Source organism: Pseudarthrobacter sp. PH31-O2 (assembly GCF_030063265.1).
Taxonomy (GTDB): Bacteria; Actinomycetota; Actinomycetes; order Actinomycetales; family Micrococcaceae; genus Arthrobacter.
This window is the reverse complement of sequence record NZ_JASIST010000007.1, coordinates 1-56,911: the sequence shown is the minus strand read 5'-3', so window position 1 is coordinate 56,911 and position 56,911 is coordinate 1. Positions and strand designations below refer to the sequence as shown.

Sequence of the window (56,911 nt, the reverse complement as noted above, 5' to 3'; positions counted from 1 at the left end):
TATGCCCGGGGACTGACTAAACTGGAAGCTGCATCCGGCGTCAACACCAGGAGGAAAGTCCCTGTGAAGGAATTTCGAGAGCGCAGACGCGCTGCGGTAGCCGTTGCGGCGGCGGGCACGCTGTTGGCCCTGGCCGCCTGCACGCCCGCCGACCAAGGGGGCACAGCCCCGGGCTCCGCGTCGGCCTCGGCCGCGCCGACCGCCGCCCAGCCCTCCGCCACAGCCTCGACCAGCCCGCCGGCAGCACCCGGCACCTCGGCCACCGTTGGCGCCATGGTTCCCGGGTTCCCGGCGAAGCTCCTGCCGGTGATGCCCGGCGCGAAAGTCGTCTCCAGCAGCTTTGACAAGACCATAACCCCGGCCACGGTCGCCCTGGTCGGAAGCATCTCCGCTCCGTCGTCCGAAGTGCTGGCGTTTTACACAACAGTGCTGGCTGCCCAGGGCTTCCAGGCCGTTCCGGGAGAATCCGTCGGTACCGTCCCGTCGAAGGACTTCCTGCGCAATGACAGCGAAACTGTCAACATTTCGGTGATCGAAGCCGCCGGTATCTCCACGTTCACCATTGGCGCGAATGTCGCCCCCGAGTCCGTCAAGTGACCCTCATTGAACAGTTGCGCCTGGAACAGGCCGCGTATGTCGCCGCCGTTGCCGGGAAACTCACGGATTTCCTGACCACCCGGCAGTCATTGATGTCCTCGATCTCGCCGGACATAGATCCGCTGATGGGATCCATCTCGAACCTTGTCACCGGCGGAAAGCGCCTCCGGGCGCTGATGTGCTACTGGGGCTGGCGGGGTGCCGGCGGCGGCGCCGGATCCTCCGATGTGGTGACGGCCGGTGCGGCGCTGGAGCTTTTCCAGGCCGCGGCCCTGATCCACGATGACATCATTGACCGCTCGGACACCCGCAGGGGCGGTCCCAGCGTGCACCGGCGCTTCAGGGAATTACACGAGACCCAGGGCTGGGCGCTGGACAGCGAACGGTTCGGGCATGCCGCCGCTATTCTGACCGGAGACCTGTGCCTGTCCTTCAGCGAGGAATCGTTTACCGAGATCGGGCAAAGCGCGGCCGCTGGAAGCCGGGCACGGCTGATTTTCAACCTGATGCGCTCCGAGGTGATGGCGGGCCAGTACCTGGACATCCTCGAGGAAGTAGCCGGGCCCAGGCGGGACCGGGCCGGAGCGGTCAGCAGGGCGAAGTCCATCATCCGCTTCAAGTCGGCCAAGTACTCCACGGAACATCCGCTGGCGTTGGGCGGGGCACTGGCCGGCGCTGGAGACGAACTGCTCCGTGGCTATTCGGCGTTTGCCCTCCCGCTGGGCGAGGCCTTCCAGCTTCGCGACGACGTCCTGGGAGTCTTCGGGGATCCGGTGACCACCGGAAAACCGGCCGGAGACGACCTCCGCGAAGGTAAACGGACCGTGTTGATCGCGTTTGCCCTGGATCTGGCCGGCCCGGCCGAATCTGCGTTCATCGACTCGAGGCTCGGCAGCCCCGGACTGGACGAAAACGACGTCGACGAAATCCGCCGTATTATCACGGACAGCGGCGCGCTCCAGGCCACGGAGGTGCTCATCGAGGAATTCGGGCAGGCGGCGTTTGCCGCGTTGGATGTCCTGCAGCTGGAGGAGTTGCCGAAAACTGCGCTCAGGAAACTGGCCGAGGCCGCAGTCAGCCGCGCAGCCTAAGCGCCGGGCTGTCCTGCAACAGCACCAACGAAGCGGGCCTTGCACCTCATCTTCGAGGTGCAAGGCCCGCGTCGTTGGTTAACGACAATTGGTGTCCGCGCGGCAGAAACCAGCGGCTACCAGGCCAGGGACTGCGCCCGGCGCCGGATTTCCGTCTTGCGGCCCTCGCGCAGTGCATCGATGGGCCGGCCGCGCAGGGATTCGTCCGGCGTAAACAGCCAGGTAATAAGTTCCTCGTCGGAATAACCGGCGTCAGCCAGAACGACAATCGTTCCCTTAAGGCTCTCGACGGCGTGGCCGTCCTGGATGAATTCTGCAGGAACGCAGCGTATCCGGCGTTCACCGACCCGCAATGCCGCCACTGCACGTTCGTCAAGGAGCGCATGCACCTTGGTAATTGACATATTCAGAAGCTGTGCGACATCGGGCAGGGGCAGCCATTCGCCCACAAGGCTTTCTACATTGCTCACGGATCAAGATTGCCATGCCGGCGGCCTCTGCGCCTAGTCGGCGCCCGCCGGACGATCCCCCGCGGCACCGTTGAACATGTCCGCTGGAGCCGCGGGAGCCCTCGCCGACACTCCAGAATGACTTGTTTGCGGAATATCAAACTGTTCTTGTACTAAATCGCAAGTCGTGAGATATTCACATAGATCACATTTGTAACAGCATTAACATGAGTCACACTGGTAACACCAGTAACGCCGGGTAGACCGCAGCGGTCGCCGCTAAGAAGAGGACCTTTCCTATGACGACGTCACGTTCGCCGAAAACAAACGCGAGGCCCCGCCTGCCGATGATTGCCGCCACGACGGCTGCCCTTCCCGCCGTCGTGCTGTCTTCCCTGGCCATCGCCCAGCCGGCCGCAGCGGAGTCGCGTCCCCGTGTCATCCCGGCCACACTTGCTGCGGCCATTCAAGCCCAGGCCCAGGGACAGACCGTCCGGTCGCTGAGTTCCGCGTTGATCCCTGCCGGTTTTGTGCCGGCGGCCGTGCCCGCAGCGTTCCGGCCGGCCCAGGTTTCCGCCCCGGCGGAGTACACAATTGCCCGCGGTGACACGATCAGCGGAATCGCCGGCAAGTTCGGCCTGGATACCTACGCCATTCTGAAGCTGAACGGGCTGCAGTCGAACACCATCATCTACCCCGGCCAGAAGATCAAGCTCGGCGGCTCGGGCGAGGCTCCCGCCCCCGCAGCACCAGCTGCGCCGGCGCCCTCGGCCGCCGCCGGCAGCGCCTACACGGTGAAGTCCGGCGACACCCTCAGCGCCATTGCAGCCCGCCACGGCGTCAAGCTCTCCGAGGTCCTGGGCTGGAACGGACTGAACATGGGCTCAATTATCTACCCGGGCCAGCAGATCAAGATCGGCGGCGGCGCTGCGGCACCGGCCCCCTCAGCCCCCGCCCCCGCCCCGGCGGCCCCTGCTCCGGCGCCGGCTGCGCCCGCCTCGGCTTCATACACCATCAAATCCGGCGACACGCTCTCCGCCATCGCGGCCAGGAACGGCGTCAAGCTCGCCGATATCCTTTCCGCCAACCGCCTGACGATGAGCAGCATCATCTACCCTGGCCAGAAGCTCGCCCTCACGGGCTCGCCGAGCACGCCGTCCTCCGTCGCCCCGGCTGCCACCCCGCCGGCCGCCACCGTTACGCCCCTCGTCCCGGGCAGCTTTCTCGGCTTCACTTACCCGGCCGCCGTCGTGAGCTCCGCCAACGCGAACAAGGCCCTGCTCAACGCCTCGCCCGTCCCCAGCCGCGAACAGATGAAATCCATCGTGGCCGACACAGCGCGGCGGATGGGCGTCGATCCCTCGCTGGCGATGGCCTTCGCCTTCCAGGAATCCAGCTTCGACCACCGCTCGGTCTCCCCCGCCAATGCCATAGGCACCATGCAGGTCATTCCGTCGTCTGGCGAGTGGGCTTCGGACCTGGTGGGACGCCGGCTCAACCTGTTGGACCCTTACGACAACGCGACGGCCGGCGTCGCCATCATCCGCCAGCTGATCCGTTCGAGCCCGGACCTGGACACGGCCATCGCCGGGTATTACCAGGGCCAGTACTCTGTCAGCAAGTACGGCATGTACGACGACACCAAGCGCTACGTGGCATCCATCAAGTCGCTGCAGAAAACCTTCGGCTAGGAGCCCGGGCATGGCGGGGCCGCGGCATTCAGCCGCTTGGCCCGGCCTCGGGCGGATAACGATACGGGTCCGGATCGCATGTTGATCCGGGCCCGTTTCCGTGCAGCGATTAGGATCGTATGGTGCAGGAATACTCGTCGGACCCGCTAGTTGGCACCCTCGTGGATGGCCGGTACCTGATTCAATCCAGGCTCGCCGGCGGTGGCATGTCCACCGTGTACGTGGCCACCGACCAGCGGCTTGAGCGGGATGTGGCCCTGAAGGTGCTGCACCCCCACCTCGCCGGCGACCCGCAATTCCTCGACCGGTTGGGCCGCGAGGCCAAGGCAGCCGCCCGGCTTTCGCACCCGCACGTTGTGGGCGTCCTGGACCAGGGCGAGGATGACCGGGCGGCCTACCTGGTGATGGAGTACATCAAAGGCCACACCCTGCGCGACGTCCTCAAAACCAAGGGCGCCTTGCCACCGCGCCTCGCCCTCGCGCTGATCGACCCGGTCGTCGAGGGCCTCGGGGCAGCCCACAACGCGGGGCTTCTGCACCGGGATATCAAACCCGAGAATGTGTTGATCGCAGACGATGGCCGAATCAAACTCGGCGACTTCGGACTGGCCCGCGCTATTTCGACGTCGACAAGCACCGGTGCGCTGATTGGAACCGTGGCGTATCTGTCCCCGGAACTTGTCCTCGGCCGTCCGTCCGATGCACGCAGTGACATCTACTCGGTCGGCATCATGCTCTACGAGATGATCACCGGCCAACAACCATTCGACGGCGAGGTGCCGATCCAGGTTGCCTACCAGCACGTGAACTCCGCAGTTGGCGCCCCTTCCGAACTGGTGCCGGGACTCGCTGCCGAAATCGACGAACTGGTGCAGTGGTGCACCGCCAACGACCCCGACAAACGGCCCGTCGATGGAACCGCCCTGCTCTCCGAGCTACGCCACATCCGGCGGAACCTCAGCGACGCCGAACTCGACCTGCAACCCCCTGCGGCACGCCCTGCGATCCCCCTGATAGCAGGCCCTGCCACATCGGGACCCGGCGGCGATCAGCACCATATACCCGGCAACGGCGCCACCGAAGTCATCGGGGCCGGCCAGCACGCCACGGAATTCATCGCCGGCGGCAACCACCCCACCGCTGTAATGTCCGCCTCTCCGCGGCACCCCGGCTACGGTCCGCTCTCCGCCCCGGAGGAAGCTACTTACCCGGAGGATAACAATCCCGAACCGGAGCCACCGGTTCCGGGCAGCAAACGGGCACAGCGCAAGCAGGACCGCGTCGACGATCGGTCACGCCAGCGAGCCGCGGCAACGCCGGTCCGGAGCCTGCGAGCCGGCAACGCCAGCCGCCGCGGCCTGTTGTGGATCGTGCTGCTGGTTCTCGCTGCGCTGCTGGCGGGCGGGGCAGGCTGGTTCTTTGGCATGGGCCCGGGCTCCCCCGGAACGATTCCACAGCTCAAGAACAAGACCGTGGCCGAAGCCCAGCAACTGCTCCGCACGGCCGGCTTCCAGTCCAGCACCAGGGACGTCTTCGATGACGACGTTGCCCCCGGACTGGTGGTCGAATCCGCGCCCACCGCGGGGGAAGTCATCCGTAAGTTCCAGCCGGTTTCACTCGCAGTCTCCAAAGGCGCCGAACTGTTCGCACTGCCCCAGCTGACCGGCAAATCCCTGGAAGAGGCCAAGACCTCCCTCAACGGCGCGGGCATGGCGCTGGGACAGATCGGCGAAACGTACGATGAAACCGCGCCCGCCGGCACTGTCCTGGCACAGGCGCCGCGCAGCGGCAACCCGGTGCGCCACGGCACTCCGGTGGATCTCACCGTCTCCAAGGGGCCGCAGCCCATTCCGGTGCCGGACGTGCGCGGGCAGCAGCAGGGCGACGCGGTCAAGGCCATCGAGGCCGCCGGCCTGAAAGCCGCGGTGGCGCCCGATCCCGTCTTCGATCGGGCAGTGCCAAAGGGCGCCGTGGTGTCGCAGGACCCGCCTTCCGGCAACCTGACCAAGGGCGGGACCGTGACGCTTACCGTTTCCAAGGGCCCCAAGCTGGTCCAGGTACCCAGTTTCATCGGGAAACAGGCCGCGGAAGCCCAAAAAGCCTTGGAGCAGCTTGGCTTTAAGGTCAAGGTTGACAACATCCTCGGCGGGTTCTTCGGCACGGTCCGTGCCCAGGATCCGGTGAACACGGGGGTTCCGGAAGGCTCGACCATTACGCTTACTGTGGTGTGACCCGGGGGCTTGGCCTACGTCAGTGCCGCCGGCTGCGGCCCGAGCTGCAGAAAAGCTCCGCCCGGCTGAACCAGCCGGCGGAGCTTTTCCCACTGAGGAGCGTTCCGGATTAGTGCCGGAACTCCCGGTTTAACGCTTGGACAGGGCTCCGGCCACCAGGAAGGCCATTTCGAGCGACTGCATGTGGTTCAGGCGTGGATCGCAGACCGATTCATACCGGTCTAGGAAGGCTTCCTGGTCGACCGGGTCTGCTCCGCCGAGGCACTCAGCCACGTCGTCGCCGGTCATCTCCACATGCAGGCCGCCAGGGACCGTGCCGAGCGCGTCGTGTACCTCGAAGAAGCCGCGCACCTCATCGATAACGTCATCGAAGTTCCGGGTTTTGTAGCCGTTTGGTGAGGTGACCGTGTTGCCGTGCATCGGATCGGTCACCCAGAGGACCTGTGCGCCGGAAGCGGTGACCCGCTCCACGAGCGGCGGGAGCTTCGCCCGGATGTTGCCGGCGCCCATCCGGGTAATAAAGGTCAGGCGGCCGGGTTCACGGTCCGGGTCCAGCTTATCGATCAGGCGCAGAGCGTCGTCGCCGGAGGTGCCGGGACCAAGCTTCACACCAATCGGGTTCCGCACCCGCGAGAGGAAGTCGACGTGCGCGTTGTCCAGTTCCCGGGTGCGCTCACCGATCCAAAGGAAGTGCGCGGAGGTGTCGTACGGGAATCCGGTGCGGGAGTCGATCCGGGTCAGGGCACGTTCGTAGTCGAGCAACAGCGCTTCGTGGCTGGCGTAGAATTCCACCCGCTTAAGCGCCTCGAAATCCGCGCCGCAGGAGGCCATGAACTTGATGGCACGGTCAATGTCCCGCGCCAGCGACTCGTAGCGGGCATGGGCGGGGTTCTCGGTAAAACCCTTGTTCCACTGGTGCACCAGCCGCAGGTCCGCGAAACCGCCCTGGGTGAACGCCCGGATCAGGTTCAGGGTGGAAGCGGAGGTGTGGTAGGCCTGCAGCATCCGGCCGGCGTTGTGGGCGCGGGATTCCGGCGTGAAATCGTAGCCGTTGACGATGTCGCCCCGGTAGGCCGGCAGCGTGACGCCGTCGCGGGTCTCATCATTGGATGAGCGCGGCTTGGCGAATTGCCCGGCCATCCGGCCCATTTTGATGACCGGCATGGCGGCGCCGTAGGTGAGGACGACTGCCATCTGGAGGATGGTGCGGACGCGGGCACTGATCTTGTCAGCGGTGGCGGCCTCAAACGTTTCGGCGCAGTCGCCGCCTTGGAGCAGGAACGCCTTGCCCTGCGCCGCTGCGGCGAGGCGTTCGCGCAGGATGTCCACTTCGCCCGCGAACACTAGCGGCGGGAGGACGGAGAGTTCCTTGACTGAAGCCTCGAAGACGGCCTGATCCGACCAGCTCGGCTGTTGGGAAACGGGCAGCTCCCGCCAGTGGTCCAGGCCGGGATAGTTGGCGGCACCGCTCTGCGCGGTGCTGGTCAGGGCGGAGCCGGCCAGCGGCGAGCCACTGGCGGAACTGTTCAGGGGAAAGGCCGAAGGCGCAGATAACTCAGTCACCTTCTAAGGATAGTTGCCTCCATGGCCATCCTCGGACCCGGGGCGTCATTGACCGGACCGCTGCCGTCACACGGTCAGGCTACTCGGTCCCGGGCGCGGCCGGGCCGGCGCCGGACGCGCCGTCCTCCGGAGCCCCGGCAGCCTTCCCGGCGAGCCGGAGTTTGACGACGGCGGCGTACTCGTCCACGTATTCCTGTCCGGAGAGCCGCATCAGTTCGTACATAATCTCGTCGGTGACGGACCGCTGAATCAACCGGTCGTCCTCCAGGCCGTAGTACCGGCTGAAATCCATCGGTTCACCGAAGATCATCCCGATGCGCCGGATGTTGGGCATCCGTTTGCCGATCGGCTGGACCTTGTCCGTACCGATCATCGCGACCGGGATCACGGGGACCCGGGCCTGCAGGGCCAGGCGCGCCACTCCGACTTTGCCGCGGTACAGCCGGGAGTCCGGGCTGCGGGTGCCCTCGGGGTAGATGCCCAGGAGCGAACCGTTCTTCAGCACGTCCATGCCGGCATTCAGTGACAACGCTGACGCAGCACCGCCGGAGCGGTCCATCGGGAGCTGGTTGGTGAGCCGGAAGAAGGCAGCCGTCAGCCGGCCTTTGATCCCCTTGCCGGTGAAGTACTCGGATTTCGCCAGGAACACCACCGGGCGGGGCACCATCAGCGGCATAAAGATCGAATCCGAGAAGGACAGATGATTGGAGGCCACAATTGCTGCTCCCGCGGCGGGGACGTTGTCCAGGCCCTTGACCCAGGGCCTGAAAAGCGTCTTGAGGACCGGTCCGAGAACGAACGTTTTCATAAACCAATAAAACACGTGGTGTACCTCTCCGGAAGGCGTCTGGCAGACCCTCCGTCGGACCCGGCGGGACTTCACTGAAACCCTACTCTAGTGAGATTTGTCCGGAACAGTGACACGATGGGCTTATGACCGGAAGCAGCACTCCCCTGGCACCCGCGGCGTTCAGTTATCCCGGCCACGGAGCCAATGCGGGCATCGGCGTGGCCATCTGCCACGGCTTCACCGGGAGTCCGCTGAGCGTCCTTCCCTGGGCCCGGCACCTGGCCCGACAGGGCTTTGCTGTCTCTGTACCGCTGCTGCCCGGACATGGCACGGACTGGCGCGATTTGGCCACCCGCGACTGGCGGGACTGGTATGGGGCTTTTGAGGACGCCTATCTGGAACTCGACGCCGGAACCCGGCACTGCTTCGTTGCCGGACTGTCCATGGGCGGCACCATTGCGCTGCGGACGGCGGCGCGCCACCCCGTGGCCGGGGTCGCCGTCGTGAACCCCGGTTCGGGCTTCTATGACCGCAGGGTGCGCTACATCGGCCTGCTGAAGCACTTCCAGCGCACCACCGTCCCGGTCCAGGAAGCGAATCCCACCGCGCCAGCTACCGAGGACGGCGACTACTCCCTTACCCCACTGGCAGCCGTCCACCAGCTGAGCAGGCTTTTTAGGACAACGGCGCGCGAACTGTCCGCAGTCAGCGCCCCGGCCGTCGTCTTCAAATCCGATACCGATGCTGTGGTTCCGCCCACCTCGGTGCAACTGCTGCGGAAGCGTCTTGGCTCCCGCGAGCTGAATCTGGTCCGCCTGCCCGACAGCGGCCACGTCGCCACGCTCGACGTCGATGCCCCCCTGATTTTCGAGCAGTCCGTTCAGTTTTTCCTGCGCCATGCAGACGCCGCGCCGCAGTCAGCGCCGTCGCCTGCCCCGCCCGCCAGCACATCTCCGGAGACCCCATGAGCATCCCCTTGGACCACGCGCCGTTCAGCAGCCCGTTCACCGGGACCGGCACCCGCACCGGCATTGTGGTCTCGCATGGTTTCACCGGCAGCCCGCACGGTGTCCGGGAATGGGCCAGCTCCCTGGCCGGCGCCGGCTACGCCGTGCGGATGCCGCTGTTGCCCGGGCACGGCACCAGTTGGCAAGAGCTGGCCAGGACACGCTGGCAGGACTGGCACGCCGCTCTCGACGCCGCCTACCTTGAGCTGGCCGGTGAATGTGATCTGGTGGTCGTCGCCGGGCTGTCCATGGGCGGGGCGCTGGCGCTGCGCATTGCCGCGACGCGGCCCGTTGCCGGGGCCATCCTGGTCAACCCGGGCCTTGTCATCGACGATCCCCGGGCGCCGCTGGCGGGCATCCTGAAGTTTGTCCTGAAGAGTACGCCGGCGATTGCCAACGACATCCGCAAGGAAGACATCGATGAAGGTGCCTACTCCCGGACACCGGTCGCCGCCGCACACGAGTTGAACAAGATGTTCAAGGACACCGTCAGGCTCCTCCCCCGGATCACCGCCCCGGTGCGGGTGTACCGTTCAGCGGTTGACCATGTGGTTTCCGAATCGAGTATGGTGGCTCTTCGTCGCGGCCTCACGCACGCCCCGTTGGAGGTCATCCGGCTCCAAAACAGCTACCACGTGGCTACGATGGACAACGATGCCCCCGAGATCTTCCGCGGCTCGGCCGAATTTGTCCGGTCGCTGGCTGCGGGAGGCGTCCCGGACCCTGTCCCTACCCGCCAAAAGGACACCGCAGATGACTAGACCGGACTCCGGCTCTCCGGATTCCAGCGCCAACCAGGACAACGCCGTCTGGTTGGACCTCGTCGCGCGGCTGGAATCCCCGGACCCTGCGGAAGTCTCCGGGAGTCCGGAGGCCCGGGAAGGTCCGGGCAGCGCGGAACCATCCGATACGCCCACCGGCGCAGCCAGCGACGCGACCCCCCGGCCTTTCAGCGATTTCGACCCACTGGGGCTCTCGGCGGTGGTGCCGGTTGAACTTTCCGCCGAGGAGCGGCAGGCGCGGGGACGGCTTGAGGGGCGGGCCGCCGCTGGCCGGCCGCAGGACGCCGGGGGCCCCCGGGACTATGCCGGGGCCGCGGACGACCCGATGATGCCGGATGAGTTCGTGCCGGAAGAACCGCCAAGCCTTGCCGGAGCCGATCCGATGACGGTCCTGGCGTGGCTGGGAGCGGTCGGTGGGCCGGTAGCGCTTGTGATGTCCGCGATGTTTTGGCGCTCAGCCCCGCTGCTCGCCATCCTCGCAATGGTGGCCGCGTTTGCGGCGTCGGTGGTTTTCCTGATCATGAAGCTGCCGGGCGAAAAGGATGAACACGACGACGGCGCACGCATCTAGCTGTGCATACGGCTGCTGACCCGGGACAGGTCGGCAGCACCAATCAGGCCGGCATCCGGGCCAAGGGCGGCCAACGCGATGTCCGCCGCCGGGCGGAAGCCGCGGCCGGTGAGGTTCCGGGCGAAAGCCTTCCGTGCCGGGCCGACAAGCAATTCTCCGGCATCGCAAAGCCCGCCGCCGATCACAAACTTTCCCGGGTCCAGTGCAGCCGCCAGGTTGGCAAGTCCTAGTCCGAGCCACTCCCCGACGTCCTCGAGCAACTCCCGGGACGTCGCATCCCCGGCCTTGGCAAGTTCGGTGACAATCACCCCGGTGATGAGTTCAACGCGGCCGTCCACTGCTTTGAGCAGCTCCTGCGCCACCGGGGAGTTGGCGGCGGCCAGTTCCCTGGCTTCCCGGCCGAGCGCGTTGCCGGAAGCGTATTGTTCCCAGCAACCGCGGTTGCCGCATTCGCAGCGGTGCCCGCCGGGCATGATGATCTGGTGGCCGAATTCCCCGGCCACCCCGAAGCGCCCGCGTTCGATCCGGCCGTCCATCACCATGGCACCGCCGATTCCGGTGCCCAGCGTGATGCACACCAGGCGGTCCTGGCCCTGCCCGGCGCCGAACCGCCACTCTGCCCAGGCTGCGGCATCGGCGTCGTTGGTCAGCAGTACGGGCCGTCGGAGCAGCCGCTGCAAATTGTCCCGAAGCGGTTCGTTGCGCCAGGCAAGGTGGGGGCTGAACAGCACGGTGCCGCCGTCGAGGTCCATCCAGCCGGCCGCTCCGATTCCTACCGACCAGACCCGGTGGCCCGCGCCCAGTTCCTCGACCAGCTCCACAATCACCTGTTCAACAGCGCGGGGGTCATCGCCGGGGGTGGACCGCTTGGCCCGGGCCAGGATCCGGCCCTCCGCGTCCACCACGCCCGCGGCCACTTTGGTCCCGCCGATGTCCACGCCGATGGCGAGGCCCTTGCGACCCAGCCGCAAGTGCTCACGGAACCCCTGCGCGGCCGGTGCGGCGGCGACACCAGGCAGTGTCCTGCGCCGCCAGGCGGCCGTCCTGCGGTACGGGCCGGGCTGTTGCCCCGGTGTTTGTGTGTGCATGATTCCCTATCCTATTCGCCCCGGCACCCGGGCGCCGTCCCGCGCGGCTTGGCAACGGAGCCGCCAAACCGTAAAGTTACCCGCCAGTAGGTGTGGTGAAAAGCACACGCCGAGGGCCACATACTAGTCTTGGAAGTACCCCTCACGGGTCCATGGAAATCAAAGGAGCTACCGTGCGAGAATTCAGTGTCCCGCCCCTAGTCAACGTCCCGCCGGAAATGAACGCCACGGACCTGGTCCTGCGCCAGGCGGCGAAGGCTTCCGACCCGGCCCTCTTCTCCCGCCTTGACGCGGCCGGAGCGTGGCAGGACGTCCGGGCCACCGACTTCCTCGCCGATGTTTCGCTGCTCGCCAAGGGACTGATGGCCAGCGGCGTCGGGGCCGGCGACAGGGTTGGCATTATGTCGCGCACCCGCTACGAATGGTCCTTGATTGACTTCGCCATTTGGTTCGCGGGCGCCGTCTCCGTCCCGATCTACGAGACCTCCTCGCCCTCCCAGGTTGCGTGGAACCTCGGAGATTCCGGCGCCGTCGCAGCGTTCGGCGAGTCCGACCACCACGAAAACATCATCCGGCAGGCCGCCACGTCCGAGAACCTTACGGCGCTGGCACATGTTTGGCAGCTTGCGGGAAAGGGCCTCGATGAGGTCCGCGCGGCAGGCGCCGCGATCAGCGACGAGGACCTGGAGGCGCGGCGCAGCCTCGCTTCCCTCAAGGACCTCGCCACCATCATTTACACCTCGGGCACCACCGGGCGGCCCAAGGGCTGCGAGCTGACCCACGGCAACTTCGTCGAACTCTCCGAAAACGCGCTGGCGACCTCGTTGAACACGATCGTCCACGAACAGGCAAGGACAATTATGTTCCTGCCCCTCGCCCACGTGTTTGCTCGTTTCATCTCGGTGCTCGCCGTGGCCGCCGGCGTCACGGTGGCGCACACCCCCGACATCAAAAACCTCTTGCCGGACCTGCAGAGCTACAAGCCAACCTTCATCCTCGCGGTGCCGCGGGTCTTTGAGAAGGTCTACAACTCGGCACTGACCAAGGCAGAGGACGGCGGCAAGGGCGCCATCTTCCACCGCGCAGCGGACACCGCCATCGAATTCTCCCGCGCCCGCCAGGTCGGCAGGATCGGGCTGGGCCTCAGGGTCAAGCACGCCGTCTTCGACAAACTCGTTTACGGCAAGCTCCGCGCGGCCATGGGCGGCGAGGTGGCGCACGCCGTCTCCGGCGGCGGACCGCTGGGCGAACGGCTGGGGCACTTCTTCCAGGGCATCGGCATGCAGATCCTGGAGGGCTACGGGCTGACCGAGACCACGGCCCCGGTGACGGTCAACACTCCGAACCTGATCAAGATCGGCACGGTCGGCGCCCCGATTCCCGGGAATGCCGTGAAAATTGCCGACGACGGCGAGATCCTCGCCAAGGGCGTCTGCGTTATGAGCGGCTACTTTAAGCGCGCGGACCTGACTGCGGAGTCGTTTACGGACGGCTGGTTCCGAACCGGTGACATCGGACAGCTCGATGAGCAGGGCTTCCTGACCATCACCGGACGCAAAAAGGAAATTATCGTCACGGCCAGTGGCAAAAACGTTGTGCCCGCGCTGCTGGAGGACCAGATCCGTGCCGACGCCCTCGTCTCCCAAGTACTTGTAGTCGGTGACAACCGCCCCTTTATCGGCGCACTGGTAACCCTCGACGAAGAGGCGCTTCCCGGCTGGCTGCACCGCCACGGACTGCCTGCCGGCACCACCCTCGCCGAAGCGACCGACAACCCGGCGGTCAAAGCCGCCGTCCAGGACCTCATCAACGGTGCCAACCAGTCGGTCTCCAAGGCCGAGGCGATCAAGTCATTTCGGATTGTCGCCGCGGACTTCACTGAGGCTTCCGGGCACCTGACTCCGTCGATGAAGGTCAAGCGCGCCCAGGTGATGAAGGACTACGAGAAAGTCATCGAAGAAATGTACGGCACACCCCGTCCCAGCCAGGTCTAGCCACCACGGCAAAGGGACCCTCCACTTCGGCGGAGGGTCCCTTTGCACGTTCGGCTTGGAGCTGTTCGCTATCGCTACTCGACGACGAGCAGCAAGTCCCCGCCCTGGACCTGTTCAACCGCCCCGACGGCAAGGCGCGAGACAGTGCCGGCGACCGGCGTCGTGATGGATGCTTCCATCTTCATGGCCTCGATCGTGGCGACAGTGTCACCGGCCAGGACGGCCTCGCCGGCCTTGACTGTCAGCGTGACGGCGCCGGCGAACGGTGCGGCCACCTGTCCCGGTTGGGACGTGTCGGCGCGTTCAGCGGCCTTGACGTTGCTGACGACGGAACGGTCACGGACCACCACAGGGCGCGACTGGCCGTTGAGCGTGCACATCACGGTGCGCATGCCCTTCTCGTCAGGTTCGGAGACCGCTTCGAGCGAGGCGATCAAGCGCACACCCTTCTCCAGCTCGATTTCGTGCTCGGCGCCGCGCTGCAGCCCGAACAGGTAGTCGCGGGTGTCGAGCACCGAGAGGTTGCCGTAGGTCTCCACGCTCTTCTGGTAGTCCTTGGAGGGCCCGGCAAAGAGCAGCCGGTTGAGGGTCTGCTGCACGGTCCTGGAATCACCCTTGAGTGCTTCGCTGTCCTCGGCGCTGAGCTCGACGTCGCGGACCTTGAGGGTGCGGCCCTGCAAGGCCTTGGTGCGGAACGGTTCCGGCCAGCCGCCGGGAGGATCGCCGAGCTCACCGGACAGGAAGCCGATCACTGAATCCGGGACGTCATAATTTTGCGGGTTCTCGTTGAAGTCGGCCGGGTCGGCATTGAGCCCCACCAGGTGCAGCGCGAGGTCTCCGACGACCTTGGAGGACGGGGTGACTTTCACCAGCCGGCCAAGGATCCGGTCCGCGGCGGTGTACATGTCCTCGATCGCCTCGAACCGTTCACCGAGTCCTAGCGCAATCGCCTGCTGGCGCAGGTTGGAGAGCTGGCCACCGGGGATTTCATGCCGGTAGACCCTGCCCGTGGGGCCCGGAAGCCCGGACTCAAACGGGGCGTAGACACGGCGGACGGCCTCCCAGTACGGTTCAAGGGCACACACGTTGGCCAGGCTCAAGCCGGTATCGCGCGGCGTGTGGGCCAGCGCGGCGACCAGTGCGGAGGCGGAGGGCTGGCTGGTGGTGCCGGCCAGCGAGGCGGAAGCGACGTCGACGGCGTCCACTCCGGCGTCCACCGCGGCCAGCAGCGTGGCCAGCTGGCCGCCCGCGGTGTCGTGGGTGTGCAGGTGGACCGGGAGGTCAAACTTCTCCCGCAAGGCCGTCACGAGGCGGGCAGCGGCCGCCGGGCGCAGCAGCCCGGCCATGTCCTTGATCGCCAGGATATGCGCGCCGGCGTCGACGATCCGCTGCGCCAGCTCCAGGTAGTAGTCAAGCGTGTAGAGCGTCTCGTCCGGGTCCAGCATGTCAGCGGTGTAGCACAGCGCCACCTCCGCGACGGCAGTGCCGGTCTCGCGGACGGCACGGATGGCCGGGGCCATCTGGTTCACGTCGTTGAGCGCGTCGAAGATCCGGAAGATGTCGATGCCGGTGGCGGCGGCCTCGTTGACAAAAGCCACAGTGACCTCCTCCGGGTACGGGGTGTAGCCGACCGTGTTGCGGCCGCGAAGGAGCATCTGCAGGCAGACGTTCGGCAACGCTTTGCGCAGCGCTGCCAGCCGGTCCCAGGGATCCTCACCGAGGAACCTCAAGGCGACATCGTAGGTGGCACCGCCCCAAGCCTCGACCGAGAGCAGCTCGGGAAGGAGGCTGGACACCGCCGGTCCGGCCGCCACCAGGTCGCGGGTGCGTACGCGGGTGGCGAGCAGGGACTGGTGCGCGTCGCGGAACGTGGTGTCAGTGACGGCTACTGCATCCTGTTCGCGCAGGGCTTTGGCGAACCCTTCAGGCCCCAGCTGCAGCAGCCGCTGCCGGGAACCTTCCCGGGGTGTGGCATCGGTGAGGGCAGGAAGCTTGGCGGCCGGATCGCTGTGGACCGTGAGTTCGCCGTTGGGCTTGTTCACCGTAACTTCGGCGAGCCAGGTCAGCAGCTTCGTGCCGCGGTCCGCTGAGACGCGGGCCTTGAGCAGCTCGGGCCGTTCGTCAATAAAGGACGTGGCCACGTTGCCGGCGATGAAGTCGGGGTCGTCCAGGACGGCCTGCAGGAAAGAGATGTTGGTGGAGACGCCGCGGATGCGGAACTCGGCGAGGGCACGGCGTGCCCTGGCCACCGCTGCCGGATACTCCCGCCCGCGGCAGGTCAGTTTCACCAGCATCGAGTCAAAGTGCGGGCTGATCTCCGCGCCGGAATAGACGGTGCCGCCGTCGAGCCGAACGCCGGCGCCGCCGGCCGAACGGTAGCCGGTGATCTTGCCGACGTCGGGACGGAAACCATTGGCCGGGTCCTCGGTGGTGATGCGGCATTGCAGTGCGGCACCCTTGAGGTGGACGGTCTCCTGCGACAAACCCAGGTCCGCGAGCGTCTCACCGGCGGCGATGCGCAGCTGCGCCTGGACGAGGTCGACGTCGGTAACTTCCTCGGTGACGGTGTGCTCGACCTGGATCCGTGGGTTCATTTCGATAAAGACGTGCTGGCCTGCCCGCTCCCCCACAGTGTCGATAAGGAATTCCACGGTGCCGGCGTTGACGTAATTCAGCGCCTTGGCGAACTTCACGGCGTCGCGGTAGAGCGCCTGCCGGATGCCTTCGTCGAGGTTAGGCGCCGGGGCGATCTCGATGACCTTCTGGTGGCGGCGCTGGATGGAGCAGTCACGTTCGAAGAGGTGCATCACATTGCCCTCCGCATCGGCCAGGATCTGGACCTCGATGTGGCGGGGACGCAGGACGGCCTGCTCCAGGAACATGGTTGGGTCGCCGAAGGCCGCGTCGGCTTCGCGCATGGCGGCCTGCAGTGCTTCGGGAAGGGCATCGCGGGTGTCGACGCGGCGCATGCCGCGGCCGCCGCCGCCGGCGACGGCCTTGGCGAAAATGGGGAAGCCGATCACGTCGGCGGCTGCGATGAGTTCGTCAAGGTCTTTGGAGGGCTGGCTGGATTTCAGCACCGGCACCCCGGCCTTGCGGGCGGCTTCGAGGGCGGCGACCTTGTTGCCGGCAAGTTCCAATACGTCCGCCGGTGGACCCACAAAGGTGATACCGGCTTGCGCGGCGGCCCGGGCCAACCGCGGATTCTCGGAGAGGAATCCGTAGCCGGGGTAGATGGCGTCCGCCCCGGATTCCTTCGCCACCCGTACCACCTCGTCGACGTCGAGGTAGGCCCGGACGGGGTGGCCCTCTTCACCGATCAGATACGCCTCGTCGGCTTTCTGTCGGTGGATGGAGTTGCGGTCCTCATGGGGGAAGACGGCAACGGTCTTGGCGCCCAGCTCGTAGCTGGCGCGGAAGGCCCGGATCGCGATTTCGCCGCGGTTGGCCACAAGAATCTTCGAAAACATACTTCTCCTGCATCATCGCGGGTTTACCGGTAATTGCTCACAGTGTCCAAGACGTGGCCGGATAAACACAAATCTTTGTGGCGACCGTCACAGCGATGCGCGTCACGTATGCCGGTTTTGGCAGGCCTGGTTGGCAGGCAGATCAGGCGGGGTCAGGCGCGGGCCGCCGATTCAGCTTCGCCATGATCTGCCGCCCCGGCATCCGATGACGCAGGATTCGGGCAGCGGGCAACATATGATGAAGGAGTGGGTGGCGTATGTTCGCCCCGGCTCCGGAGAACGCGGGAGCCGGCAGGACCCCGACCCGGCAACCGGCGTTAGGTATTGGTTTTTCAAGTGCAAGTAGTCAGCATCAGCAGCCTCAAAGGCGGCGTCGGCAAAACATCGGTGACCACTGGACTGGCGTCCGCGGCATTGGCCGCCGGCATCCCCACCCTCGTCGTCGACCTTGACCCGCACGCCGATGCGAGCACGGCGCTCGGCGTCCAGCCAGGGGAACGGCTGGACATCGGCCGGATGCTCAAGTCCCCCCGGCGGGCCCGTCTGGCAGAGAACGTGGTCCCCAGCGGCTGGGTGGAACGCGCTGCCGCCGCCGGTGGCGCTCCCGCCGGCCCGGCATTACCGATTCTGGATGTGGCCGTCGGTTCCGCTTACACCGGTATCTACGACCGACCCGATTTGGGTCGACGCGACCTTCGCCGGCTCTCCGCTGTGCTTTCCGGAGCGCAGAAGTACGAACTGGTACTTGTAGACTGCCCGCCCTCGCTGAACGGCCTCACACGGATGGCATGGTCCGCCAGCGACAAAGTCACGCTCGTCGCCGAGCCCGGGCTGTTCTCGGTCGCAGGCACGGAGCGCACCATGCGTGCAATCCAGCTGTTCCGCCAGGAGTTCGCCCCAAACCTCTCCCCCGCAGGCATTGTGGCTAACCGGGTGCGGACCGGTTCCGCCGAACACACATTCCGGCTCGCCGAGATGGACTCCATGTTCGGCCCGCTGCTGCTCTCACCGCATATTCCGGAACAGGCCAACTGGCAGCAGATCCAGGGTGCTGCCCACTCCATCCACCACTGGCCCGGGGACTCGGCGAAAAACGCAGCCGCACTCTTTGATGCCCTGCTGGCGAACCTGTTAACCGCTGACGGTCGGCAAAACGCCGGGGTCCGGGACCGCCGTCAGCGCTGAGCAGAGCGGGCCCGGGCAGACGCAGGCCTCCGAACTTACACACCCACCACTGCAAAGGCCGCCTTCCCTGCGGAAGGCGGCCTTTGTTGTGCTAGCGGAACTTAACTGATCTTGCGGGTGGCCCGCCGCTTGCTGAGTTCGTCGTCGGGGAACGAGAGATCACTGACGTGTTCACTGGGAAGAGCCGCGAGGCTGCCCTCAACTTCGCGCCAGACCCGGCCGACGGCGATCCCGAAGACGCCTTGTCCGCCCTGGACCAGGTCAATGACTTCGTCTGCCGAGGTGCACTCGTACACACTGGCACCGTCGCTCATGAGGGTGATCTGGGCGAGGTCCTCGACGCCGCGCTCCCGGAGATGCTCGACGGCCGAGCGAATCTGCTGGAGAGACACGCCGGTGTCCAGGAGGCGCTTGACGACTTTGAGGACCAGGATGTCACGGAAACCGTATAGGCGCTGGGAACCCGAACCGGCGGCACCGCGGACGGCAGGCTCCACCAGCCCGGTACGCGCCCAGTAGTCCAGTTGACGGTAGGTGATGCCGGCTGCCTTGCAGGCCGTCGGGCCCCGATAGCCCGCATCCTCATCCAGCACTGGAAGATCCTCGGTGAACAGCAGGCCCTGGGAACCGCTGGCGGGCATGGCCGCACCAGCTGCCGGGGGCTGCTTGAGCTCGCCTGCTTCGCCTTTCGGACTCACGTGGATCCTCCTTGTTATGGCTCCCCTGCGGAAATTGCAGCAACAACCGGTTATTCCTACTTGAACATCACACGGACGGATAAAATCCATGAGAGTGATTCTGCCGGGGCCGCACCTCCCAGTGTGAGCCCAGTGGCTGCCTGCGTGCAACGGGAACTTCTACTCCGACGTTAGGCCTGCCGCGGCCCAAGGTCAAAGACGTTCGGGGTATTCCGGGGGCGTGTCGAAACTTTCATCCTCAACTTTAACCTTAGCGTGACATTAGCCCGCAAAATCTTCGGGTTCCACGTCGTCCAGGAACTCCCGGAACCGGCGCAGCTCACCCTCTTCGTCGACGGCAGGACCCGCCTGGGTGTCCTCACCCTCGTCATGTTCGGCAATCCGGACACCGGCCTCTTCCATCACGGCGTCGGCGCACCAGATCCGGCACTTGGCCCGGAGGGCCAATGCCAGGGCATCGGAGGCGCGGGAGCTAACGGTGGTCCCGTTTTCGAACTGAAGCTGCCCGTAGAAGATGTTGTCTTCCACGGCCACAATGTTCACACTGACGATCGTGTGGCCGAGGGATTCGACGACGTCGATCAGCAGGTCATGCGTCATGGGCCGCGGCGGCACAACCCCCTGCTGGGCCAGGGCGATGGCGCTGGCCTCAGGGGTGCCGATCCAGATCGGCACATGCCGCTCCCCGTGGATCTCACGCAGCAGGACGAGGGGCTGGTTGGAGGGAAGCTCAATCCGCACGCCGACAATTTCGACCTCAATCATCAGCTGTCCATCCTCGAAATGCGATCCTGGACCAAGGCCCGGTGCAGCGTCAGACACAATTCGCTGATCTCCCGGGCGGCCTCGGCGGCGCGGGCTTGGGAGGCTGCATCCTTGCGGGAGGTCAAAGTGGACACCGCACGCTCCACCAGCCCGAACTCGCGTTCGGCGGCGGCCTGGAATGGGCGCAGGTGCCGCGGTTCCAGACCGTGTCCCTCGAGCTGGACGCAGGCGCGTGCCACCTGGAGGGCGTGCTCATCGAAGTTACCGTCGACGTGGCCGATCAGGCCAAAGCTCAGGAGCGATTCAAGCAGCGCAACACTGGCACCGGACTCGGCCCGGAGCTGTTCCGCACTAAGCCGACGGACCCGGTTGTGCAGTTCAGCAGCGAGCTCCTCCGAGACAATCCGGGGCGAGACGGTCACCCCTGGCGGCAGATTGTCTGGCCGTTCGCCGCGGTCGATCGCATCCAGGTAATCCTTGATGACCTTCAACGGCAGGTACTGGTCACGCTGCAGGGCCAGCACAAAGCGCAGCCTTTCGACATCACTGTCGGCGTACTGCCGGTAACCGGCCGGGGTGCGCTGGGGGTTGATCAGCCCCTTTTCCTCAAGGAAGCGTATTTTTGACGCGGTCATGCTCGGAAAGTCGTCGCTCAACTGAGCCAGGACTTCCCCGATGTTCAGAACCTGGGGTCCGCGCCGTTCCGGTTGTGCCATGGCCACAGGCAACTACCCCGGAATCAGACGTTGCCTGCTGCGCGGGCAGGGCTCAGGTAGAAGGTGAGTCGGAACTTCCCGATCTGCACTTCGTTGCCGGACTTCAGTTCGACGCTGTCGACTCGGTCGTGGTTCACGTACGTGCCATTCAGGCTCCCGGTATCAACGACCTCGAAGCTGCGCGCCGTTCGGCGGAACTCCACGTGCCGGCGGGAGACTGTGACGTCATCGAGGAAGATGTCGGCGTCCGGGTGCCGGCCCGCCGTAGTGACATCGGAATCGAGCAGGAACCGGGCGCCGGTATTGGGACCGCTGTGCGCAACCAGCAGGGCTGAGCCGTACGGCAGCGCCTCAGCGGCGGTCCGTTCCTCGACCGAGAGATTCGGGGCGACGCTCGGTTCATCGTGGACCGGTGTGAGGTTGATCGACGTGGTATCCGACGCCTTCAGTGCACCCGTGCCGCTGCCGTCACCGGTGGTGTTGCGTTCGTTCCCAAACATTGATTCCTCCATTCGTTGCAGGTGTCCCCCCTGCAAACAACGCATGCCGTCCGGACAGGCCCTGCAAGCCCGGGATTCGGCCCCCGGCGGGCCGTTCAGGGGCTGGCTTCCCAGCAACTGTTCGAACGGCCCGGCCCGAATGGCCTTGGCTTTAGCCTACCTGCTGTTCGTACTCCGATGCACTGAGCAGCGACTCGATCGCGTCGGCGTCCGCAAGCTTGATTTCCAGCAGCCAGCCCTCACCGTACGGATCCGAATTGATCAGGGCGGAATCGGTGTCCAGGGCCTCGTTGCGGGACACTACTTCGCCGGAAACCGGGGCGTAGATGTCACTCACGCTTTTGGTGGACTCAACTTCACCGACGACCTCGTTTGCCTTGACCGCGGCGCCGGCCTCCGGCATCTGGGCATAAACAACGTCCCCCAGGGCGTCCTGGGCAAAATCAGTGATACCGACACGCACAACACCGTCGGCGTTCGGGGCGGAAACCCACTCGTGCTCCGCCGTGTAGGACAGCTCTTCGGGAATGTTGCTCATGATGGGCCTTTCATCGGGTCAAACACCAAAGGCGGCGGCGGTCACGTGAACAGCCCGCCGCTGAAAGTATAGGCATATCCGGCCGGGACCGGCAGGTCTCTGCCATGATGGGGCAATGACGGAACACGCCGGAATCGGCTAGTTAATGCCCGAACTTCCTGAAGTGGCGGCCCTGGCGGACTTCCTGGCCGGGCGCCTGCTCGGCGCTGAAGTCTCGAAGATCCAAATCGCCTCCGTCGCGGTGCTCAAAACCGCAGATCCCCCTGTTTCGGGGCTGGCGGGCCGGACCGTGACGGGGGTCGGCCGCTTCGGAAAGTTCATCAGCCTGGAGGCCGAGGGGCTGTTCTTCGTCTTTCACCTGGCACGCGCCGGCTGGGTCCGCTTCACCGATGCTCCCACCGACGCCCCGCTGAAGATGGGAAAGGGGTACATTGCGGCGCGGCTGTCCTTTTCCGGCGGCACCGGCCCGCTGGCCCTGGACTTGACCGAGGCCGGCAGCAAAAAGGCCCTCGCGGTCTACCTGGTCCGGGATCCGCACGAGGTTCCAGGGATCGCCGCGCTGGGACCGGATCCGTTCAGTCCCGGCTTCGACGTTGATTCTCTGGCGGGCATCCTCAGCTCCAGTTCCCGGCAGATCAAGGGTGTCCTGCGCAGCCAGGGCATCATTGCCGGCATCGGAAATGCCTACAGCGACGAGATTCTGCATGCGGCCCGGACGTCGCCCTTCGCCCTTGCCAGCTCGCTGGACCGGGACGAGGTCCAGCGTCTCTACGACGCCATCCACGGCGTTCTTGGCTCAGCGCTGCGGGAAGCGCGCGGCAAAGCGCCGAACGAACTCAAGGACACCAAACGGAGCCACCTGCGGGTCCATGGCCGGACCGGGGAAACGTGCCCTGTGTGCGGGGATACCGTCCGTGAAGTGTCCTTTGCTGACACTTCCCTGCAGTACTGTCCCGGATGCCAGACGCACGGAAAGGTGCTGGCTGACCGCCGGACGTCGCGTTTCCTGAAGTAGCCCCGCCGGCAGCGGCGCCGCTGCCGGCACCGCCGCCCGGAAGCCCCGGGGAAACAGAAAACCCCGCCGTTCCTTAAGCCTCAGGAACGGCGGGGTACTTTCTGTTGGTCGGGCTGACAGGATTTGAACCTGCGACCCCTTGACCCCCAGTCAAGTGCGCTACCAAGCTGCGCTACAGCCCGCTGATTCCGCCGTTCTCCGCCCTCGACGTCATCTGTGCGATTTCATCTGAGCAGTCCGGCCGAACCACCTCCAAAAGCTTACACGATTCCGGAGGGTGCCCGTGACACTTTGAGAATGTCACGGGCCGGCTGTGTCCCAATTAGCGCTTCTTGCCGCGCTTTTCACGCACCCGCATGTTGACCTCGATCGGTGTGCCCTCGAACCCGAACGTTTCGCGCAGCCGGCGGGTGATAAAGCGGCGGTAGCCGGGGTCCAGGAATCCGGTGGTGAAGAGCACGAACTTCGGCGGACGGCTGGAAGCCTGGGTGCCGAACAGGATCCGGGGCTGCTTGCCGCCGCGGACCGGGTGCGGGTGTGCGGCCACCAGTTCACCCAGGAAAGCGTTGAGCCGGCCGGTCGCGATGCGCTTGTCCCAGCTTTCCAGGGCGGTGTCCAGGGCAGGAACGAGCCTGTCCTTGTGCCAGCCGGTCTTCGCAGAGATGTTGACCCGGGGAGCCCACGCGACGTGCGCCAGGTCTTGTTCTATTTCACGCTCAAGGTAGGTGCGGCGTTCGTCGTCGAGCAGGTCCCACTTGTTGAATGCGAGGACCAGGGCCCGGCCGGACTCGATGGCAAGCTGCAGGATGCGGACATCCTGCTCGCTGAGCACTTCGTCGACGGCGAGGAGCACCACGGCGACCTCCGCTTTTTCGAGGGCGCTCTGGGTCCGCAGCGAGGCGTAGAAGTCGGCGCCCTGTGCCATGTGCTGGCGGCGGCGGATACCGGCGGTATCCACAAAGCGCCAGGTGCGGTCGCCAAGTTCAATGAACTCATCGACCGGGTCCCGGGTGGTGCCTGCGGTGTTGTCCACCACAACGCGCTCGGAACCGGCCAGCTTGTTCAGCAGCGAGGACTTGCCCACGTTGGGCCGGCCAATCAGGGCGATGCGGCGCGGGCCACCGGAGCGCTCCAGGCCTTCGATGGTGGAAAACTCCGGAAGAGTGTCCATCACATGGTCAAGGAGGTCGGCAACACCGCGGCCATGAAGGGCCGAGACCGGATACGGCTCACCGAAGCCCAGGCCCCACAGGGTTGCCGAATCGGCTTCCTGGGCGAAGTCGTCCACCTTGTTGGCCACCATAATGACCGGCTTCTTGGACTTGCGCAGCATTTTCACGACTGCCTCGTCCGTAGCGGTGGCACCAACGGCAGAGTCGACGACGAACAGGACCGCGTCGGCGAGTTCCACGGCCATCTCGGCCTGCTCGGCGACGCGGGCGTGGATGCCCCGCGCGTCGTGCTCCCAGCCGCCGGTGTCGACAACAGTGAAGTTCCGGCCGTTCCAGGTCGCCGAGTACATCACCCGGTCGCGTGTAACGCCGGGGGTGTCTTCCACCACTGCTTCGCGCCGGCCGAGGATACGGTTCACCAGGGTGGACTTGCCCACGTTGGGCCGGCCGATGATGGCCAGGACCGGATCAAGCTTGACCGGGCCGTCGAAGTCCTCGTCGTCGTACTCGCCGCTCAGCAGGGCAGCGTCGTCTTCGTCCAGCTCGTAATCGTCCAGGCCAGCCCGGAGTGAGGCCGCACGCAGCTCTGCTTCGTCGTCGTCCAGGGCGGCAAGGTGCTCGGCCACCTGGTCCGTGCCGGTGGGCGTGTATTCGTCTTCGCCGGCGCCAAATTGGCCGGATGTTTGAGTCGTATCGCTCATTGCACTTTCCTTATGGGGTGATCTGCCGGCGTCCCGGCTACTGCTGTATGGAATTCTTGCGGGGAGTCCGCGTCGGGCAAGGGCTGCCCGGTTTTCTGGATCGTGTCCTGGACGTGGCGCGCCAGCGCGGCGCGGATCTCGCTTCCGGCCCTGTCCATTGAAACACGGCCGGTCTCACCGGGCCTGCGGCTGACATTGAGCGCTCCGCCGAAGCTCACCTGCAGCCGGCGGCGAAACCGCGGAACGGCGTCGAGGTGTTCGCTTCCTGTCCTGGTGCCAAGGATGGCCACCGGGACCACTGTCGCACCGGAATTCAGTGCAAGCCAGGCGACCCCCTTGTTGATGGCGGCCGCTTCTCCGCTCCCCCGGGTGCCTTCCGGAAGGATGCCGATGCACCGTCCGGCGTCCAGCACCTCTTTGGCTGTGAGCAGGGCCGCACGGTCGCCCCCGCGGTCCACGGCCAGCTGGCCGGAGGCAAGGAGCACCCGGCCAAGGAAGCCGCTGAACATTTCCTGCTTGACCAGGATGTGCATGGCACGAGGGGCCGCCCCGAACATCACCGGTCCGTCCAGGAAGCTGATGTGGTTGGCGGCGAAAATCACCGGGCCCGTCGCCGGGACATTCGACCGGCCGCTGACGGAGGTCCGGTAAAGGACGTGGTCCAGAACCCAACCCACGGGCCGGCTCCAGACCGTCGTCCAACGGGCCGGTACCGCTGTTCCGGCGCGGTCCGGCTGCCGCTGCCCGGGCTCAGTCAAGGCGGGGGGCCCGGTGGTTGACAACGCTGTTGACGATGCTGAGGGCGGCCTCGACGGTCTCGGCGAAATCCAGCTCCGAGGAGTCCAGCGTCACCACACCGTCTGCAGCCCGGGTGAAGTTCACCACTGTCGAGTCCTTCTCATCGCGCCGGGTGACCTGGGCGGCGAGCTGTTCGGCGCTCTGGCTGCCGCCGAGCTGGATCCCCCGGCGGCGCAGGCGCGCCTCCTCGCTCGCGGTGAGCAGCATCCGCACTTCGGCATGCGGTGCGACCACGGTAGTGATGTCCCGGCCTTCGACCACCATGCGGCGGTGGTGGGTTTCGATCAGCTCACGCTGCCGGCGGATCAGTTCGGTGCGGGCGCCGAGGGTGGTCGCGACGGTGCTGACGGCGGCGGATATCGCCGGCTCGCGGATTGCGAGCGTAACGTCGGCACCGCCGACCCGGACGTATTCGTCCAGCGGTCCCGTGCTGATTTCCAGCGGAAGGCCCCTGGCGGCAGCCTCGACGGCCGCCCCGTCGTGCAGGTCCGTGCCGTTGTCCAGGCAGAACCAGGTCAGCGCACGGTACATGGCGCCGGTGTCCAGGTAGGCCAGCCGGAGTCGGTGTGCCACCTCTTTGCTGACGCTGGATTTGCCCGACCCGGACGGCCCGTCGATGGCGACGACAAGGCTTTTTCCGGGGCGGAGGACTTCCTCGGTGTTAATGAGTTCTTGGGTCATTACTGGAGTACCCGCCATCCGCGGTCGTTGAGGGCTTCGATAAGCAGTTCGTGTTTGTTCGGCAGAACTGAGATTTCCACCATTCCCACGTTCTGCCCCGAAGAGTGGTCCAGCCGGAGGTCCTCAAGGTTGACGCCGATCTCGCCGATCTCCGTCAGGAGCCGGGCGATCTGTCCGGGGGTGTCGTCCACGAGGACCGTCAGCCAGGAATATGCCTGCGGGGGTCCGCCATGCTTGCCCGGAATGCGGGACTGGCCGGCGTTGCCTTCGCTGATCAATTGGGCAAGATCGAGCCGGGCGCCGGGTGCAGTCGGCTCCTCGAGCGTGCCGATGACCCGGTTGAGGTCCGCACGGACGCCGTGCAGGATCGCCACCACCTTGTCCGCGTTCGCACCGAGAATCTGCACCCAAAGGGTCGGATCACTCGCCGCGATCCGGGTCACGTCCCGCAGTCCGTTGCCGGCGAGGGACAGCGCGTGCAGGGGCGTGCCCTGCAGCCGGCTGGCGACGAGCGAAGCCACTACCTGCGGCACGTGCGAGACCAGGGCAACCGCCTCGTCGTGCTCCTCGGCCCCGAATTCGGACACAACGGCGCCGAGGTCCGATGCCAGCGCACGCGCTGCCTCCAGCGCGTCGGGCTGTGTCTCCGCCGAGGGGCACAGGACCCATGGCATGGAGGTAAAAAGCTCGCCGCGGGCAGCGACGGGACCGGACTTTTCCCGGCCAGCCATCGGGTGGGTGCCCACGTAGCGGCGGAGGTCGGCTCCGCGGCCACGGAGCTCGGACTGGATCCCGGCCTTCACGCTGGCGATGTCCACAACTGTCGCTTCGGGGTAGTCCGTGAGGGCCCGTTCCACCACATCGGCCGTGACATCCGGCGGCGCGGCGACCACCACGAGTTGGGGCTGCGCGCCAGCCAGGCGCGCCAAGGGCAAGCCGGCACCGATGTCCACGGCGACGGCCTGGTTGGTGGGCGACGGGTCGGAGAGGAAAACGGCGACGCCGCGGCCCCTCAGCCCCAGCCCGATGCTGGTGCCCAGGAGTCCGGTGCCCACGACCACCACCGGACCGTTGACGTGGCCGCGGCCGTGGGTGCGAAAGGCGGACATGCTAGAGCCCTACGGATGCCAGCAGGTGGCCGACTTCCTGCTTGCCGAGGTTGCGGATGCTGCCTTGGCGCTGGTCGCCCAGGCCAATCGGGCCAACCTTGACGCGGACCAGCCGGAGCACCGGGAAACCGACGGCGTCGAAGAGGCGCCGAACGATCCGGTTTTTGCCCGAGTGCAGCACAACCTCGATCAGCACGTGGCCCGGGGTGGAGTCCACAAGCTTAAAGGAGTCAACCGACGCGATGCCGTCTTCAAGTTCGACGCCGGCTTTAAGCTCGGCGCCGATGCCCTGCGGGAACGGCCCGCGGACCTGCACAAGGTAGGTCTTGGGGACTTCGTAGGACGGGTGTGTCAGGCGGTTGGCGAGTTCGCCGTCGTTTGTCAGCAGCAACAGGCCCTCGGTAGCCACGTCGAGACGCCCGACGTGGAAGAGCCGTTCGCCATGGTGGTTGCGGACGAAGTCGCTGACGCAGGGACGGCCGTCCGGATCTTCCATCGTGGAGACAACGCCCTTGGGCTTGTTGAACACCATGTAGACCATGTTCTCGTCCAGCTGGATGCGGAGTCCGTCGACGTGGATCACCGCGGTCTTCGGGTCAACGCGGACGCCAAGCTCGGTGACGACCTGCCCGTCGACCTCCACCCGGCCTTCGGCGATCATTTCTTCGCAGACACGCCGTGAGGCGACGCCGGCCGATGCCATAACCTTCTGGAGGCGGGTGCCGTCCTGGTCGTGCACCTCGGACTGGGGAACCTCGGCGCGGGGGCCGCGCTTGCGGGCCGGTTTGCGTACCGGACCGAGGTTCTGGCCGAAGCGTTCGCTGCCGAAAGCACGGGGGCCGGCGAACTTCGCGGCACCGGTGCGCGGCTTGGGCTTCAACGCGCCGGGGCTGCCTGGGGCTTTGCCGGACCCGGGCTTGCGGGCCGCAGCCTTGCGGGCTGCCTCCTTGCCGGACGGCGGCTTGGACTTCCACTCTCCGGAAGCTGCCGGGCGGCTCGCCGCGGGTGTGCCGTCGGGACCTTGCAGGTCCGGATCGATGAAGGCCTCTTCGCGGGGCTTTGGTCGTTTGAAGGGGCGGTCTCCGCCGCCCTTGAAGCCGGCCCCGCCGCTGCGGCCGGCTCCGCCCTGCGCGCCGCGACCGGAGCCCTGCGCGGAATTTTGTCCGGCGCTGTTGCGTCCCGAACTGTTACGTGGTGAACCCTGGCGTCCCGCCTGTGTCATGACCCGTCCTTCGTTTGTTGACCAACGGCCGCTGTCTCCCGACAGCACCCGCCAGCAGGGGCAAAAACCCTCTGCCCCGGTGGATACTCGTGCGCAGGAAGTTGCTCCTGCTTACATTCTTGCTGCGTCGTAAAACTCGTCGATGCCTTCCAGCCCCGGAAGATGCGGGGAAAGTTGCGGCAGTTCCGCCACCGAGCCGATTCCCATCCGCTCCAGGAAATACGACGTCGTACGGTAGAGGATGGCCCCGGATTCGGGATCGGTTCCCGAGTCCCCGATCAGCCCCCGCTGTGTCAGCGTCCGCACAACAGAGTCAACGTTAACTCCTCGAATTGCAGAGACCCGCGCCCGGGAAACAGGCTGGCGGTAAGCAATGACGGCGAGCGTTTCGAGCGCCGCCTGCGTCAGCCTGGCTGTCTGTCCTTCCAGCACAAACCCGCCCACAATGTCGGCGAACTCTGCGCGGGAATAGATCCGCCAGCCTCCGGCGACATTCCGCAATTCAAAACCCCGGGGGGTGGAAGTGAAACCGATGAAACTGGCGTCGTCCACAGCCGGGGCATTAACAGTATAACCGTTGTAGTCCCGCTGCAGCTCCGCCAGCAGTTCCTCGACGACCTCGACGCTCACGTGCAGTCCCGCGGCAAGCTCGGCCGCCGTCGCAGGCTGGTCGATGACCATCAGGATCGCTTCGAGTGCCGCGCGGGCACCGCCGGGCATGCTGCCGAGGTCGGCACCTGCCTCGTCTGCGGTGTCCTTTTCTGCCGGTGTTTCGCCTGCCCCGGCGGATGCCTGTCCGGCTGCTTGTCCCGGTCGGGTCTGGTTCACGGCTGCTCCTCATATTCGTCACTCAGGTTGGTGCTGCTCCAGGCCCCGCCGTCGGCGCTCCAGCGGACCGTCAGGTCCCCCAGCGGGAGCAGCTGTTCAAAAGCCACCGCTTTGTCCCGGAACAGCTCCAGCAACGCCAGGAACCGGGCCACCACCACAAGCGTTGATTCGGCGTCGGCGATCAAGGCCCGGAAGGTAAGCGGGGTGCCGTGTTGCAGCCGCCGGCCCAGGAGTTCGGCCTGCTCCTTGACGCTGACGGCTGTGCCGTGGAGGTGGGCGAGGCCCACGACGGAAGGTGCGGCTTCCCTCGGCTTGAACGCGGCCTCCGCAAGGCCGGCAAACTGCTGCGGGGTGTGCCGCCAGAGGAGCTCCGGGAGCAGGGCAGCGAAATGCCCCTCCAGCGCGACCTGCCGCGGATAGCGCCCGGCCTCGAGTGCCAGGGTGGCGCCCATCATTCCGGCCACCTGCTTGAACGCCTTGTACTGCAGGAGCCGGGCGAACAGCAGATCGCGGGCTTCCAGCAATGCAATGTCTTCCTCGTCCTCAACTTCGCCGGCCGGTAATAGCCTCGCCGCCTTCAGGTCGAGCAGCGTGGCGGCGATGACGAGGAATTCACTGGCTTCGTCAAGTGCCCACTCTTCGCCCAGGTTCTGCAGCCGCTTGATGTACTTGATGAACTCATCGGTGACGGTGGAAAGCGCCACCTCGGTAATGTCCAGCTGATGTTTGGAAATCAGCCCCAGGAGCAGATCGAAGGGGCCGGTGAAGTTGGCCAGCCGGACCTCGAACCCCGGCTTCTTCCCGGCCGGCGCGGGCTCCGCCGCCGGAACGCCTGTTTCTGCCACGGTCCTGGCTAGGGTGCGCCGCCGCGCGAGATGAGTTCCTTGGCCAGGTTGCGGTAAGCGTCTGCGCCGATGTGGTTTCCGGCGTAGCTGGTGATGGGCTCGGCGGCGACGGTAGCGTCCGCGAACTTGATGGACCGCTTGATAACCGTCTCGAAGACCTTGTCGCCAAAAGCCTCCACCAGGCGGGAGATCACCTCCCGGCTGTGCAGGGTGCGGGCGTCATACATGGTGGCAAGGACGCCGTCGACCTGGAGCCTGGGATTCAACCGGTCCTGGACCTTGTCGATGGTCTCCACCAGCAGGGCGACGGCACGCAGGGCAAAGAACTCGCAGATCAGCGGGATGATGACCCCGTGGGCGGCCGTCAGCGCGTTAACGGTAAGCAGGCCCAGTGACGGCTGGCAGTCGATCAGCACGATGTCGTAGTCGTCCTCAACCTTCTTCAGGGCCCGGTCCAGCACCTGCTCCCGGGCCACTTCATTAACGAGCTGCACTTCCGCGGCGGAGAGGTCGATGTTGGCCGGGAGCAGGTCCAGATTGTCGACGCCGGTCTTGTGGATAGCGTCGCGGATGTCCACCTTGCGGTCCATCAAAACGTTGTAGACCGTGAGGTCCAGTTCGTGCGGGTTGATGCCGAGGCCGGCGGACAGGGCACCCTGGGGGTCGAAATCCACCACCAGCACCCGGCGGCCGAATTCCGCGAGCGCCGCAGCAAGGTTGATGGTGGAGGTGGTTTTACCCACTCCGCCCTTCTGGTTCACCATGGCGATGACCCGTGCAGGACCGTGGGAAGACAGCGGTGCGGGCTCCGGAAAGTCGCGTTGAGGGCGCCCGGTGGGGCCCATAACGGCGTCTTCCAGATCGAGTTCGGTGCCTTCCAGAGTTGCTGAACCCTGTTCGCTGCTCACGTATCTATCCACACTTTCGATGACGGTGATTGTTGTGCTTGACAATGCTGCCGCTGGACTTCCAGCGCCTGTCCTGTTCCACCCAAGGTTACAGCCACCGACACGGTATTCAGTGGACCTTGACAGCCGCCGTCTTTTGAGCCTCAACCCTCTGGTAGAAGTCGAAGGTTACCGGCGCGACGCAAAAAACCGCCCGGACACCTTGCGGCGTCCGGGCGGTTCCAGCAGGTCACTCGCGGGTTGCGGAACGGCTCAGGCGTTGGCCGGAACAGGCTGGGCCGACGCAGCGGCTTCCTGCGGGGCGCCGTGTCCGGCCAGCATGGTCTGCTCGTTGAAAGGTTCGGTTCCGGAAAGGACCCGCTCAAGCTGTCCGCCGTCGATCTCCTTCACCCAGGTGCCGATCAGCACCGTGGCGACGGCGTTGCCGGTGAAGTTGGTCAGGGCGCGGGCCTCGGACATAAAGCGGTCAATGCCCACGATCATGCCGACGCCGCCCAGCAGTTGCGGCGCATGCGCCTGGAGGCCTGCGGCCAGGGTGGCCAGGCCGGCACCGGTGACGCCGGCTGCGCCCTTGGAGGCGATGATCATAAAGACCAGCAGGGAAATCTGGGCGCCGAGGTCCAGCGGTGTGCCCATGGCGTTGGCGACGAACAGCGACGCCATCGTCAGGTAGATGGCCGTGCCGTCCAGGTTGAAGGAGTAACCGGTCGGGACCGTGACGCCAACGACAGGCTTGGACACCCCGAGGTGTTCCATTTTGGCGATCAGGCGGGGCAGTGCCGCTTCGGAGGATGAGGTGGAGAAGATCAGCAGGTACTCGCGGCCCAGGTACCTCATCAGCCGGAAGATGTTGACGCCGGCGATCACCTGAAGCAGTCCGCCCAGGATGACGACAATGAACAGGGCACAGGTGATGTAGAAGGCAATCATCAACGTAGCCATACCGACAATGGCCTGGACTCCGGTGGCACCGACAACGGCGGCAATCGCACCGAACGCACCCACCGGCGCCACCCACATGATCATGATGAGGATGCGGAAGACCAGGACCTGGCCGTGGCTGATGGCCTTGAGGATCGGGACGCCCTGCGGACCCATCCGCTGGAGGGCGAAGCCGACCAGGATCGCCGCGAAGAGAGTCGGCAGCACGGGAATGTCGGACGGGATGATGCCGAGCAGGAAGTCGACAGTGCTGTCCGTAGCGGCCTTTTTGTTGGGATCATAGGGCGCGAGCTTAAGGCCCTCTCCGGGATGGATCAGGTTGCCGACGACGAGGCCGATGGCGAGCGCAAAGGTGGACATCACCATAAAGTAGCCCAGGGCCAGTCCCCCGACTTTGCCGACGGTGGCGGCCTTGGCGATGGAGCCAATGCCCAGCACGATCGTGCAGAAGATGATCGGCGCAATCATCATCTTGATGAGTTTGATGAACCCGTCACCCAACGGCTTCAAGGACTTGCCGACCTCGGGGAACAACAGCCCGATGAGAGCGCCGAGGACGACGGCCACAATTACCGCCATGTAAAGATAATGGGACTTGTCGAGCCTCTTGCGCTTCTTGACCGGCGTCGCGGTCAACGCCGCCGACTCTCCTCGTTGAGAGGTCATGGTGTTCTCCTTGGATAGGCTGGACGTTGGTGTGGCGCAGGCTGTGGGCCCACCGCGTCCGTTCTGCGTGTTCCACCATCATTGGGGATGCAGTGACGCGCATCACCGTTGCGTTCATATTGGTCATGGAAGGTGTTGATGATCCACCGCTGGAGCATCGCCAGACGGCTGTTTGTGGCCCACTTGCTCTTTATGCTGGCCCTGACGGCCATCGTCGGCACTGCCACCTTCGTTGACGCACGCGATCACGCCTATTACGAGGCGGGCCGGCGGATGGCCGGCGTCGCGACCGCTGTGGCGGACAACCCCCTGGTGCTGGCGGCGGCAGGGGACGCGAATCCCACCGCCCTGTTGCAGCCGTATGCCCTGAAGGTCATGGAGGATGCCCAGGCGGATTTCATCACGATCATGGCACCGGACCGCACCCGGTGGACCCACCCCCGGGCGGAAGAACTCGGGAAGCCCTACATCGGCTCCATCGATCCGGCCCTCGAGGGCCGGATCTTCACCGAAATCACTGCCGGAACCCTGGGACCATCAGTACGCACCATCGTCCCGGTCAAGGACGCGGACGGGACCGTCCGGGCGCTGGTTGCGGCCGGTGTGACCGTCCGGACCGTGGACATCGCCGTCTCCGGCAGGCTTCCGGCGCTGCTGGCGATCGGATTGGCCCTCCTCGCTGGCGGCTCGGTGGCGTCCTGGCTGCTGGGGCGGTATCTGAGGCAGGTCACCCGCGGCTGGGGACCGGAGCAGCTCGCCCAGCTATTTGCGTACTACGAATCGGTCCTCCACTCGGTCCGGGAAGGCGTCATCCTGATTGATCCCCAAGGCAAGGTCGTGATGTACAACGACCAGGCCGCGGAACTGCTGGGCCTCACCCGCCGGGCGTCCGACGACGAAGGCACGTCCGCCGACGGCGTGCGGCAGGAGGCGCCGTCGCTCGCTGAGCTCCCGCTGGCCCCGAGCCTCGGGGAGCTGTTCGAATCGGGCCGGACCGCGCTGGACGAGATCCACCTGACCGGCTCGCGGGTTCTTGTGGTGAACCAGGGGCCGGCCATCGGTCCGGTTTCTGCCCGGGGACGCACCGGCCCGCCCGTCTATGGCACCGTGGCCACCATCCGCGACCGCACCGAAATCGAATCCCTCGGCAGCGAGCTGGAAACCATGCGCACACTCTCGGATGCCCTGCGGGCCCAGACCCACGAGCACGCCAACCGGCTGCATACGATTGTTTCCCTGATGGAGCTGGGGCGCGGCACCGAAGCCCTGGAATTCGCTACCCAGGACCTCGAACTGAGCCAGCGGCTGACCGATGACGTGGTGAGCTCGATCGATGAGCCCGTGCTCGGCGCCCTCATTATGGGCAAGGCCGCCGAGGCCCATGAGCGGGGCGTCGAATTGGCCCTCACCACAGCGGGGACGGGGACGGGATCATCCGCTGCGACCGGCCTGGCCGTGCAGGACCTCGTGGCGATCCTGGGTAATCTGCTGGACAACGCCATCGATGCGGCGGCCGAGGCGCCGGCCCCGAAACTCGTGGAGCTCACTGTGGCAGCATCAACAGGGTCCCTTGAAATCACTGTGGAGGACAGTGGGCCCGGAATCGATCCGCAGGCTGTGGAAGACATTTTCCGGCACGGCTTCAGCACCAAAACACCCGGTCCGTTCGGGCGCGGCCTTGGCCTGGCCCTGGTCCGCCAGGCGGTGCTGCGGCTCGGCGGTACCATGACGATCACCAGCCCCGCCGGGGCGATGTTCCGCGTCACGCTGCCAGCCGCACCGGCGGCAGCGACGCCGGAACCACTGACCACCGAAGGAAAGCCATGAGCGAAATCCGTGTACTCGTCGTCGAAGACGAGCCCGTCGCGGCAGCCGCCCACGGCGCATATATCGGCAGGCTGGAGGGCTTCACGCTGGCCGGCTCGGCCCCGGACGGACAGTCCGCGCTCCGGCTCATGACGGACTTCGCGGCTGCGGGCACCCCGGTGGAGCTGGTGTTGCTGGACATGAACCTGCCGGACCTGCATGGCCTCGACATCGCGCGGCGCATGCGTGCGGCCGGGCTGTTCGCGGACATCATCGCCATCACCGCGGTGCGGGAACTGAGCATTGTCCGCAGTGCCGTCGCCACCGGTGTGGTCCAGTACCTGATCAAACCGTTCACCTTTGCCACCTTCGCGGACAAGCTCACCAGCTACCGCCACTTCCGGCAGCAGCTGGCCTCCCCCGCCGAGGGACAGACCGGCCCGGGCCCGTCGCAGAGCGACGTGGACCAGGCTTTCGCGAGCTTGCGTGCCCCCTCCGACCTGCCCTTGCCCAAGGGTTTGGCCGTGTCCACCCTGGAAGCGGTGCAGGATTTTATGAAGCAGCAGTCCGGTGCGGTGTCCGCCAGCGAGGTAATGGACGCGCTGGGTATGTCCCGGGTGACCGCGCGGCGCTACCTGGAATACCTCGCCGACGCCGGTACGGTCTCCCGAACGGCACGCTATGGCGCACCGGGCCGGCCGGAGAACGAATACCGCTGGACCCGGCCGGGGGGCTAGCGGAACCGCCCGTACCGCGGCGCCGCCTGCTAAGGCGAGATTGACCGGCCCGGGCGCAGAGTACCGATCAGCTGGTCGATCACGCCGGCGTCCTCGATCGTGGAGGGCACCACGTAGTCTTCGCCGTCGGCGATTTGACGCATGGTCTTGCGCAGGATCTTTCCGGAGCGCGTCTTGGGCAGCGCCTCGACGACTGTGACGTGCTTGAAGTCCGCGACGGCGCCGATGTCGCGCCGGACCAAAGCGATGAGGTCCTTTACCAGAATCTCCGCGGACACCTCAACCCCAGACTTCAGCACCACGTAGCCGCTGGGACGTTGGCCCTTCAGCGGGTCCGCGAGCCCGATTACGGCACACTCGGCGACGGCCGGGTGCTGGCCGATCACCTGTTCCATGGCGCCGGTGGAGAGCCGGTGGCCCGCGACGTTGATGATGTCGTCGGTGCGGCCCATCACGAAGAGGTATCCGTCCTCGTCGCGGTAACCGGAGTCCCCGGTGGCGTAGTAGCCCTCGAACGCCTGCAGGTACGAGGAGATGTAGCGCTCGTCGTCGCCCCACAGCGTTGTCAGCGTGCCCGGCGGCAGCGGCAGCGACAGCACGATGTTGCCCTCGGTGCCCGCCTCGACGTCCCCGCCCGCGCCGTCCACGATATTCAGCTTGAAGCCCGGCATTGGCACACTGGGCGAGCCTGCCTTGATCGGCAGCCCGTCGAGTCCGCGCGGGTTCGCGCAGATGGCCCAGCCGGTCTCGGTCTGCCACCAGTGGTCCACCACGGGAACGCCCAGGATCCGGGAGGCCCAGTGGAAAGTATCGGTGTCCAGCCGTTCACCGGCGGCAAACAGGGTGCGCAGACTGGAAATGTCGTACTCGGCCAGGAGCTTCGCCTCGGAATCGGCCTTCCGGATGGCCCGCAGCGCGGTGGGCGCGGTGAACAGGACGTTGACCTTGTGGTCCTGGATGACCCGCCAGAACGCGCCGGCGTCGGGTGTGCCCACGGGCTTGCCTTCGTAGAGCACCGTTGTGGCGCCGGCCAGCAGCGGGCCGTAGACGATATAGGAGTGCCCCACCACCCAACCGACGTCGGAGGCGGTCCACATCACGTCGCCGGGGCCGATGTCGTAGATGTTCTCAAGGGTCCAGCACAGCGCCACTGCATGGCCGCCGTTGTCCCGCACCACGCCCTTTGGCGCGCCGGTGGTGCCCGAGGTGTAGAGAATGTACAGCGGATCAGTGGCCCTGACGTCCACCGGCGCGGCGGGCGCGGCGGTCGCCATCTCGGTATCCCAGTCCAGCCAACCGGCGTGGCCGGCCACCGAAGAAGCGAAGCCTTCCCTGCCCTTGACCACGACCGGAGTGCCCGGCGACCCGGCCAGGCCGAGGGCCTCCTCGACCGCCGGGAGATACTCGATCCGGCGTGAGGGTTCGATGCCGCCGGAGGCCGTGACCACCGCGGCCGGGGCGGCATCGCGGATTCGGGCGGCGAGTTCCTTGGGGGCAAAGCCGCCGAAGACCACTGAGTGCACGGCACCGAGCCGGGCCGTGGCGAGCATGGCGATGGCCGCCTCGGGGATCATCGGCATGTAGATCACCACACGGTCTCCCTTACCGACGCCCTGGCGGCGCAAAACGCCGGCGAACCGGGCAACGAGGTCCGTCAGTTCGCTGTAGCTGAAGCGCTGCTGCGTGCCGAGCATGGCGGAGTCGTAGATCAGGGCGTCCTGCGCGCCGCGGCCCGCCGCCACGTGACGGTCCAGCGCGTTGTAGGAGGTGTTGAGCACTCCGTCGGGGAACCAGTCGTACAGCGGGGCCCGGCCGGAATCGAGGGCACGCTGCGGCGGGACAGTCCAGGAGACTTTCGCTGCGGCTTCCAGCCAGAATGCTTCCGGTGTTGCCAGGCTGGCCTGGTAGCTGTCCTGGTAGTTCTTGGTAACCATAAGAATGTGTCCCGTCCACGACGATGTGATGGTGCTTATGGTAGTCCCGCCGGAGCTGCCCGCACAAGGCTTATGTATACACAGATGGAAACTAAGAACCGGATGACTGGCAAAAGCTGGGCAAAATTGGTCTTCCTGTATACACTGAAAGCGTCAGGCAACGAAGGAGTCAGGATGCGCGCAAGCGACAAGGCCTATGCGGCCCTTCGCGAGGACATCATCGAGTGGCGGCTGGCGCCGGGAACGGTCCTCGCGGAAGTCGAACAGTCCGAGCGGCTCGGCATCTCCCGCACCCCGCTGCGGGAGGCCTTGAGCCGGCTCACCGCGGAGGGTCTGACCACGACGGCGGGAGGCCGCGGCGTTGTTGTCACCGACATCTCGCTGGAGGACATCGACGAACTTTTTGAACTGCGGGAGACCCTCGAGGGCAAGGCCGCGGCGCTGGCGGCCGAACGCGGCAACGCCGCCACCTTCGAACAGCTGCGCAACGAACTGCGCCGGGCCCCGGCCCTGGTCAGCGGCGAGAATCCCGCCCTGCACGACTACTACGGCTTGGTCGGACGGCTGGACGCAGCCATCGACGCCGCGATCCATAACTCCTACCTCGCCCAGGCAATGCGCAGCCTGCGCGTCCACCTGGTCCGGGTCCGCCGGCTGGCGGCCGACGACGCCGAGCGGCTCACCGCCGCCGCCGCCGAGCATGCCGCCATCGCCGAGGCGATCGCCGCCGGCAACCCCCGGCTGGCCGAGGCAGCCACCACGCTGCACCTGCACCGCAGTCTTACCCACGTCAAAGCCACCCACGTACCCCACTAACTAAGGAGCACCATGGTCAAGGAACACCACGTCCGCGTCTACAAGAGCGAAGAAAACCTGCCCCGCGAGGACCAGCTCGCCTTCAAGATTGCAACGGTGGCCGCGGATCCCGTCGCCGTCACCGCCGAGGTCACCGACATGGTCATCAACCGCGTCATCGACAACGCCTCGGTGGCGATTGCCTCGCTGAACCGCGCACCGATCGTCGCCGCCCGCGCCCAGGCGCTGACCCACGGCCCCACCACCGGCGGCAAGGGTTCGAAGGTTTTTGGCATCGAAGAGCGGGTGGCGCCTGAATGGGCGGCCTGGGCCAACGGGGTCGCCGTCCGTGAACTCGATTACCACGACACGTTCCTGGCCGCGGAGTACTCCCACCCGGGCGACAATATTCCGCCGATCCTCGCCGTTGCCCAGCATGTGGGCTCCAGCGGCCACGACCTGATCCGCGGCATCGCCACCGGCTACGAGATCCAGGTCAACCTGGTCAAGGCCATCTGCCTGCACAAGCACAAGATCGACCACGTCGCACACCTCGGCCCCTCTGCCGCCGCCGGTATCGGGACCCTGCTCGGGCTGGAGGTCGAAACGATTTTCCAGTCCATCGGACAGGCCCTGCACACCACCACCGCCACCCGGCAGTCCCGCAAGGGCGAGATCTCGACCTGGAAAGCCCACGCCCCGGCGTTCGCGGGCAAAATGGCCGTCGAGTCCGCGGACCGTGCCATCCGCGGCCAGACGTCGCCGGTGCCGATCTACGAGGGCGAGGACGGTGTGATCGCCTGGATGCTGGACGGCCCCGACGCCTCCTACACCGTGCCGCTGCCAACGCCCGGCGAAGCCAAACGCGCCATTATGGACACATACACTAAAGAACACTCGGCCGAGTACCAGGCCCAGGCCTGGATCGACCTGGCACGCAAACTCCACGGCACCCACCCGCAGGTCACCGACCCGGCCAACGTGGAATCCGTGCTGATCAAGACCAGCCACCACACGCACTATGTCATCGGTTCCGGGGCAAACGACCCGCAGAAGTACAGCCCCACGGCAAGCCGCGAAACGCTGGACCACTCGATCCCGTACATCTTCACGGTCGCCCTGCAGGACGGCTCCTGGCATCACGTCGATTCCTACGCGCCCGATCGCGCCGCGCGTCCGGACACCGTGGAACTCTGGCACAAGGTCACCACCGTGGAGGATCCGGAATGGACCCGCCGCTACCACTCCCTGGACATTGCGGAGAAGGCTTTCGGCGGCACCGTGGTGATCACGCTCAAGGACGGAACTGTCATCACTGACGAGATTGCCGTCGCCGACGCCCACCCGCTGGGCGCCCGGCCGTTCGCGCGGGAACAGTACGTCAACAAGTTCCGCACCCTCGCTGCCGGCCTCGTCGCCGATGCGGAAATCGACCGTTTCCTCGCCGCCGCCGCCCGCCTGCCGGAGCTCGCCGCCGGGGAGCTGGACCAGCTGAACATCAAGGCCGCCGACGGTGTGATCGACCTGGCCGCAGCACCGAAGGGACTCTTCTAATGCTGTACTCGAAGGTCACCCCGGAGCAGAAGCGGATCCGCTTCCGCGAGCTCCTGGCGTCGGGTACGATCCAGCAGTTCCCGGGCGCGTTCAACCCGCTCTCAGCCCGGCTGATCGAGGAGAAGGGCTTCGCCGGGGTTTACATTTCCGGCGCTGTCCTGGCCAATGACCTGGGCCTGCCGGACATCGGGCTGACCACACTCACCGAGGTGGCCACCCGCGCCGGGCAGATCGCCCGGATGACCGATCTGCCCAGCATCGTCGACGCCGACACGGGCTTCGGCGAGCCGATGAACGTCGCCCGCTCGGTCCAGGAGCTTGAGAATGCGGGCCTGGCCGGCCTGCACATCGAGGACCAGTTCAACCCGAAGCGCTGCGGCCACCTCGACGGCAAAAACGTCGTGGACCTGGACACCGCCACGAAACGCATCCGGGCCGCGGCAGATGCCAGACGCGACCCAAACTTCCTGATCATGGCCCGGACCGATATCCGTGCCACGGATGGCCTGAAGGCCACGCAGGACCGCGCCAAGGCGCTCGTGGAGGCCGGGGCGGACGCCATCTTCCCGGAAGCCATGAAAGACCTCAGCGAATTCCAGGCGATCCGGGACGCCGTCGACGTGCCGATTCTGGCCAACATGACCGAGTTCGGCCAGAGCGCGCTGTTCACCGTGGAGCAGCTCGCCGCCGTCGGGGTCAACATGATCATCTACCCGGTGACGCTGCTCCGTAGTGCCATGGGCGCTGCGGAGCGTACGCTGGAGTCGATTAAGGCTGACGGTACGCAGGAGGCCCAGGTGGGGAACATGCTGACCCGGGCGCGTTTATATGATCTCGTGGACTACGAGGCCTACAACAGCTTTGATACCGGCGTTTTCAACTTCCAGATCCCGGGTCAGTAGGCTCGCATCGGACTTCCGGCCACGGCCGGTTCAACAGGCGACAGGAACAAAGGAGTCTCAGCATGGCTGAACAAGAGATCAAAAAGGGCCTCGCCGGCGTCGTGGTGGATTACACCGCGGTCTCCAAGGTGAACCCGGACAGCAATTCACTGCTCTACCGCGGGTACCCCGTGCAGGAGCTGGCCGCCAAGTGCAGCTTCGAGGAAGTCGCATACCTGCTCTGGAACAGCGAGCTGCCTACGCCGGCGCAACTGGCGGAGTTCACTGCCCGGGAACGCGCCGGGCGGGCGCTGGACCCGGTCGTCAAGCAGGTCATTGACGCGCTGCCGACCAGCTCGCACCCGATGGACGTCTGCCGCACGGCGGCCTCCGTTATGGGTGCCCGGCATCCCCTCGCCGAAGACTCCTCCCGCGAGGCAAACATGGCAAAGGCCGCGGACCTCTTCGCCGCGATGCCGGCGGTGGTCTCCTACGACCAGCGCCGGCGCCATGGCCAGGAGCTGGTGGAGCCCCGCGACGACCTGGGCTACTCAGCCAACTTCCTCTGGATGGCCTTCGGCGAGGAGCCCGTCCAGGAAGTTGTTGAGGCTTTTAACGTCTCAATGATCCTGTACGCGGAGCACTCCTTTAATGCCTCGACGTTCACCGCCCGGGTGATCACCTCGACGCTTTCGGACCTGCATTCGGCTGTGACCGGTGCGATCGGGGCGCTAAAGGGCCCGCTGCACGGCGGGGCGAACGAGGCCGTCATGCACACCTTCGATGAGATTGGAATCCGTCCGGAAGAGTCCCTGGACGAGGCAGCCACCCGCGCGAAGGCGTGGATGGAGGATGCGCTGGCGCAAAAGAAGAAGGTCATGGGCTTCGGCCACCGCGTCTACAAGCAGGGCGACTCCCGGGTGCCCACCATGAAGGCCGCCCTGGACAAGATGATCGCGCACTATGGCCGGCCGGAGCTGCTGGGGCTGTACAACGGTTTGGAGTCGGCGATGGAAGAGGCCAAGGCAATTAAGCCGAACCTCGACTACCCGGCCGGACCCACGTACCACCTGATGGGCTTCGACACCCCGACTTTCACTCCGCTGTTCGTTGCCAGCCGGATCACCGGCTGGACGGCGCACATTATGGAGCAGCTGGCCGCCAACTCGCTAATCCGCCCGTTGAGCGAATACAACGGCGTGGAGGAACGGCACCTGAGCTAGATCCCGCAAAATAATGCAGAGCGGCCGGTCACCCCAAGGGTAACCGGCCGCTCCTTGTTGTACTCCTAGTCCTGCATCTCCAGGCTGAGGATCATGGCCTTGAGCTTGCGGTATTCGGGTGTCGCCAGGTAGTCCCGGGCTTCGGCCATAGAGTTGAAGATGGGGTCATCGTGCCGGGGACTTCGGGCGGCCCGGTTTGCAAAGGAGAGTGTGCCCCGGGGCGCGCCGTTGACGAACGAGTACATCAGGCACCCGTCGGTCAACTCGCCGCTCGCCCTGTCGACCAGTCCAATCTGGTAGTCGAAGGCACCGCCGTCGGCCCGCATATCGAGGACCCGGTAGGAAAACCGCACCCCGGCCGCGGTTGCCCACTTATTGTCCAGGGCTGGCGCCGTGTCCAGCTCCGTTATGGGGTAGGGACCAGGACCGCAGGCCCCGCCAACCCCGCTGCCGGCGCCGTGGTAAAGCGCCGCGACTTGCATCCGGTCCTCGTTGAATACAATGATGCGGGTTCCCGGATAGTCGGCGGACCCGACCGTTGACTCCTCGGCTGTCCAGCCGTCGGGCAGCTCAAAAGAGGCTCCGGCCGCAGCGCTAACGTAGCGCCGGTCCGCGGGCCCGGCGACGGGTCCGCCCGTTGCCGGGGCCGTTGACTGCGCGCTCGACGGGGACGCTGAACTGGCGGAAGGCCCTGGGCCCGGTTCCGTAGTCGGCGGAGCGGAAGCCGTGGGTGCGGCTACGCTTCCGGCCGTTACGGCAGGCGGCGCGGGGACCAGGTTGACAGCTATCACCAGACCTGCGGCGACTCCGGCCGCGGCTATGGCAGCGATCGCAACCACCCAGGGCCACCGGCGGCGCGGGACCGGTTCCGCGCCGGAACCCGGCATCATTTCATCGTCGCTGAAGGCACTTCCCGTGGTGTCCTTGATTGATTCCATGATCGTCCTCCGGTGTGTGCAAGCTGATGATTTTCCCCGGGTTAGTTCCCGGTTGGCCGGCGCCGGGGCCGCGATCCCACGGGCAGTCTATCGACCGTCGCAACTGTTTCGTTGTCAGCATGGAGAACCACCACGACGTCGATGCTTTCGCCTGCCAGCGCCGGCGGCAGCCAGTGCTCCGCATCCTGCCACATACGCTGCAGCGGAAGCGCATCTACGGCGAACCATTCCGGCGCGATTTCGGTGCTCTCGGCGGGCTCCCCTTCCCAACGGCGGGTGGTGAAGAGGCGGCAGTACATGTTCCATTCCGGCCGGGCGGGGAAGATGAACTCGACGTTGCCGGCGTCGGCCAGATCCTCCTGGCGCACCATCAGGCCGGTTTCTTCCCGCACTTCCCGGACAACGGCCTGGGCATCGCTCTCCCCTGCTTCCACATGGCCGCCGATGCCCACGATCTTTCCGGCACCAAAGCCGGTGAGCTTCAGGCCCAGCAGCACCTCGGTTGAACCTGCCTCCGGCTCGCGGAGCAGAAAGCAGAGGGTGACGGGAGTCGACGGCATAGGTCCAAGGGTAGCCGCGCCGAGCCTGCCACGACGTCGGGACCCGCTGCCGGGACCCCTGGGCCAGTCAACAGTCCCGGCCGGCGGGCTACCCGAGCCGCGCGGACCGGGACGAACCCAACGTCCAGATTTCCGAGGTGTCAGCCGGCAGGGTAAATCGCAGCGACGTAACCATCCGGCGGAGCGTGGCGTATTCGACCGATTTGAGGTACCGGCGGGCGTCGTCCCTGGCAGCGAACATCCTGGCATAGCCGCTTCTGGGGCCGGGACCGCCGGCGGCGCCGGGCAGCAGCAGCTCGTCCCCGAAGCGAAGGAGGAGTCCGCCAGCCGGGGCGGCGAGCGGGTCCGGAACACACGGTGTGTCTCCCGCCGTGGCCCGCACCAGGCCAAAGGTGCTCCGGGGTTCCGGACCGGCCGCGACGGTAAATGAGAAGGCTGCCGCGAGTGCCGGGTCCAGGGTCTCCGCACCGGTGACGATGCTGCGTCGGTCGAGATCCTCCCCGCTTCGGGAAGCCAGTCCACAGCGCTGGAAGCCGGCGTCGGTGGCGGGGGCCGGTCCGAAGTAGAGCATGGCCACCGGGAGCAGGTCCTGGTCGAAGATGTCAGCGTGCAGTCCCGGATATTCAGCAGAGGCGTTTTGCGGGACGGCTGTCCAGCCGAACGGCAGCTCCACAGTTGCGGCGAAGCCCAAGTCCACTGCCGACCATGGCCGGGTCAGCCTGGCGTGCCACCACAAAGCGGGCGCCGCTGAGGACCCGCCTGGTGCTTCCTCCCGCGCGCCTGCCTTGGCCGCCGCCGCACCAGCCACCGGCGCAGCCGAATTTTCCGGGGCACGGCCCGGGGTTAGCAGCCAGGTGCCCGCGACCAGGAGCGCGAGGATGAATCCGAGCCATGCCGGCCGCCGGCTTGCGTCGTCCAAAGCATTTATCCCGGCCCGGAATCGGATCTTCCCCGCATCATCCGCCCGGCCCGGCAGCAGTTGCTCGTGGTTCGGGGCTGCCGTTAGCAGTTGCGCGATCTCCGCCTCCGGGTTAGTCTGCTGCGTCGCCCCAACCGCCGGTGCTGCATCGTGGAGCCGCTGTTCGATCCGGTTCACAGCGGCACCCCGTTCCGTCTCCGGGATGTCTGAGCTCGCCGGTTCTCACGCCGTTGCAGCCGCCTTTCGGCCCTGCGGTAGGCCCGGTCGAGCCGGATACCGGCCTGGGCCATCGAGCAACCGAGGAATTCAGCCAACTCCGCCATGCTGAGTTCGTCCCAGTAGACCATGCGCAGGACTTCGCGGTCCCGCACTCTCAGCGAAGCGATCGCGCCGGCGTCGGAGGGCTGGCGGGCAGCGGCTGCGTCGGCGTCCCGGACTGCTGCTGCGGCGGCGCGCAACGCAAGGGAAAGCAGTGAACAGTAGCCCACCGTCGTGCCAGTTCGATCCTCGGCCCAGGCTGTCCGAAAGACGTCAGCAGTGAGCGTCACCGCGTAGTCAGGGTCGCCAGTGCGTCGGGTGAGCGCGGCTACGATGCGGCGGAAGTCTTCGGCCGGATCATCGCTCAGTCCTGCGAGCTGTGCGGTCATGACCTGTTCTCCGTTCACGGCTGGGACCCGATCTACAAGAATCGTCGGGTAGTCACGTCAATTAGTCCTCTGCTGCCGGCTGCCGGCCGGATCCCGGACGTTGGATTCTGCCGGCCCGCAGCAGCAACATGGATCTGCCGGCCCGTTTTATGCCTCGACTCGAGAATCCCCTCTACCCCACTTGTTTCCGGCTCATCCCCGGACCTTACACAGCGGGCGGAAATCATTCCGCCCGCCTGGACTACGGTGCAGTGACAGTGATCGAGCTGAACATTCGCTTGATGTCCTGGTACGTGGACGTCGCCAGAAACGCACGGGCATCCTCCAGCGAGCCAAACTCACGGGACGCCGGGCCGGAGGCATCCGTGACCCAGCCCGGATTTGCACCGGAAAACACGGCATAGCTGGAGAATGCGAAGTAGTAGCCCGGCCGGGCTGCCCGAATCTGGAAGAACTGGCTGCAGGAGTCGATGCTGGCCCCGGCGGGTCGGGTGGTAATGCCAAAGGAGGCCACGAAGCTGTTGCCCGCGCTCTTGACACGATAGACAAACCGTGGCGGTACGGTGCCCGTGGCTGCGGGGTCGTAGGGGATGTCCACCGGGGAACTGTCCAGTTCCGCATAGGACTCCTGCGGCCCGCCGCAGGCACCCGGATCATAGCGCGGTCCCATCGGGCCGTAGTAGATCATAACGGCTGCGCGGGTGAAGTCCGGCCCGTCCGCTGCGCCCGGCACCGGGGCAAAGAGGTAGCCGCCATTAGCCGGATAATCCGGGTCTCCGGCGGTCCAGCCGAACCCCCAGTCCGGCGGAATCGTCAGTCGCACATATGTTTCGCTTCCCGCGTCCGGGGACGCCGGGTAGCCGGTGAGACGCCAGCCGTCCGGCGTCCACGTGGCAGTGCTCGACTGACCTGATACCGGCCGCGCCGGGTGCGGCCAGGACGTCACGGCAAAGGCGGCCACGACGGCCAGCCCCAGCATTGCCGCGATGGCTACGACGGCCGGCAGAAGACGGCGTCGGCCCGCCTCTGGACGGGTATCCGCGGACCGGTGGCTTTCGTCCGGGCCGGGCAACAGCAACAACCGTAGTTGCCACGCGGGATCGATCGGAGGTTTCGAATCATCCGGCACCGGGTTGGCGCCTCTTAAGAGTCTGTCGATCCGGTCCATGTTAGGTTCCTGCGCTCTCATCGAGGTGCGGTGACAGGGTCGCCGCAAACGCCTTTTTCGCCCGGTGCACGCGCACACTGGCGGCCCCTTCCGAGCAGCCCAGGCACTGTGCGAGCTCCGCTGTGGTGAAGTTGTCCCAGTAGACGAGGATCAGGACCTCACGGTGTCTCGCCGCGATCCGGCCAAGAGCGGCGATCACCGGCTCTGACGTCGGCTCCCCCGTTTCGCCGAATCCTCCGCTGCCCGTTCCTCCCGGCTCGGGGCGCCGCGACGAAAAATCCTTCAGTTTCAACAAAAGTTCCCGCCGACGCTTGCGGCCCCGGTATTCGTTGCCCAGGACGTTTCGAGCCACCGCGCAGAGCCACGGCAAGCCGGCGTCCTCCTGCGCGGCGAACTTCCGCCACGCGATCCGAAAGACGTCGCCGGTGAGTTCCTGTGCGGTCTCCGGATCGCCGATCCGGCGGAGGACGTACTGGTAGACGCGCCGATAGTGAGCCCGATAAAGGGCTTCAAACTCCGTTTCGCGTTCCAACAGCATGGGACCGCCCCGCTACCCCGATACCCGAAATCCCTCAGGTGTACTCCATGTTTCCGGATAGCCGGCAATCCTTACAGCCGTCCGGAAAAATCCTTCTAGCCCAGTGCCCGGGGGTGCGCGGCGGCGTAGATCTCCCGAAGGGTGTCCGCCGTGACCAGCGTGTAAACCTGCGTGGTGGTCACGGATGCGTGGCCCAGCAGTTCCTGCACCACACGTACGTCGGCGCCGCCCTCGAGCAGGTGCGTGGCGAACGAGTGCCGAAGGGTGTGCGGCGAAACGGCCTTGGTGATGTGGGCTTTCTCAGCCGCGGTCTTGAGGATGGTCCAGGCGCTCTGCCGGCTGATGCGTCCGCCGCGGGCGTTCAGGAACAGTGCCGGGGTGCCCTTGCCCTTGGCCGAGAGCAGCGGACGGCCTCGGACCAGGTAGGCGTCGAGTGCGCGTGCGCCGAACGAACCCAGCGGGACGAGCCGTTCTTTTGACCCCTTGCCGAACAGCCTGACAATCGCGGGCCCGGCGTCGTCCTGTTCGTTCCGCCCTGCTGTGTGCAGCGAAATATCGTCGACGTCGAGGCCCACCGCTTCGCTGATCCGGGCGCCGGTGGAATAGAGGAACTCCAGCAGCGCCCGGTCCCGCAGGCCGGTAGCGGTGTCGGTGCCGACCGCTTCCAGGATCCTGGTGACTTCGTCGACACTGATGGCCTTGGGCAGCCGTTTGCCAGGCATGGGCGGGTGGACATCGCTGGCCGGGTCGGTGGGAGTGACGCCCTCAAGGGCCCAGAACTTATGGAGTCCGCGGACCGCCACCACCGTTCGGGCCGCCGACCGGATACCCAGGGCAGAGCCGCCGTCGGAGCCGTCGGAGAGCGCCTGGACGAAGCCGGTGACGTCCTGCCGGGTGACCTCGTCCGGACGTTGGCGGCCCGAACGGCAGAGGTGCCTGGCATAGCGGGCCAGGTCGCGCCGATAGGCGGAAAGGGTGTTGGCCGCGAGCCCCCGTTCCACGCCCATGTGCTGGAGGTAATCCGTGATGGCGCGGTCGATTGCCGTCGGCGGCCGCACCGGGGGCTGTGCCGGGACGGGGGCGGGCGCTGCTGCGACCGAGGGCACCGGAGCCGTACGGTGCACCGGAGCCGGAAGGTGCGCCGGAGCCGGCGGCTCGGCAGTGAGCGGTTCCATCGTCAGCGCTGGCTGGGGTGCGCCGGCCACGGCGCGTTGCCCGGGCGAAGGCCCGTGAAGTTGCCGGCCCGCGCGGCTGCGGCGGCGAGGAGTCCGACGACGGCGGACGGGTTGTGCAGGCGCCCCTCCAACACCGCCTGGACGGCGTCGTCCAGGGAAATCCAGTGGAGTTCGATTTCTGCTTCCTCGTCGGTGCGGACGTGAAGTTCGTGCCCGGGCACATCGCTCAGGTCCCGGGCGAGGTAGATGCGGATGGCTTCGCTGGAGGAGCCGGGGGAATTGAAGAAGTCCGCCAGCACATACCACTGCCCGGCGACGAGGTCGGCCTCCTCGGCGAGTTCCCTGGCCGCCCCGGCCAGGAAGTCCTCGCCTTCAACATCAAGGAGCCCGGCAGGGATTTCCCACAGATCCATCCCGACGGGGTGCCGGTACTGCTTGATCAACAGCACTTCCCCGGCGTCGTTCATCGGCAGGACCGCCACCGCCCCGGGGTGGTCGATGTAGTCGCGGACCAGCGGATCGCCGTCGTCGTTGAGCTGGAAACTGTCACTGACAACGTCCCAGATCCGGCCTTGATAGACCGTACTGGAAGACAAAAGACGGCGCGGGCTCGGCTCATCCGAAACCTGCCGTGCAGCATGGGGGGTTTCAGGCTTACCGGGCATCGCGCCGTCCTTTGATTTAGTTGGTGGTTACTTCGACGCTGCCGGGGCTGCTTTAGCTGCCGCCGGAGCCTTCACAGCAGTCCCTGCTGATACCTCCGCCGGTCCGGCGCCCTTCTGGTGTTCCAGGGCAGCCTTCACAAGTCCCGAGAACAGCGCGTGCGGCCGGGTTGGGCGTGAGCTCAGTTCCGGGTGCGCCTGCGTGGCAACGTAGTACGGGTGGACTTCGCGGGGCAGCTCGACGTACTCCACCAGCTTGCCGTCGGGTGACGTTCCGGAGAACACCAGCCCCTTGGCCGCGATCTGCTCACGGTATTTGTTGTTGACCTCGTAGCGGTGGCGGTGCCGTTCACTAACCGTGGTGGTGCCGTAGGTCTCGGCGACCACGGACCCCTCGTCCAGTTTGGCCTCGTACAGGCCCAGGCGCATGGTGCCGCCCAGGTCGCCCTTGCCGTCGACGATGTCCAGCTGCTCTTCCATCGTGGCGATCACCGGGTACTTTGAATCCGGCTCGAACTCGGACGAGGAAGCGCCCTCGAGGCCCACCACGTTGCGGGCGTATTCGATCACCATGCACTGCAGGCCCAGGCAGAGTCCCAGCACGGGGAGCTTGCTCTCGCGGGCGTACTTCAGCGCGCCGAGCTTGCCTTCGAGGCCCCGGATGCCGAAGCCGCCTGGGACACAGATCGCGTCGACCCCGGCCAGGGACGTGACCGCACCTTCATGGGTTTCGCATTCGTCCGAGGGGACCCAGCGGATCTTGACCTTGGTGTCGTTGGCGAAACCGCCGGCACGCAACGCCTCGGTGACGGACAGGTAGGCGTCCGGCAGGTCGATGTACTTTCCGACCAGGGCGACCTCAACCTCGTGCTTGGGGTTGTGAACCGCGTCCAGGAGTTTATCCCAGCTGGTCCAGTCAACGTCCTTAAACGGCAGGTCGAGGGCGCGGACGATGTAGGAATCCAGGCCCTGGGAGTGCAGGGTCTTCGGGATGTCGTAAATGCTCGGAGCATCGGGGCAGCCGATGACGGCGTCAAGGTCGACGTCGCACATGCGGCCGATCTTGTCGCGCATGGCCTGCGGGACTTCGCGGTCCGACCGGACCACAATCGCCTCCGGCTGGATGCCGATGGAGCGCAATGCGGCAACTGAGTGCTGCGTCGGCTTGGTCTTCAGTTCCTGCGACGGTCCAATGTAGGGCACGAGGGAGACATGCAGGAAAAACACATTTCCGCGGCCGATGTCCTGGCGGACCTGACGGGCGGATTCAAGGAACGGCTGCGACTCGATGTCGCCCACGGTGCCGCCGATTTCGGTGATGATCACGTCGGGGGCGTGCTTGCCCTCGGCCGGAAGCCGCATGCGCCGCTTGATTTCATCGGTAATGTGCGGAATAACCTGGACGGTGTCGCCGAGGTACTCGCCGCGGCGCTCCTTGGCGATGACCGTGGAGTAGACCTGCCCGGTTGTGACGTTGGCCGAGCCTTCGAGGTTCTCATCGAGGAAGCGCTCGTAGTGGCCGATGTCGAGGTCCGTTTCGGCGCCGTCGTCGGTGACGAAGACTTCGCCATGCTGGAAGGGGTTCATCGTGCCCGGATCCACGTTCAGATAGGGATCGAGCTTTTGCATAGTTACAGACAAGCCGCGTGCCCGCAGGAGGTGACCGAGGCTCGAAGCCGTCAGTCCCTTACCGAGCGAGGACGCCACACCACCGGTTACGAAGATGTGTTTGGTCGTCTTGGACGAGCCCGGGAACCGGGAATTTACACGGGAATTTGATCGCTGCACCACGGAGTTCGAGCCTATCATCAATTCGGCCTTCCGAGGTCCTGTCCGCGGGATTCCGCCGTGCTGGTCATCCCGTATACGCGCCGCCGCACGGGGCGCTCAGGCTTGCTGCGGCAGGAGCCGGGCATCGTCCAGCAACTCCTGGGCGTGGGCCTGCGCGGATTCGGAATCCTCCTGCCCGGCGAGCATCCGGGCGAGTTCGCGGACGCGCTCCGCTTCGCCGAGTAGTTGGACGTCACTGGAGGTGAAACCGGCCGCCGTGGAACCGTCGGCGCCGCGCACTGAGGTCTTGGTGACCCGGATGTGCTGATCGGCGAAGGCCGCCACTTGGGGCAGGTGGGTCACAACAAGGACCTGGACGTGCCGGGCGAGCATCGCCAGCCGGCGGCCGATCTCGACGGCGGCGCGGCCGCCCACGCCGGCGTCGACCTCGTCGAAAACGAAGGTGGGGACCGGGTCGACGGCGGCCAGCACCACTTCGATGGCGAGCATCACGCGGGACAATTCACCGCCGGATGCGCCCTTGCCCAACGGGCGCGCGGGGGCGCCGGAGTGGGGCTGGAGCAGGAAGGAGATCTCATCCGCTCCGAACGGTCCGGGCTGCCCGGCGGATTCGACGTTGATCACCAGGGTGGCATCCGCCATCGCCAGGGCCTTAAGCTCGGCGCTGACCCGAACGGAGAGGTCTTTGGCGGCCTTTTTACGCAGCTTGCTGAGTCCGGCGGCCTGCTTGGCCAGTTCGGTGCCTGCGCGAACCACCTCGGCCTCCAGCGCCTCGATCCGGAGGGAGTCGTCCTGCAGTTCCAGGAACCGTTTCCGGGATTCTTCAGTCCACACCAGTACTTCATCGATGCTCGGGGCGTATTTGCGCACCAGCGTCGCGAGGGCCGCCCTGCGGTCCTCAATCTCGGCAAGCCGTTCCGGGCCCTCGGTGTCCAGGGTGGCCTGGTAGCTGGCGAGTTCGGTGGCGATATCGTTCAGCAGGAAGCCGACCTCGGCCAGGCGGGCAGCCGCTGAGCCGAGTTCCCCGTCATGTTCGGCGACATGCTCGAGGGTGCGCTTGGCGGAATCCACCAGGGCCGTAGCATCGTTACCCTCGCCGAAGTCCTCGGCGATGAGCGCCTGATGTGCGGTGGTGGCAGCGATCCGGAGTTCCTCGACGTTGGCGAGTTTGACGGCCTCGGCCTTAAGCGATTCGTCTTCGCCGGGCTGCGGGTCGACAGCATCGATCTCGGCCAGCGCAGCTTCCAGGGATTCGGCCTCCCGGAGCCGTTCCCGCGCGGCGCTGCGGAGCTCCGCCAATTCGGCTTGGCTGGACTTCCACCGGGCGTAGAGCTTCTGGTAGCTGGTGCGCGCCGCGGTCAGGCCCTCCCCCGCGAACTTGTCGAGGGCTTCGCGCTGCGCGACGGGGCTCTTGAGCCGGATCTGCCCGGACTGTCCGTGGACCACCACAAGGGTTTCGCCTATTTCGCCGAGCACCCCTACGGGCGCGGCGCGCCCGCCCAGATAGGCTCGGCTGCGGCCGTCTGCACCCACAGTGCGGGCGAGCAGCAACTCAGCACCGCCGTCGAACTCCTCAATCTCTGCCCCGGCCTCGCGGGCGCGCGCCACGGCTGGGTGGCCGGCGTCGAGCGTCACTGTTGCCTCCGCTGAGGCGCTCTTCGCGCCGCTGCGCACGGCCCCGGCGTCGGAGCGTGCGCCGAGCAGCAGCCCGACGGCGGTGACCACCATGGTCTTACCGGCGCCGGTCTCTCCAGTCACGACGCTCAGGCCCGGGCCGAGGGGAAGCGTGGCGTCGGTAATAACGCCGAGGTCGCGGATTCTCAGTTCTTCAAGCATGGTTCACTTCGCAGTCGATGGATCAGGAGTCTCGCCCGGGCCCGCGTGCGGCGGCCCAGCCTGCGGCGGAGTCGGCAGCGGAGTCGGCAGCGGGGGCATCGGCCGGGGCGTGCGGATCACCGGCACCGGGCCGGTGTTGATCGCGGAGGCTGCGGGCGTCGGACCGCGCCAGCCTTGGATGGGCAGTTCAAACTTGCGGACCAGGCGGCCGGAGAACGGCGTCTGGTGCGTTCGGGCGAGGCGGACGGGGGTGGCGGAGCGGGTCACTTCCACGCGCGCTCCGGGCGGGAGGTCCACCGAGCGCCGCCCGTCACACCACAGCACCCCCTGGGCTCCGGTCCGGTTCAGGATTTCGACGGCGAGCCGGGACCGGGGCGAGACCACCAGTGGTTTGGCGAAGAGCGCGTGCGCACTGATCGGCACGATCAGCAGCGCCTCAACCTCGGGCCACACCACCGGGCCGCCGGCGGAGAAGGCGTAAGCGGTGGAGCCGGTGGGAGTGGCCAGGACAACGCCGTCGCAGCCGAAGGAGGTCAGCGGGCGCTCATCCACCTCGGTGACTACCTCGAGCATCCGTTCCCGGTTGCCCTTCTCGATGGCTGCCTCGTTCAAGGCCCAGGTATGCCAGATCTTCTGCCCGCGGACCCAGACCTGGACGTCGATGGTCATCCGCTCTTCCACGGTGTACTCGCGGCTCGCGATCCACTCCACGGTCTGGGCGAGGTCCGCCCGTTCACTCTCGGCCAGGAATCCGACGTGGCCGAGGTTCACGCCGAGCAGCGGCACGTCGACCTCGCGCACCAGTTCCGCGGCACGAAGGATTGTCCCGTCGCCGCCGAGGACCATCACGAGCTCCACTTCCGGCAGCATCACATGGTCATGGAGGATCTCAACAGGCTGGTCGAGTCGTCCGAAGAAGCGGACCATGTCGCCAAGTTCGGATTTCAGCATCACGGGAACGATGCCGGAGTCGTGGAGCCCGGCGCACGCCTCCCAGGCAGCCTTGAGTGACTCCTCACGGCCGGTGTGGGCAAGGATGAGGACGCGCCTGCTCATCGGGTTCCGCCTTCTAGTGCTTCTAGTACTTGGGCCAGATCGTTCCGAGTAACGCAGCAACGGCTGCGTCCCGCTCTTCGATCTTAGGCAGGTCTGTCCTCATCCCGCGCTTTATCCACAGGAAGTACTCGACGTTTCCGTCCTGGCCGGGCAGCGGGCTGCTGGCGAGGCCCTTCAGTTCCAGGCCCGTGTCCACCGCTTCCGCCGCCACTTTGCCCACCGCAAGGCGGCGCTCCCGGTCCGAGGTGACAACACCGGTGCGGCCCAGCCGGTCCTTGCCGATCTCGAACTGCGGCTTCACCATCAGGACCAGGTCCCCGCCAGGCTCCGTGCACGCGGCGAGGGCTGCCAGCACGAGGGTGAGGGAAATGAATGACAGGTCGGCCACCGTCAGCGCTGCCGCCCCGCCGATCTCCTCCGGTGTTATGTAGCGGACATTCAGTCCCTCGTGGACGGAAACGCGGGGGTCATTGCGGATCGCGGGGACCAGTTGGTCGTGGCCCACATCGACGGCCACCACGTGGGCGGCACCGCGTCGCAGCAGAACCTCGGTGAACCCGCCGGTGGAGGCGCCCGCGTCCAGGCAGCGCTTGCCTTCAACCCCGACGGCCGGGAAAGCATCCAGTGCGCCGGCCAGCTTGTGCCCGGCGCGGCTGACGTAGTTGTCCTCATCCGCGGCTGCCACGTCCAGGCTTGCATCGTCCCGGACCTGGAGCGAGGCCTTCGCAAGTACGGCCCCGTTGGAACTGACTTTGCCTTCGGATATCAGTCGCGCTGCGTGGGTGCGGGACCGCGCCAGCCCACGGCCGACGAGGGCCTGGTCAAGCCTGCTCATGTCGTGGCATCCCCTGGTGACGTGGTAGTTACGGACTCATTCAGGGCGGCCAGCAGTTCATCGTGCAGGCTGGCGTACATCTCCGCGTGCCCCGCCACCGGCAGCTCCGGCAGCTTCCTAAGGCCGCCCAGGAGGGCGGCTACCGCCGGGTCCGTTGATACGGGCTGTCCGCCGGCATCGGGCGCATTCTCCGGACGCCTCGGCCAGCTGGCCGGCACTTGCGCCGCAGCGAAGTCCTTTTCGGTGATGTGGTTGAGCTCGGTCATGGTCCCCAGTCTAGTGATCCAGCCATTTAAGGTCCGGCGCCAAGGCAGTGGCGGCCTCAGGGTTGGCCGCCCACCAGGCCGAACAGGCGGCCCGCCATGAATCGAGGTTGCCGGGATCACCGCTGACATGCACTGTCCGTCCTCGCACTTCGGCGGAGGCCGCGCCGCAGCGGTGCTGTCCGGCGTCGACCTCAACCACCGGGTACGGGCGGTAGAGGTCGGTGAGGTCGTTAATAAGATAGTCGGGCCGTTCGAGGGTTCGGGCGGCCAGGATCGATTCGCGCGTGTCGACGCCGGTCAGGACGGCCACCGTGGCATAGCCGGCGTTGTTGCCGCCGAGGATATCGGTGTCCAGACGGTCACCGACAACCAGCGGCCGGTCGGCGGCAAGGCGTTTGGCCGCCGTGTGGAACAGCTGCGCTTCCGGCTTTCCGGCGACGAGGGGCCGCTTTCCGGTGGCGGCGGCCACGGCAGCGACCAGGGTTCCGTTCCCCGGTGCAATGCCTCGTGCCTGCGGTATCGACATGTCCGTGTTGGTGGCCACCCACAAGGCCCCACCGGCAACAACATAGGCGGCTTCCGCGAGGTCTTTCCAGCCGAGATCGGGATGAAAACCCTGAACGACGGCGACGGGGTTCTCCGCCTCGCTGCGGACGGGCACCAGCCCGGCGAGTTCAATCTCCTGCGCCAGTGAGTCGCCGCCCGTGATCAGGACGCGGGCGCCCGCCGGCAGCAGCGAAGCCAACAGCTCACCCGCGGCCTGCGAGGAGCTGACCACCTGATGATCCTCCGCCGGGGCGCCGAGTTCGCGCAGGTGCTGCGCGACCTGCGCGGGCGTCCGGGAGGCGTTGTTTGTGACGTACCCCAGCCCGACGCCGGCCACGGCCAGCCGGCGCAGGGACTCCACGGCACCGGGTATGGCCTGCGGGCCTGCATAGACGACGCCGTCAAGGTCGGCGAGTAGGGCGTCGAAGGTCGAAATCAGCTCGGCTGCAGCCATTTCGGATCAGTCCTCGGAACGTTCCGGCTCGTGCGGGTCGGCGTCGCCGCTACCGGTTTCGCCGGTGTTATCGCCGGCCAGGAGCTCGGAGCGGTCCAGCGTGTCCTTCTCCACGGAGTCCTCATCGGATTCAGCGTCGTCGGATTCCCAGAAGTCGGATTCGGCGTCGTCTGATCCGTCGTCGAGGGCGGTCACAGCCGCCTCACCGGTTTCCTCGAAGCCCGCGACGGCCTCAGCGCTGGCAGCACGCGGCACCTGCGACTGGGCCGCAGCGGCGGACCGCTCGGCAGCCTGATCGGCGAGGAGCCTGCGCTGCTGCTCTTGCTCGCGGGCGTCCTCGTCCTCATCCCAACCCAGGTCGATGATGTCGGGATCCTCCTGGACGTCGAGGCCGAGGGCATTCTCGGCCACGGCGGCCTGGCGTTCCCACTTTTGCGCTTCAGCCGTCCGGCCAACCGCTCCCAGAGCATCGGCGTAGGCACGGAAGAGGCGCGGGCTGTAGGAGAATGCACGGTTGATGTCGAGCTGGGCAATTTCCAGTTCGGAAACCGCAGCGTCTAGTTGACCAAGGTCTGTCCGGGCGCCGGCGGCCACAATGGCGAGCTCTGCCTTGCCGGGCGCGTCGAGGTCCTTGGCTTCCTCGGAGCGGGCCATTTCCAGGGCACGGTCGGCACGTCCGAGTCCACGCTCACAGTCAGCCATAACGGGCAAGTGCATGTTGGAACCGCTGATCCGACGGTAGGTGCGGAACTCGCGCAGGGCTTCACCATAGTGGCCGGCGGCATAGGCGGTCAGGCCCACTGCTTCGCGAACGGCTGCGAGGCGGCCACCGCGGCGGCTTGCCGCGAGGGCATGCTGGAATGCCAGCTCCGGTTCATCGTCGATCAGACGCCCTGCCATCACGAGGTGGCGGGCCACCCACTCGGCGCTGTTGTCCTCGAGTGTCTTGATCTGGTGCTGGGTGGCACGGTCAAGTTCCTTGCCCGTAACATCATCGTCAATCTGCGGCGAGCGTTCGCGGTCGGGGCGGTTGGCGCTGCGCAGGTCCCGGGCGTTGGGGACGCGGGCCGGGCGGTCTTCCGGGCGGTCCCGGCCGAACTGGCGGGGGCCGGAATCACCGCGGTCAAAGCCGCGGGCCGGGCGGTCATCACGGTTGCCGAAGGGCCTGCGGTTCTCGCCGCCGCCGGCACCGAAGCTCCTGCGCTCTGCGCCGCCTTCGCGGGGAGCACGGTCACCATAGGGCTTCCGGTCACGATCTCCGCCGCCGCTGTAGGGGGGCTTCCGGTCGCCGCCGCCGCTGTAGGGGGGCTTCCGGTCGCCGCCGCCGGCACCGAAGCTCCTGCGCTCTGCGCCGCCTTCGCGGGGAGCACGGTCACCATAGGGCTTCCGGTCACGATCTCCGCCGCCGCTGTAGGGGGGCTTCCGATCGCCGCCGCCGAAGTTGCCTCGGTCGTTGCCGCCACGATTACGGTCGTTGTGCTCAGCCATGATGGATTCCTCCTGTTGTGAGCTGACCACTGGCGTAATCGCAGCCGCTCTATTCCGTGTTTCGTTCCTACGCAACCCGAAATCAAGCGCTTCGAAGTCCGTACATCTCATCCAATTCTAGGCGAGTCCCCTGCGCCCGGCTAACGGCAGTGAGCCTTTCCGCGGTCGCGGTGTCGAGCCTCACAGCCGCACCGCTATTCTGGCCACGTGAGTTGGCGGCGGCCCACGCCGTCGAGCTCCTGGCGTGGATTGATGGGCGCCAATGTTCCCGGTGAGCCGGGTGGGGTTCCCGGTGGGGGTGTTTTTGGGTGGGGTGTTAAATGCGGGAGGACCCCCAACGTGGTTGGGGGTCCTCGACCGTTTAATGATGTTCCGGCGGTGACCTACTCTCCCACACCCTCCCGGGTGCAGTACCATCGGCGCTGTGGGTCTTAGCTTCCGGGTTCGGAATGGGACCGGGCGTTTCCCCCACGCTATGACCGCCGTAAC

General features: G+C 66.3%; 51 protein-coding genes, 1 tRNA gene and 1 rRNA gene. 16 read left to right on the top strand and 37 right to left on the bottom strand.

Going from position 1 to position 56,911, the window contains the following annotated elements:
- Positions 1–63 precede the first annotated feature (63 nt).
- Complete coding sequence (locus QMG72_RS12025; protein ID WP_283480620.1) at positions 64–597, top strand: hypothetical protein; 534 nt, start codon at positions 64–66, stop codon at positions 595–597.
- Positions 594–1,688 carry a polyprenyl synthetase family protein gene (locus QMG72_RS12020; RefSeq protein WP_226774322.1) on the top strand — a complete coding sequence of 365 codons (1,095 nt, stop codon included), beginning with the start codon at positions 594–596 and terminating at the stop codon, positions 1,686–1,688. The genes QMG72_RS12025 and QMG72_RS12020 overlap by 4 nt, the downstream gene beginning before the upstream one ends.
- Positions 1,689–1,804: 116 nt before the next feature.
- Here the strand turns inward: QMG72_RS12020 and QMG72_RS12015 are convergent, their stop codons facing one another.
- Entirely contained in the window at positions 1,805–2,158 is a 354-nt protein-coding gene (locus QMG72_RS12015; RefSeq protein ID WP_226774323.1) for an Rv2175c family DNA-binding protein, read from the bottom strand.
- Between the two features lie 278 nt (positions 2,159–2,436).
- Here QMG72_RS12015 and QMG72_RS12010 point away from each other — a divergent pair, with 278 nt between their 5' ends.
- Both QMG72_RS12010 and QMG72_RS12005 read left to right on the top strand, forming a co-directional pair.
- Positions 2,437–3,828 carry a lytic transglycosylase domain-containing protein gene (locus QMG72_RS12010; RefSeq protein WP_282468111.1) on the top strand — a complete coding sequence of 464 codons (1,392 nt, stop codon included), beginning with the start codon at positions 2,437–2,439 and terminating at the stop codon, positions 3,826–3,828.
- A gap of 119 nt (positions 3,829–3,947) precedes the next feature.
- Entirely contained in the window at positions 3,948–6,059 is a 2,112-nt protein-coding gene (locus tag QMG72_RS12005; protein ID WP_226776013.1) for a Stk1 family PASTA domain-containing Ser/Thr kinase, read from the top strand.
- Positions 6,060–6,188: 129 nt separating this feature from the next.
- On the opposite strand, the gene QMG72_RS12000 is transcribed toward QMG72_RS12005, so the two are convergent.
- Both QMG72_RS12000 and QMG72_RS11995 read right to left on the bottom strand, forming a co-directional pair.
- On the bottom strand, positions 6,189–7,562 hold the full coding sequence (locus QMG72_RS12000) for a class II 3-deoxy-7-phosphoheptulonate synthase (RefSeq protein WP_226776017.1): 1,374 nt from the start codon (positions 7,560–7,562) through the stop codon (positions 6,189–6,191).
- A gap of 139 nt (positions 7,563–7,701) precedes the next feature.
- On the bottom strand, positions 7,702–8,445 hold the full coding sequence (locus tag QMG72_RS11995; RefSeq protein WP_226776012.1) for a lysophospholipid acyltransferase family protein: 744 nt from the start codon (positions 8,443–8,445) through the stop codon (positions 7,702–7,704).
- Between the two features lie 110 nt (positions 8,446–8,555).
- Here QMG72_RS11995 and QMG72_RS11990 point away from each other — a divergent pair, with 110 nt between their 5' ends.
- The 3 genes from QMG72_RS11990 to QMG72_RS11980 are packed head-to-tail and all read left to right on the top strand — an operon-like array spanning position 8,556 to position 10,772.
- The gene (locus tag QMG72_RS11990) at positions 8,556–9,380 is read left to right on the top strand and encodes an alpha/beta hydrolase (RefSeq protein WP_283480618.1); all 825 of its coding nucleotides are present in this window, start codon (positions 8,556–8,558) and stop codon (positions 9,378–9,380) included.
- Entirely contained in the window at positions 9,377–10,180 is an 804-nt protein-coding gene (locus QMG72_RS11985) for an alpha/beta hydrolase (protein ID WP_282359876.1), read from the top strand. The genes QMG72_RS11990 and QMG72_RS11985 overlap by 4 nt, the downstream gene beginning before the upstream one ends.
- Positions 10,173–10,772, top strand: coding sequence for a hypothetical protein (locus QMG72_RS11980; RefSeq protein ID WP_282359878.1), 600 nt, complete (start codon positions 10,173–10,175; stop codon positions 10,770–10,772). Before QMG72_RS11985 ends, QMG72_RS11980 begins: the two co-directional genes overlap by 8 nt.
- On the opposite strand, the gene QMG72_RS11975 is transcribed toward QMG72_RS11980, so the two are convergent.
- Entirely contained in the window at positions 10,769–11,860 is a 1,092-nt protein-coding gene (locus tag QMG72_RS11975) for an ROK family glucokinase (protein WP_283480617.1), read from the bottom strand. The two genes, QMG72_RS11980 and QMG72_RS11975, sit on opposite strands and share 4 nt — an antisense overlap.
- A gap of 173 nt (positions 11,861–12,033) precedes the next feature.
- Here QMG72_RS11975 and QMG72_RS11970 point away from each other — a divergent pair, with 173 nt between their 5' ends.
- Positions 12,034–13,854: an AMP-dependent synthetase/ligase gene (locus QMG72_RS11970; protein ID WP_282359880.1), complete on the top strand. Its 1,821-nt coding sequence runs from the start codon at positions 12,034–12,036 to the stop codon at positions 13,852–13,854.
- Positions 13,855–13,928: 74 nt separating this feature from the next.
- On the opposite strand, the gene QMG72_RS11965 is transcribed toward QMG72_RS11970, so the two are convergent.
- Positions 13,929–17,324: a pyruvate carboxylase gene (locus tag QMG72_RS11965; RefSeq protein WP_283480615.1), complete on the bottom strand. Its 3,396-nt coding sequence runs from the start codon at positions 17,322–17,324 to the stop codon at positions 13,929–13,931.
- Between the two features lie 336 nt (positions 17,325–17,660).
- Here QMG72_RS11965 and QMG72_RS11960 point away from each other — a divergent pair, with 336 nt between their 5' ends.
- Positions 17,661–18,509 (top strand): ParA family protein, encoded by an 849-nt coding sequence (locus tag QMG72_RS11960; protein ID WP_226776005.1) that lies wholly within the window; start codon positions 17,661–17,663, stop codon positions 18,507–18,509.
- A gap of 101 nt (positions 18,510–18,610) precedes the next feature.
- On the opposite strand, the gene QMG72_RS11955 is transcribed toward QMG72_RS11960, so the two are convergent.
- The 5 genes from QMG72_RS11955 to gcvH form a co-directional block, all read right to left on the bottom strand.
- On the bottom strand, positions 18,611–19,207 hold the full coding sequence (locus QMG72_RS11955) for a MerR family transcriptional regulator (RefSeq protein ID WP_226776004.1): 597 nt from the start codon (positions 19,205–19,207) through the stop codon (positions 18,611–18,613).
- 261 nt (positions 19,208–19,468) lie between these two features.
- Complete coding sequence (locus QMG72_RS11950) at positions 19,469–19,972, bottom strand: bifunctional nuclease family protein (protein ID WP_226776003.1); 504 nt, start codon at positions 19,970–19,972, stop codon at positions 19,469–19,471.
- The gene (ftsR, locus tag QMG72_RS11945) at positions 19,972–20,688 is read right to left on the bottom strand and encodes a transcriptional regulator FtsR (RefSeq protein WP_226776002.1); all 717 of its coding nucleotides are present in this window, start codon (positions 20,686–20,688) and stop codon (positions 19,972–19,974) included. Before ftsR ends, QMG72_RS11950 begins: the two co-directional genes overlap by 1 nt.
- A gap of 23 nt (positions 20,689–20,711) precedes the next feature.
- Positions 20,712–21,188, bottom strand: a complete 477-nt coding sequence (locus tag QMG72_RS11940; RefSeq protein WP_282468110.1) for an FHA domain-containing protein — start codon at positions 21,186–21,188, stop codon at positions 20,712–20,714.
- Between the two features lie 151 nt (positions 21,189–21,339).
- Complete coding sequence (gene gcvH, locus QMG72_RS11935; RefSeq protein WP_226776001.1) at positions 21,340–21,726, bottom strand: glycine cleavage system protein GcvH; 387 nt, start codon at positions 21,724–21,726, stop codon at positions 21,340–21,342.
- Positions 21,727–21,871: 145 nt separating this feature from the next.
- Between gcvH and QMG72_RS11930 the strand changes: the two genes are divergently transcribed.
- Positions 21,872–22,741 carry an Fpg/Nei family DNA glycosylase gene (locus tag QMG72_RS11930; protein ID WP_226776000.1) on the top strand — a complete coding sequence of 290 codons (870 nt, stop codon included), beginning with the start codon at positions 21,872–21,874 and terminating at the stop codon, positions 22,739–22,741.
- Between the two features lie 105 nt (positions 22,742–22,846).
- Here QMG72_RS11930 and QMG72_RS11925 read toward each other — a convergent pair.
- The 10 genes from QMG72_RS11925 to QMG72_RS11880 all read right to left on the bottom strand — a co-directional run bounded on the left by QMG72_RS11925 (position 22,847) and on the right by QMG72_RS11880 (position 32,613).
- A tRNA-Pro gene (locus tag QMG72_RS11925) sits at positions 22,847–22,923 on the bottom strand.
- Positions 22,924–23,063: 140 nt separating this feature from the next.
- The gene (gene der, locus QMG72_RS11920) at positions 23,064–24,614 is read right to left on the bottom strand and encodes a ribosome biogenesis GTPase Der (protein WP_226775999.1); all 1,551 of its coding nucleotides are present in this window, start codon (positions 24,612–24,614) and stop codon (positions 23,064–23,066) included.
- Positions 24,611–25,291 carry a lysophospholipid acyltransferase family protein gene (locus QMG72_RS11915; RefSeq protein WP_283480614.1) on the bottom strand — a complete coding sequence of 227 codons (681 nt, stop codon included), beginning with the start codon at positions 25,289–25,291 and terminating at the stop codon, positions 24,611–24,613. Before QMG72_RS11915 ends, der begins: the two co-directional genes overlap by 4 nt.
- Positions 25,292–25,364: 73 nt before the next feature.
- The gene (gene cmk / locus QMG72_RS11910) at positions 25,365–26,093 is read right to left on the bottom strand and encodes a (d)CMP kinase (protein WP_283480613.1); all 729 of its coding nucleotides are present in this window, start codon (positions 26,091–26,093) and stop codon (positions 25,365–25,367) included.
- Positions 26,093–27,202, bottom strand: a complete 1,110-nt coding sequence (locus QMG72_RS11905; RefSeq protein ID WP_226775996.1) for a prephenate dehydrogenase — start codon at positions 27,200–27,202, stop codon at positions 26,093–26,095. Before QMG72_RS11905 ends, cmk begins: the two co-directional genes overlap by 1 nt.
- Position 27,203: 1 nt before the next feature.
- The gene (locus QMG72_RS11900) at positions 27,204–28,424 is read right to left on the bottom strand and encodes a pseudouridine synthase (protein WP_283480612.1); all 1,221 of its coding nucleotides are present in this window, start codon (positions 28,422–28,424) and stop codon (positions 27,204–27,206) included.
- Between the two features lie 111 nt (positions 28,425–28,535).
- On the bottom strand, positions 28,536–29,144 hold the full coding sequence (gene scpB / locus QMG72_RS11895; protein WP_226776015.1) for an SMC-Scp complex subunit ScpB: 609 nt from the start codon (positions 29,142–29,144) through the stop codon (positions 28,536–28,538).
- A 104-nt stretch (positions 29,145–29,248) separates the two neighbouring features.
- Positions 29,249–30,097: a segregation and condensation protein A gene (locus tag QMG72_RS11890; RefSeq protein WP_226775994.1), complete on the bottom strand. Its 849-nt coding sequence runs from the start codon at positions 30,095–30,097 to the stop codon at positions 29,249–29,251.
- A gap of 8 nt (positions 30,098–30,105) precedes the next feature.
- Complete coding sequence (locus QMG72_RS11885) at positions 30,106–31,005, bottom strand: ParA family protein (protein WP_226775993.1); 900 nt, start codon at positions 31,003–31,005, stop codon at positions 30,106–30,108.
- Positions 31,006–31,257: 252 nt separating this feature from the next.
- On the bottom strand, positions 31,258–32,613 hold the full coding sequence (locus QMG72_RS11880; protein WP_283480611.1) for a cation:dicarboxylate symporter family transporter: 1,356 nt from the start codon (positions 32,611–32,613) through the stop codon (positions 31,258–31,260).
- A gap of 138 nt (positions 32,614–32,751) precedes the next feature.
- Here QMG72_RS11880 and QMG72_RS11875 point away from each other — a divergent pair, with 138 nt between their 5' ends.
- Both QMG72_RS11875 and QMG72_RS11870 read left to right on the top strand, forming a co-directional pair.
- Complete coding sequence (locus tag QMG72_RS11875; protein WP_283480609.1) at positions 32,752–34,440, top strand: sensor histidine kinase; 1,689 nt, start codon at positions 32,752–32,754, stop codon at positions 34,438–34,440.
- Positions 34,437–35,156 carry a response regulator gene (locus tag QMG72_RS11870; protein WP_283480606.1) on the top strand — a complete coding sequence of 240 codons (720 nt, stop codon included), beginning with the start codon at positions 34,437–34,439 and terminating at the stop codon, positions 35,154–35,156. The genes QMG72_RS11875 and QMG72_RS11870 overlap by 4 nt, the downstream gene beginning before the upstream one ends.
- Before the next feature lie 29 nt (positions 35,157–35,185).
- Here the strand turns inward: QMG72_RS11870 and QMG72_RS11865 are convergent, their stop codons facing one another.
- Entirely contained in the window at positions 35,186–37,090 is a 1,905-nt protein-coding gene (locus QMG72_RS11865; protein WP_283480605.1) for an AMP-binding protein, read from the bottom strand.
- Between the two features lie 174 nt (positions 37,091–37,264).
- Between QMG72_RS11865 and QMG72_RS11860 the strand changes: the two genes are divergently transcribed.
- From QMG72_RS11860 to QMG72_RS11845, 4 genes are all read left to right on the top strand, one after another.
- On the top strand, positions 37,265–37,906 hold the full coding sequence (locus QMG72_RS11860) for a GntR family transcriptional regulator (protein WP_253033175.1): 642 nt from the start codon (positions 37,265–37,267) through the stop codon (positions 37,904–37,906).
- A gap of 12 nt (positions 37,907–37,918) precedes the next feature.
- Positions 37,919–39,439 (top strand): MmgE/PrpD family protein, encoded by a 1,521-nt coding sequence (locus QMG72_RS11855; RefSeq protein ID WP_253033176.1) that lies wholly within the window; start codon positions 37,919–37,921, stop codon positions 39,437–39,439.
- Positions 39,439–40,341, top strand: a complete 903-nt coding sequence (gene prpB / locus QMG72_RS11850) for a methylisocitrate lyase (protein WP_226775986.1) — start codon at positions 39,439–39,441, stop codon at positions 40,339–40,341. The genes QMG72_RS11855 and prpB overlap by 1 nt, the downstream gene beginning before the upstream one ends.
- A gap of 62 nt (positions 40,342–40,403) precedes the next feature.
- Positions 40,404–41,543: a bifunctional 2-methylcitrate synthase/citrate synthase gene (locus QMG72_RS11845; protein ID WP_283480602.1), complete on the top strand. Its 1,140-nt coding sequence runs from the start codon at positions 40,404–40,406 to the stop codon at positions 41,541–41,543.
- 65 nt (positions 41,544–41,608) lie between these two features.
- Here QMG72_RS11845 and QMG72_RS11840 read toward each other — a convergent pair whose 3' ends face one another.
- The 16 genes from QMG72_RS11840 to rrf all read right to left on the bottom strand — a co-directional run bounded on the left by QMG72_RS11840 (position 41,609) and on the right by rrf (position 56,909).
- Complete coding sequence (locus QMG72_RS11840; RefSeq protein ID WP_283480600.1) at positions 41,609–42,481, bottom strand: hypothetical protein; 873 nt, start codon at positions 42,479–42,481, stop codon at positions 41,609–41,611.
- Positions 42,482–42,522: 41 nt separating this feature from the next.
- Entirely contained in the window at positions 42,523–43,041 is a 519-nt protein-coding gene (locus tag QMG72_RS11835; protein WP_283480599.1) for an 8-oxo-dGTP diphosphatase, read from the bottom strand.
- Between the two features lie 88 nt (positions 43,042–43,129).
- Positions 43,130–44,137 (bottom strand): hypothetical protein, encoded by a 1,008-nt coding sequence (locus tag QMG72_RS11830; protein WP_282468109.1) that lies wholly within the window; start codon positions 44,135–44,137, stop codon positions 43,130–43,132.
- On the bottom strand, positions 44,134–44,607 hold the full coding sequence (locus QMG72_RS11825) for an RNA polymerase sigma factor (protein WP_226775981.1): 474 nt from the start codon (positions 44,605–44,607) through the stop codon (positions 44,134–44,136). The genes QMG72_RS11830 and QMG72_RS11825 overlap by 4 nt, the downstream gene beginning before the upstream one ends.
- A gap of 241 nt (positions 44,608–44,848) precedes the next feature.
- Positions 44,849–45,775 carry a hypothetical protein gene (locus tag QMG72_RS11820; protein WP_226775980.1) on the bottom strand — a complete coding sequence of 309 codons (927 nt, stop codon included), beginning with the start codon at positions 45,773–45,775 and terminating at the stop codon, positions 44,849–44,851.
- Between the two features lies 1 nt (position 45,776).
- Positions 45,777–46,313: an RNA polymerase sigma factor gene (locus QMG72_RS11815; protein WP_226775979.1), complete on the bottom strand. Its 537-nt coding sequence runs from the start codon at positions 46,311–46,313 to the stop codon at positions 45,777–45,779.
- A 95-nt stretch (positions 46,314–46,408) separates the two neighbouring features.
- Positions 46,409–47,488 (bottom strand): site-specific tyrosine recombinase XerD, encoded by a 1,080-nt coding sequence (xerD, locus tag QMG72_RS11810; RefSeq protein ID WP_226775978.1) that lies wholly within the window; start codon positions 47,486–47,488, stop codon positions 46,409–46,411.
- 2 nt (positions 47,489–47,490) lie between these two features.
- On the bottom strand, positions 47,491–48,153 hold the full coding sequence (locus tag QMG72_RS11805; protein ID WP_226775977.1) for an NUDIX domain-containing protein: 663 nt from the start codon (positions 48,151–48,153) through the stop codon (positions 47,491–47,493).
- Between the two features lie 27 nt (positions 48,154–48,180).
- Positions 48,181–49,959: a CTP synthase gene (pyrG, locus tag QMG72_RS11800; protein WP_226775976.1), complete on the bottom strand. Its 1,779-nt coding sequence runs from the start codon at positions 49,957–49,959 to the stop codon at positions 48,181–48,183.
- A gap of 78 nt (positions 49,960–50,037) precedes the next feature.
- Positions 50,038–51,777 carry a DNA repair protein RecN gene (recN, locus tag QMG72_RS11795; protein ID WP_283480598.1) on the bottom strand — a complete coding sequence of 580 codons (1,740 nt, stop codon included), beginning with the start codon at positions 51,775–51,777 and terminating at the stop codon, positions 50,038–50,040.
- A 3-nt stretch (positions 51,778–51,780) separates the two neighbouring features.
- A complete protein-coding gene (locus tag QMG72_RS11790; protein ID WP_283480597.1) occupies positions 51,781–52,833 on the bottom strand; it encodes an NAD kinase in 1,053 nt (350 codons plus the stop codon).
- Positions 52,834–52,855: 22 nt separating this feature from the next.
- Positions 52,856–53,668 (bottom strand): TlyA family RNA methyltransferase, encoded by an 813-nt coding sequence (locus QMG72_RS11785; protein WP_282359895.1) that lies wholly within the window; start codon positions 53,666–53,668, stop codon positions 52,856–52,858.
- Complete coding sequence (locus QMG72_RS11780; RefSeq protein ID WP_283480596.1) at positions 53,665–53,934, bottom strand: hypothetical protein; 270 nt, start codon at positions 53,932–53,934, stop codon at positions 53,665–53,667. The genes QMG72_RS11785 and QMG72_RS11780 overlap by 4 nt, the downstream gene beginning before the upstream one ends.
- Positions 53,935–53,944: 10 nt before the next feature.
- Positions 53,945–54,934: an HAD-IIA family hydrolase gene (locus tag QMG72_RS11775; RefSeq protein WP_283480595.1), complete on the bottom strand. Its 990-nt coding sequence runs from the start codon at positions 54,932–54,934 to the stop codon at positions 53,945–53,947.
- 6 nt (positions 54,935–54,940) lie between these two features.
- A complete protein-coding gene (locus QMG72_RS11770) occupies positions 54,941–56,422 on the bottom strand; it encodes a hypothetical protein (protein WP_283480593.1) in 1,482 nt (493 codons plus the stop codon).
- A gap of 370 nt (positions 56,423–56,792) precedes the next feature.
- Positions 56,793–56,909: ribosomal RNA gene (gene rrf, locus QMG72_RS11765) — 5S ribosomal RNA — on the bottom strand.
- Between the last annotated feature and the right edge of the window lie 2 nt (positions 56,910–56,911).

Coding starts and splice junctions, on each gene's coding strand:
- QMG72_RS11965 (WP_283480615.1), bottom strand. CDS start 17,324: ATGTTTTCGAAGATTCTTGTGGCCAACCGCGGCGAAATCGCGATCCGG.
- ftsR (WP_226776002.1), bottom strand. CDS start 20,688: ATGGCACAACCGGAACGGCGCGGACCCCAGGTTCTGAACATCGGGGAA.
- recN (WP_283480598.1), bottom strand. CDS start 51,777: ATGCTTGAAGAACTGAGAATCCGCGACCTCGGCGTTATTACCGACGCC.
- QMG72_RS11875 (WP_283480609.1), top strand. CDS start 32,752: ATGATCCACCGCTGGAGCATCGCCAGACGGCTGTTTGTGGCCCACTTG.
- QMG72_RS11985 (WP_282359876.1), top strand. CDS start 9,377: ATGAGCATCCCCTTGGACCACGCGCCGTTCAGCAGCCCGTTCACCGGG.
- QMG72_RS11940 (WP_282468110.1), bottom strand. CDS start 21,188: ATGTTTGGGAACGAACGCAACACCACCGGTGACGGCAGCGGCACGGGT.
- QMG72_RS11840 (WP_283480600.1), bottom strand. CDS start 42,481: ATGGAATCAATCAAGGACACCACGGGAAGTGCCTTCAGCGACGATGAA.
- QMG72_RS11815 (WP_226775979.1), bottom strand. CDS start 46,313: ATGCTGTTGGAACGCGAAACGGAGTTTGAAGCCCTTTATCGGGCTCAC.
- QMG72_RS11950 (WP_226776003.1), bottom strand. CDS start 19,972: ATGATTGAGGTCGAAATTGTCGGCGTGCGGATTGAGCTTCCCTCCAAC.
- QMG72_RS11825 (WP_226775981.1), bottom strand. CDS start 44,607: ATGACCGCACAGCTCGCAGGACTGAGCGATGATCCGGCCGAAGACTTC.
- scpB (WP_226776015.1), bottom strand. CDS start 29,144: ATGCCCGGCGGTGCCCGCGCGGCACTCGAAGCGATCCTGATGGTCATC.
- QMG72_RS12010 (WP_282468111.1), top strand. CDS start 2,437: ATGACGACGTCACGTTCGCCGAAAACAAACGCGAGGCCCCGCCTGCCG.
- pyrG (WP_226775976.1), bottom strand. CDS start 49,959: ATGATAGGCTCGAACTCCGTGGTGCAGCGATCAAATTCCCGTGTAAAT.
- xerD (WP_226775978.1), bottom strand. CDS start 47,488: ATGGAACCGCTCACTGCCGAGCCGCCGGCTCCGGCGCACCTTCCGGCT.
- der (WP_226775999.1), bottom strand. CDS start 24,614: ATGAGCGATACGACTCAAACATCCGGCCAATTTGGCGCCGGCGAAGAC.
- cmk (WP_283480613.1), bottom strand. CDS start 26,093: ATGACCCAAGAACTCATTAACACCGAGGAAGTCCTCCGCCCCGGAAAA.
- QMG72_RS11860 (WP_253033175.1), top strand. CDS start 37,265: ATGCGCGCAAGCGACAAGGCCTATGCGGCCCTTCGCGAGGACATCATC.
- QMG72_RS11805 (WP_226775977.1), bottom strand. CDS start 48,153: ATGCCCGGTAAGCCTGAAACCCCCCATGCTGCACGGCAGGTTTCGGAT.
- QMG72_RS11790 (WP_283480597.1), bottom strand. CDS start 52,833: ATGAGCAGGCGCGTCCTCATCCTTGCCCACACCGGCCGTGAGGAGTCA.
- QMG72_RS11785 (WP_282359895.1), bottom strand. CDS start 53,668: ATGAGCAGGCTTGACCAGGCCCTCGTCGGCCGTGGGCTGGCGCGGTCC.
- QMG72_RS11930 (WP_226776000.1), top strand. CDS start 21,872: ATGCCCGAACTTCCTGAAGTGGCGGCCCTGGCGGACTTCCTGGCCGGG.
- QMG72_RS11870 (WP_283480606.1), top strand. CDS start 34,437: ATGAGCGAAATCCGTGTACTCGTCGTCGAAGACGAGCCCGTCGCGGCA.
- QMG72_RS11865 (WP_283480605.1), bottom strand. CDS start 37,090: ATGGTTACCAAGAACTACCAGGACAGCTACCAGGCCAGCCTGGCAACA.
- QMG72_RS11900 (WP_283480612.1), bottom strand. CDS start 28,424: ATGACACAGGCGGGACGCCAGGGTTCACCACGTAACAGTTCGGGACGC.
- QMG72_RS11770 (WP_283480593.1), bottom strand. CDS start 56,422: ATGGCTGAGCACAACGACCGTAATCGTGGCGGCAACGACCGAGGCAAC.
- QMG72_RS11820 (WP_226775980.1), bottom strand. CDS start 45,775: ATGGACCGGATCGACAGACTCTTAAGAGGCGCCAACCCGGTGCCGGAT.
- QMG72_RS11855 (WP_253033176.1), top strand. CDS start 37,919: ATGGTCAAGGAACACCACGTCCGCGTCTACAAGAGCGAAGAAAACCTG.
- QMG72_RS11975 (WP_283480617.1), bottom strand. CDS start 11,860: ATGCACACACAAACACCGGGGCAACAGCCCGGCCCGTACCGCAGGACG.
- gcvH (WP_226776001.1), bottom strand. CDS start 21,726: ATGAGCAACATTCCCGAAGAGCTGTCCTACACGGCGGAGCACGAGTGG.
- QMG72_RS11780 (WP_283480596.1), bottom strand. CDS start 53,934: ATGACCGAGCTCAACCACATCACCGAAAAGGACTTCGCTGCGGCGCAA.
- QMG72_RS12005 (WP_226776013.1), top strand. CDS start 3,948: ATGGTGCAGGAATACTCGTCGGACCCGCTAGTTGGCACCCTCGTGGAT.
- QMG72_RS11905 (WP_226775996.1), bottom strand. CDS start 27,202: ATGTCCGCCTTTCGCACCCACGGCCGCGGCCACGTCAACGGTCCGGTG.
- QMG72_RS11880 (WP_283480611.1), bottom strand. CDS start 32,613: ATGACCTCTCAACGAGGAGAGTCGGCGGCGTTGACCGCGACGCCGGTC.
- QMG72_RS11835 (WP_283480599.1), bottom strand. CDS start 43,041: ATGCCGTCGACTCCCGTCACCCTCTGCTTTCTGCTCCGCGAGCCGGAG.
- QMG72_RS11990 (WP_283480618.1), top strand. CDS start 8,556: ATGACCGGAAGCAGCACTCCCCTGGCACCCGCGGCGTTCAGTTATCCC.
- QMG72_RS11845 (WP_283480602.1), top strand. CDS start 40,404: ATGGCTGAACAAGAGATCAAAAAGGGCCTCGCCGGCGTCGTGGTGGAT.
- QMG72_RS11980 (WP_282359878.1), top strand. CDS start 10,173: ATGACTAGACCGGACTCCGGCTCTCCGGATTCCAGCGCCAACCAGGAC.
- QMG72_RS11775 (WP_283480595.1), bottom strand. CDS start 54,934: ATGGCTGCAGCCGAGCTGATTTCGACCTTCGACGCCCTACTCGCCGAC.
- prpB (WP_226775986.1), top strand. CDS start 39,439: ATGCTGTACTCGAAGGTCACCCCGGAGCAGAAGCGGATCCGCTTCCGC.